General features: G+C 63.4%; 63 protein-coding genes and 3 tRNA genes (2 of these 66 only partly in view). 31 read left to right on the forward strand and 35 right to left on the reverse strand.

Features of this window, described 5'->3' with window-relative positions:
* Positions 1–90 carry the 3' portion of a hypothetical protein gene (locus G9C82_RS10070; protein ID WP_004959447.1) on the forward strand. The gene continues 126 nt to the left of window position 1, outside the view, so only the last 90 of its 216 coding nucleotides appear in the window; the start codon falls outside the window, past its left edge; its stop codon occupies positions 88–90.
* Between the two features lie 6 nt (positions 91–96).
* Here the strand turns inward: G9C82_RS10070 and G9C82_RS10075 are convergent, their stop codons facing one another.
* Entirely contained in the window at positions 97–1,320 is a 1,224-nt protein-coding gene (locus G9C82_RS10075) for a potassium channel family protein (RefSeq protein ID WP_127014022.1), read from the reverse strand.
* Positions 1,321–1,554: 234 nt separating this feature from the next.
* Between G9C82_RS10075 and citZ the strand changes: the two genes are divergently transcribed.
* Positions 1,555–2,700 carry a citrate synthase gene (gene citZ, locus G9C82_RS10080; RefSeq protein WP_127014023.1) on the forward strand — a complete coding sequence of 382 codons (1,146 nt, stop codon included), beginning with the start codon at positions 1,555–1,557 and terminating at the stop codon, positions 2,698–2,700.
* A 34-nt stretch (positions 2,701–2,734) separates the two neighbouring features.
* Here the strand turns inward: citZ and G9C82_RS10085 are convergent, their stop codons facing one another.
* Together G9C82_RS10085 and G9C82_RS10090 are read right to left on the reverse strand one after the other, a co-directional pair.
* Positions 2,735–3,007, reverse strand: a complete 273-nt coding sequence (locus G9C82_RS10085) for a hypothetical protein (protein ID WP_127014024.1) — start codon at positions 3,005–3,007, stop codon at positions 2,735–2,737.
* A 59-nt stretch (positions 3,008–3,066) separates the two neighbouring features.
* On the reverse strand, positions 3,067–4,701 hold the full coding sequence (locus tag G9C82_RS10090; RefSeq protein WP_007189456.1) for a TrkA family potassium uptake protein: 1,635 nt from the start codon (positions 4,699–4,701) through the stop codon (positions 3,067–3,069).
* 286 nt (positions 4,702–4,987) lie between these two features.
* Between G9C82_RS10090 and ilvA the strand changes: the two genes are divergently transcribed.
* The 5 genes from ilvA (at position 4,988) to G9C82_RS10115 (ending at position 8,737) form a co-directional block, all read left to right on the forward strand.
* On the forward strand, positions 4,988–6,199 hold the full coding sequence (gene ilvA / locus G9C82_RS10095) for a threonine ammonia-lyase (protein ID WP_007189455.1): 1,212 nt from the start codon (positions 4,988–4,990) through the stop codon (positions 6,197–6,199).
* A 253-nt stretch (positions 6,200–6,452) separates the two neighbouring features.
* The gene (locus tag G9C82_RS10100) at positions 6,453–6,662 is read left to right on the forward strand and encodes a DUF1328 family protein (RefSeq protein ID WP_011224268.1); all 210 of its coding nucleotides are present in this window, start codon (positions 6,453–6,455) and stop codon (positions 6,660–6,662) included.
* Between the two features lie 99 nt (positions 6,663–6,761).
* Complete coding sequence (locus tag G9C82_RS10105) at positions 6,762–6,965, forward strand: hypothetical protein (protein ID WP_004959429.1); 204 nt, start codon at positions 6,762–6,764, stop codon at positions 6,963–6,965.
* Between the two features lie 29 nt (positions 6,966–6,994).
* Positions 6,995–7,078, forward strand: a tRNA-Ser gene (locus G9C82_RS10110).
* A 180-nt stretch (positions 7,079–7,258) separates the two neighbouring features.
* The gene (locus G9C82_RS10115) at positions 7,259–8,737 is read left to right on the forward strand and encodes a transporter (RefSeq protein ID WP_127014025.1); all 1,479 of its coding nucleotides are present in this window, start codon (positions 7,259–7,261) and stop codon (positions 8,735–8,737) included.
* A gap of 33 nt (positions 8,738–8,770) precedes the next feature.
* Here the strand turns inward: G9C82_RS10115 and G9C82_RS10120 are convergent, their stop codons facing one another.
* Together G9C82_RS10120 and G9C82_RS10125 are read right to left on the reverse strand one after the other, a co-directional pair.
* Complete coding sequence (locus G9C82_RS10120; protein WP_004959424.1) at positions 8,771–9,142, reverse strand: VOC family protein; 372 nt, start codon at positions 9,140–9,142, stop codon at positions 8,771–8,773.
* A 59-nt stretch (positions 9,143–9,201) separates the two neighbouring features.
* Positions 9,202–10,080, reverse strand: coding sequence for a PhzF family phenazine biosynthesis protein (locus G9C82_RS10125; RefSeq protein ID WP_127014026.1), 879 nt, complete (start codon positions 10,078–10,080; stop codon positions 9,202–9,204).
* Here G9C82_RS10125 and G9C82_RS10130 point away from each other — a divergent pair.
* A complete protein-coding gene (locus G9C82_RS10130) occupies positions 10,072–10,800 on the forward strand; it encodes a DJ-1/PfpI family protein (protein ID WP_127014027.1) in 729 nt (242 codons plus the stop codon). The two genes, G9C82_RS10125 and G9C82_RS10130, sit on opposite strands and share 9 nt — an antisense overlap.
* Before the next feature lie 21 nt (positions 10,801–10,821).
* On the opposite strand, the gene G9C82_RS10135 is transcribed toward G9C82_RS10130, so the two are convergent.
* Positions 10,822–11,895 carry a Gfo/Idh/MocA family protein gene (locus G9C82_RS10135; RefSeq protein ID WP_127014028.1) on the reverse strand — a complete coding sequence of 358 codons (1,074 nt, stop codon included), beginning with the start codon at positions 11,893–11,895 and terminating at the stop codon, positions 10,822–10,824.
* A gap of 42 nt (positions 11,896–11,937) precedes the next feature.
* Positions 11,938–12,873, reverse strand: coding sequence for a ribonuclease Z (gene rnz, locus G9C82_RS10140; protein ID WP_127014029.1), 936 nt, complete (start codon positions 12,871–12,873; stop codon positions 11,938–11,940).
* 378 nt (positions 12,874–13,251) lie between these two features.
* Between rnz and G9C82_RS10145 the strand changes: the two genes are divergently transcribed.
* The 3 genes from G9C82_RS10145 to G9C82_RS10155 all read left to right on the forward strand — a co-directional run bounded on the left by G9C82_RS10145 (position 13,252) and on the right by G9C82_RS10155 (position 16,096).
* Positions 13,252–14,511, forward strand: a complete 1,260-nt coding sequence (locus tag G9C82_RS10145; protein WP_127014030.1) for a hypothetical protein — start codon at positions 13,252–13,254, stop codon at positions 14,509–14,511.
* Positions 14,512–14,568: 57 nt separating this feature from the next.
* Positions 14,569–15,234 carry a TrkA family potassium uptake protein gene (locus tag G9C82_RS10150; protein ID WP_127014031.1) on the forward strand — a complete coding sequence of 222 codons (666 nt, stop codon included), beginning with the start codon at positions 14,569–14,571 and terminating at the stop codon, positions 15,232–15,234.
* A gap of 385 nt (positions 15,235–15,619) precedes the next feature.
* Positions 15,620–16,096: a PIN domain-containing protein gene (locus tag G9C82_RS10155; RefSeq protein WP_004959402.1), complete on the forward strand. Its 477-nt coding sequence runs from the start codon at positions 15,620–15,622 to the stop codon at positions 16,094–16,096.
* A gap of 13 nt (positions 16,097–16,109) precedes the next feature.
* Here G9C82_RS10155 and G9C82_RS10160 read toward each other — a convergent pair whose 3' ends face one another.
* The 10 genes from G9C82_RS10160 to G9C82_RS10200 form a co-directional block, all read right to left on the reverse strand.
* Positions 16,110–17,810 (reverse strand): methyl-accepting chemotaxis protein, encoded by a 1,701-nt coding sequence (locus G9C82_RS10160; protein WP_127014032.1) that lies wholly within the window; start codon positions 17,808–17,810, stop codon positions 16,110–16,112.
* A 132-nt stretch (positions 17,811–17,942) separates the two neighbouring features.
* Complete coding sequence (locus G9C82_RS10165) at positions 17,943–18,740, reverse strand: SDR family oxidoreductase (RefSeq protein WP_127014033.1); 798 nt, start codon at positions 18,738–18,740, stop codon at positions 17,943–17,945.
* Positions 18,730–18,852 (reverse strand): hypothetical protein, encoded by a 123-nt coding sequence (locus tag G9C82_RS20900; protein WP_269764278.1) that lies wholly within the window; start codon positions 18,850–18,852, stop codon positions 18,730–18,732. Before G9C82_RS20900 ends, G9C82_RS10165 begins: the two co-directional genes overlap by 11 nt.
* On the reverse strand, positions 18,842–19,513 hold the full coding sequence (locus G9C82_RS10170; RefSeq protein ID WP_127014034.1) for a non-canonical purine NTP pyrophosphatase: 672 nt from the start codon (positions 19,511–19,513) through the stop codon (positions 18,842–18,844). The genes G9C82_RS20900 and G9C82_RS10170 overlap by 11 nt, the downstream gene beginning before the upstream one ends.
* Positions 19,514–19,626: 113 nt before the next feature.
* A complete protein-coding gene (locus G9C82_RS10175) occupies positions 19,627–19,902 on the reverse strand; it encodes a DUF5808 domain-containing protein (RefSeq protein ID WP_004959391.1) in 276 nt (91 codons plus the stop codon).
* A 203-nt stretch (positions 19,903–20,105) separates the two neighbouring features.
* Complete coding sequence (locus tag G9C82_RS10180; RefSeq protein ID WP_127014035.1) at positions 20,106–21,767, reverse strand: bifunctional N(6)-L-threonylcarbamoyladenine synthase/serine/threonine protein kinase; 1,662 nt, start codon at positions 21,765–21,767, stop codon at positions 20,106–20,108.
* A 9-nt stretch (positions 21,768–21,776) separates the two neighbouring features.
* Positions 21,777–21,911 (reverse strand): 30S ribosomal protein S27ae, encoded by a 135-nt coding sequence (locus tag G9C82_RS10185; protein ID WP_004590578.1) that lies wholly within the window; start codon positions 21,909–21,911, stop codon positions 21,777–21,779.
* Positions 21,912–22,220: a 30S ribosomal protein S24e gene (locus G9C82_RS10190; protein ID WP_004516108.1), complete on the reverse strand. Its 309-nt coding sequence runs from the start codon at positions 22,218–22,220 to the stop codon at positions 21,912–21,914.
* A gap of 184 nt (positions 22,221–22,404) precedes the next feature.
* A complete protein-coding gene (locus G9C82_RS10195) occupies positions 22,405–23,412 on the reverse strand; it encodes an AAA family ATPase (RefSeq protein WP_121302272.1) in 1,008 nt (335 codons plus the stop codon).
* A 216-nt stretch (positions 23,413–23,628) separates the two neighbouring features.
* A tRNA-Gly gene (locus G9C82_RS10200) sits at positions 23,629–23,699 on the reverse strand.
* Between the two features lie 206 nt (positions 23,700–23,905).
* Between G9C82_RS10200 and G9C82_RS10205 the strand changes: the two genes are divergently transcribed.
* On the forward strand, positions 23,906–24,739 hold the full coding sequence (locus G9C82_RS10205; RefSeq protein ID WP_011224256.1) for an NAD+ synthase: 834 nt from the start codon (positions 23,906–23,908) through the stop codon (positions 24,737–24,739).
* 20 nt (positions 24,740–24,759) lie between these two features.
* Here the strand turns inward: G9C82_RS10205 and G9C82_RS10210 are convergent, their stop codons facing one another.
* Together G9C82_RS10210 and G9C82_RS10215 are read right to left on the reverse strand one after the other, a co-directional pair.
* Positions 24,760–25,536: a DUF3105 domain-containing protein gene (locus G9C82_RS10210; RefSeq protein ID WP_127014036.1), complete on the reverse strand. Its 777-nt coding sequence runs from the start codon at positions 25,534–25,536 to the stop codon at positions 24,760–24,762.
* 38 nt (positions 25,537–25,574) lie between these two features.
* Complete coding sequence (locus tag G9C82_RS10215; protein ID WP_004959376.1) at positions 25,575–26,249, reverse strand: enoyl-CoA hydratase/isomerase family protein; 675 nt, start codon at positions 26,247–26,249, stop codon at positions 25,575–25,577.
* A 60-nt stretch (positions 26,250–26,309) separates the two neighbouring features.
* Here G9C82_RS10215 and G9C82_RS10220 point away from each other — a divergent pair, with 60 nt between their 5' ends.
* From G9C82_RS10220 to G9C82_RS10235, 4 genes are all read left to right on the forward strand, one after another.
* Positions 26,310–26,966, forward strand: a complete 657-nt coding sequence (locus G9C82_RS10220; protein WP_007189438.1) for a hypothetical protein — start codon at positions 26,310–26,312, stop codon at positions 26,964–26,966.
* A gap of 67 nt (positions 26,967–27,033) precedes the next feature.
* Positions 27,034–27,105: transfer RNA gene (locus tag G9C82_RS10225), tRNA-Thr, on the forward strand.
* A 639-nt stretch (positions 27,106–27,744) separates the two neighbouring features.
* Positions 27,745–27,984, forward strand: coding sequence for a hypothetical protein (locus G9C82_RS10230; RefSeq protein ID WP_127014037.1), 240 nt, complete (start codon positions 27,745–27,747; stop codon positions 27,982–27,984).
* Positions 27,977–28,240, forward strand: coding sequence for a hypothetical protein (locus G9C82_RS10235; RefSeq protein WP_004959237.1), 264 nt, complete (start codon positions 27,977–27,979; stop codon positions 28,238–28,240). The genes G9C82_RS10230 and G9C82_RS10235 overlap by 8 nt, the downstream gene beginning before the upstream one ends.
* 72 nt (positions 28,241–28,312) lie before the next feature.
* Here the strand turns inward: G9C82_RS10235 and G9C82_RS10240 are convergent, their stop codons facing one another.
* The 7 genes from G9C82_RS10240 to G9C82_RS10265 all read right to left on the reverse strand — a co-directional run bounded on the left by G9C82_RS10240 (position 28,313) and on the right by G9C82_RS10265 (position 33,881).
* Complete coding sequence (locus G9C82_RS10240) at positions 28,313–28,753, reverse strand: acyl-CoA thioesterase (protein WP_127014038.1); 441 nt, start codon at positions 28,751–28,753, stop codon at positions 28,313–28,315.
* Between the two features lie 126 nt (positions 28,754–28,879).
* Complete coding sequence (locus G9C82_RS10245; RefSeq protein ID WP_004590591.1) at positions 28,880–29,428, reverse strand: KH domain-containing protein; 549 nt, start codon at positions 29,426–29,428, stop codon at positions 28,880–28,882.
* Positions 29,429–29,523: 95 nt separating this feature from the next.
* The gene (locus tag G9C82_RS10250) at positions 29,524–30,573 is read right to left on the reverse strand and encodes a nitrogen regulation protein NR(II) (RefSeq protein ID WP_127014039.1); all 1,050 of its coding nucleotides are present in this window, start codon (positions 30,571–30,573) and stop codon (positions 29,524–29,526) included.
* Between the two features lie 276 nt (positions 30,574–30,849).
* On the reverse strand, positions 30,850–31,785 hold the full coding sequence (gene rio1, locus G9C82_RS10255) for a serine/threonine-protein kinase Rio1 (RefSeq protein ID WP_004959225.1): 936 nt from the start codon (positions 31,783–31,785) through the stop codon (positions 30,850–30,852).
* Between the two features lie 41 nt (positions 31,786–31,826).
* Positions 31,827–32,114 (reverse strand): translation initiation factor eIF-1A, encoded by a 288-nt coding sequence (gene eif1A / locus G9C82_RS10260; protein ID WP_004516096.1) that lies wholly within the window; start codon positions 32,112–32,114, stop codon positions 31,827–31,829.
* 122 nt (positions 32,115–32,236) lie between these two features.
* Positions 32,237–32,365 carry a hypothetical protein gene (locus tag G9C82_RS20905; protein WP_007189436.1) on the reverse strand — a complete coding sequence of 43 codons (129 nt, stop codon included), beginning with the start codon at positions 32,363–32,365 and terminating at the stop codon, positions 32,237–32,239.
* Positions 32,358–33,881, reverse strand: coding sequence for an aldehyde dehydrogenase family protein (locus tag G9C82_RS10265; RefSeq protein WP_127014040.1), 1,524 nt, complete (start codon positions 33,879–33,881; stop codon positions 32,358–32,360). Before G9C82_RS10265 ends, G9C82_RS20905 begins: the two co-directional genes overlap by 8 nt.
* Before the next feature lie 188 nt (positions 33,882–34,069).
* On the opposite strand from G9C82_RS10265, the gene G9C82_RS10270 reads away from it, so the two are divergent.
* Entirely contained in the window at positions 34,070–34,786 is a 717-nt protein-coding gene (locus G9C82_RS10270; RefSeq protein ID WP_004959217.1) for a helix-turn-helix domain-containing protein, read from the forward strand.
* A gap of 1 nt (position 34,787) precedes the next feature.
* Here G9C82_RS10270 and G9C82_RS10275 read toward each other — a convergent pair whose 3' ends face one another.
* Positions 34,788–35,624, reverse strand: a complete 837-nt coding sequence (locus tag G9C82_RS10275) for a proline dehydrogenase family protein (protein ID WP_004959207.1) — start codon at positions 35,622–35,624, stop codon at positions 34,788–34,790.
* A gap of 72 nt (positions 35,625–35,696) precedes the next feature.
* Positions 35,697–36,668 (reverse strand): proline racemase family protein, encoded by a 972-nt coding sequence (locus G9C82_RS10280; protein ID WP_127014041.1) that lies wholly within the window; start codon positions 36,666–36,668, stop codon positions 35,697–35,699.
* A 140-nt stretch (positions 36,669–36,808) separates the two neighbouring features.
* Between G9C82_RS10280 and G9C82_RS10285 the strand changes: the two genes are divergently transcribed.
* The 7 genes from G9C82_RS10285 (at position 36,809) to G9C82_RS10315 (ending at position 42,497) form a co-directional block, all read left to right on the forward strand.
* Complete coding sequence (locus G9C82_RS10285; RefSeq protein ID WP_127014042.1) at positions 36,809–38,107, forward strand: ABC transporter substrate-binding protein; 1,299 nt, start codon at positions 36,809–36,811, stop codon at positions 38,105–38,107.
* Positions 38,108–38,137: 30 nt separating this feature from the next.
* Positions 38,138–39,055 (forward strand): branched-chain amino acid ABC transporter permease, encoded by a 918-nt coding sequence (locus G9C82_RS10290; RefSeq protein ID WP_004959192.1) that lies wholly within the window; start codon positions 38,138–38,140, stop codon positions 39,053–39,055.
* Entirely contained in the window at positions 39,052–40,161 is a 1,110-nt protein-coding gene (locus G9C82_RS10295; protein ID WP_127014043.1) for a branched-chain amino acid ABC transporter permease, read from the forward strand. The genes G9C82_RS10290 and G9C82_RS10295 overlap by 4 nt, the downstream gene beginning before the upstream one ends.
* Entirely contained in the window at positions 40,154–40,966 is an 813-nt protein-coding gene (locus tag G9C82_RS10300; protein WP_004959188.1) for an ABC transporter ATP-binding protein, read from the forward strand. Before G9C82_RS10295 ends, G9C82_RS10300 begins: the two co-directional genes overlap by 8 nt.
* Positions 40,963–41,685: an ABC transporter ATP-binding protein gene (locus G9C82_RS10305; RefSeq protein ID WP_004959186.1), complete on the forward strand. Its 723-nt coding sequence runs from the start codon at positions 40,963–40,965 to the stop codon at positions 41,683–41,685. Before G9C82_RS10300 ends, G9C82_RS10305 begins: the two co-directional genes overlap by 4 nt.
* A 117-nt stretch (positions 41,686–41,802) precedes the next feature.
* A complete protein-coding gene (locus G9C82_RS10310; protein WP_004959170.1) occupies positions 41,803–42,213 on the forward strand; it encodes an SCP2 sterol-binding domain-containing protein in 411 nt (136 codons plus the stop codon).
* 38 nt (positions 42,214–42,251) lie between these two features.
* A complete protein-coding gene (locus G9C82_RS10315) occupies positions 42,252–42,497 on the forward strand; it encodes a hypothetical protein (protein WP_004590621.1) in 246 nt (81 codons plus the stop codon).
* A gap of 11 nt (positions 42,498–42,508) precedes the next feature.
* Here G9C82_RS10315 and G9C82_RS10320 read toward each other — a convergent pair whose 3' ends face one another.
* Positions 42,509–43,555, reverse strand: a complete 1,047-nt coding sequence (locus tag G9C82_RS10320; protein WP_127014044.1) for a HAMP domain-containing sensor histidine kinase — start codon at positions 43,553–43,555, stop codon at positions 42,509–42,511.
* Positions 43,556–43,671: 116 nt separating this feature from the next.
* Positions 43,672–45,648, reverse strand: a complete 1,977-nt coding sequence (locus tag G9C82_RS10325; protein WP_127014045.1) for a DUF460 domain-containing protein — start codon at positions 45,646–45,648, stop codon at positions 43,672–43,674.
* Positions 45,649–45,839: 191 nt separating this feature from the next.
* Between G9C82_RS10325 and G9C82_RS10330 the strand changes: the two genes are divergently transcribed.
* The 4 genes from G9C82_RS10330 to G9C82_RS10345 all read left to right on the forward strand — a co-directional run bounded on the left by G9C82_RS10330 (position 45,840) and on the right by G9C82_RS10345 (position 48,248).
* Positions 45,840–46,400 (forward strand): sugar O-acetyltransferase, encoded by a 561-nt coding sequence (locus G9C82_RS10330; protein WP_004959160.1) that lies wholly within the window; start codon positions 45,840–45,842, stop codon positions 46,398–46,400.
* A gap of 77 nt (positions 46,401–46,477) precedes the next feature.
* Positions 46,478–46,825, forward strand: coding sequence for a thioredoxin family protein (locus G9C82_RS10335; RefSeq protein ID WP_004959159.1), 348 nt, complete (start codon positions 46,478–46,480; stop codon positions 46,823–46,825).
* Positions 46,826–46,887: 62 nt separating this feature from the next.
* A complete protein-coding gene (locus G9C82_RS10340; protein ID WP_004959158.1) occupies positions 46,888–47,655 on the forward strand; it encodes a glycerophosphoryl diester phosphodiesterase membrane domain-containing protein in 768 nt (255 codons plus the stop codon).
* Between the two features lie 74 nt (positions 47,656–47,729).
* Positions 47,730–48,248, forward strand: coding sequence for an HPP family protein (locus G9C82_RS10345; RefSeq protein ID WP_007189428.1), 519 nt, complete (start codon positions 47,730–47,732; stop codon positions 48,246–48,248).
* 28 nt (positions 48,249–48,276) lie between these two features.
* Here the strand turns inward: G9C82_RS10345 and G9C82_RS10350 are convergent, their stop codons facing one another.
* The gene (locus G9C82_RS10350) at positions 48,277–48,714 is read right to left on the reverse strand and encodes a universal stress protein (protein WP_127014046.1); all 438 of its coding nucleotides are present in this window, start codon (positions 48,712–48,714) and stop codon (positions 48,277–48,279) included.
* 4 nt (positions 48,715–48,718) lie between these two features.
* Positions 48,719–49,813, reverse strand: coding sequence for a sulfite exporter TauE/SafE family protein (locus G9C82_RS10355; RefSeq protein ID WP_004959152.1), 1,095 nt, complete (start codon positions 49,811–49,813; stop codon positions 48,719–48,721).
* Between the two features lie 165 nt (positions 49,814–49,978).
* On the opposite strand from G9C82_RS10355, the gene G9C82_RS10360 reads away from it, so the two are divergent.
* Complete coding sequence (locus G9C82_RS10360) at positions 49,979–50,155, forward strand: hypothetical protein (RefSeq protein WP_160164314.1); 177 nt, start codon at positions 49,979–49,981, stop codon at positions 50,153–50,155.
* 58 nt (positions 50,156–50,213) lie between these two features.
* Positions 50,214–51,140 (forward strand): D-2-hydroxyacid dehydrogenase, encoded by a 927-nt coding sequence (gene ddh / locus G9C82_RS10365; protein ID WP_127014047.1) that lies wholly within the window; start codon positions 50,214–50,216, stop codon positions 51,138–51,140.
* Between the two features lie 34 nt (positions 51,141–51,174).
* On the opposite strand, the gene G9C82_RS10370 is transcribed toward ddh, so the two are convergent.
* Complete coding sequence (locus tag G9C82_RS10370) at positions 51,175–51,810, reverse strand: DsbA family protein (RefSeq protein WP_127014048.1); 636 nt, start codon at positions 51,808–51,810, stop codon at positions 51,175–51,177.
* A gap of 75 nt (positions 51,811–51,885) precedes the next feature.
* Entirely contained in the window at positions 51,886–53,271 is a 1,386-nt protein-coding gene (gene thiD / locus G9C82_RS10375) for a bifunctional hydroxymethylpyrimidine kinase/phosphomethylpyrimidine kinase (RefSeq protein ID WP_127014049.1), read from the reverse strand.
* Between the two features lie 121 nt (positions 53,272–53,392).
* Between thiD and G9C82_RS10380 the strand changes: the two genes are divergently transcribed.
* On the forward strand, positions 53,393–53,557 hold the full coding sequence (locus G9C82_RS10380) for a hypothetical protein (protein WP_004590650.1): 165 nt from the start codon (positions 53,393–53,395) through the stop codon (positions 53,555–53,557).
* Between the two features lie 5 nt (positions 53,558–53,562).
* On the opposite strand, the gene G9C82_RS10385 is transcribed toward G9C82_RS10380, so the two are convergent.
* Positions 53,563–54,409, reverse strand: the 3' portion of a protein-coding gene (locus G9C82_RS10385; protein WP_007189423.1) for a DMT family transporter. 35 nt of this gene lie beyond the right edge of the window; the window shows 847 of its 882 coding nt (coding positions 36–882); its start codon lies beyond the right edge, outside the window; its stop codon occupies positions 53,563–53,565.

Genomic DNA, 54,409 nt, shown 5'->3' on the forward strand with positions numbered 1-54,409 from the left:
GCGCTGGCGTTCGTCCTCGCGACATCGCTGGGCGGGCTGCTGACAGCGCTGTTTACGGCCGTCTCGGCCGTGCGACTCGCCAGACAGTAGATAACGCTATGCGCTCTTTGTCAGGTCCGTAAGCCGGTCGCCGCCGGTTCGAGTCCCCTTCGCGATGAGTACATCGCCCGTCTGAATCTGTGTTTCCGGGCCGGGCGAAACGACCCAGTCACCCCCCTCGCGTCCGGTCCGCTCGCTCTCCCCGGCGCCGCGCCGTATCGCGATGATTCGCATGCCTGTCGCTGTCTTGACCTCCGCGTCGCCGATGGTCGTTCCCGCGAGATCGCTGTCGGGGTACACTGTGGTCCGGACGATGACCTCGTCGGACTCCTGTACGGCCTCGGCGACGACCGGATGCGTCGATAGCCCCCGCAGGACGCCTTCGCTCATCTCCAGTGCGGCGTCAGAGATGACCTCAGTCGACCGGGCCAGATGGACAAGCCCTCGCAGGGAGACGGGATCGTCGATGTCGGCGGCAGCCCGGAGCGTCCAGGCCTCGAACCGTGACTGCAGCGCGTCGACCTCGGCTTCGAGTTCGACGACTTCCTCGGCGACCTCCGTGCTGTCGAACAGGACTGCACCATAGGCCAGGTCGACGGCCAACTCGCCCATGTCTTTCATCAGGACGATGGAGTCAACGGCTCGTTCGAGGTCGCGGACGCCTCCTTCCGGCGGCTCCGGCGGTTCGTACACCTCGCCCGTCGCGTTCTGATACACCTCGGCGATACCGTCCTCCGGTCCCCGGAACAGCACCACGTCGCCCGCTTCGAGGCGCGTTTCCCGCTCGGGGTTGAGCAACCAGTTCCCCTGCCGACGAATCGCCAGCGCGCGGACCCCTGTTTCGGTTTCGAGGTTCAGACCGCCCAGTGTCTCGCCGGCCAGCGCGGATTCAGAACTGATTGTCGCCCGCACGAGCGTCTCGACAGCCTCGGGCAGGGCCGCCCGCATTGTATCCGGCAGGCCGATGTCCTCTAGCACTATTTTGGCGATGTCGCCAGCGGCGTCGCTGATTTTCTCCGCGGCCCCAACCATTCCCAGAACCGGGGCGAGCGATTCTGCGTCCGCCGTCGACCGGCAGGCCATCAGGAGACTCATGCGTGCGCGCAACTGGAGCACGTCCATTTTCTCCTCTAATTCCAGCACCTCCGCAGCCACGTCGTCGCTACCCAGCAGGACAGCCGAGTACGAGAGGTCAATGAGCAACTCGGCGGTGTCTTTCATCTCGGCCAGCACCTGCTTGACGCTGACCGGTTCGTACTCGACCGTCCCTGTCGGGTCCATAGCCGCTGATTCGATGGCCCCGAGCAAAAACGTTCCTCACTGTGGGGCGAGATAGCGCGCCCCGATATGGGGCGTGACTGGCCGTTTGCACACTACTATGGGTGATGTGTTGGAACACCGCCCCGGATTTGACGGGAAGCTGCTGGACAGTCGTCCAATAACTGTTCTCTGACATTGTGCCACACACGCTCAGAAAGAAAATGTTTTTCCCGGAAGGTAGGGAACTGATTGCGTATGTCCGACGACCTCAAGAAGGGACTCGAGGGTGTCATCGTCGCCGAGTCCGAACTCAGCGTTATCGACGGCGACGCTGGCAAACTCGTGTATCGGGGGTACACCATCGAGGACCTCGCGAAGGGTGCCAGCTATGAAGAGGTGCTGTACCTGCTCTGGCACGGCCACCTGCCGAACCGGGACGAACTCTCCGAGTTCAAGCAGGCGATGGTGGACGCACGCGGTGTGGACGACGACGTCATCTCGACTGTGCGACAGCTCGCCGAAGCAGACGAGAACCCGATGGCAGCGCTCCGGACTGCGGTGTCGATGCTCTCTGCGTTCGACCCTGCGCCCGAGGACGCCGAACCGACCGACGAGATGGTCAATCTCGAAACTGGGCGACGGATCACGGCCAAAATCCCGACGATCATCGCGGCATTCACCCGCATCCGCGACGGCAAGGAGCCTGTCGAGCCCCACGACGGCCTCGACCACGCGGCGAATTTCCTCTACATGCTCAATGGTGAGGAGCCAGACGACGTGCTCGCCGACGTGTTCGACCAGGCGCTCGTGCTCCACGCCGACCACGGCCTCAACGCTTCGACGTTCTCGGCTATCACGACGGCGTCGACGCTGTCGGACGTTCACAGTGCGGTCACCTCCGCTATCGGGACGCTGAAGGGACCGCTCCACGGCGGGGCGAATCAGGACGTGATGGAGATGCTAAAGGAGGTTGACGACGCCGAATCCGACCCGCTCGACTGGGTCAAGAACGCCCTCGACGAGGGCCGCCGCGTCTCCGGCTTCGGCCACCGCGTCTACAACGTCAAGGACCCGCGCGCGAATATCCTCGGCGAGCGGTCGAAGGAACTCGGCGAGGCCGCCGGGACGCTCAAGTGGTACGAGATGTCGACCACCATCGAGGACTACCTCATGGAAGAGAAGGGACTGGCCCCGAACGTCGACTTCTACTCGGCGTCGACCTACTACCAGATGGGTATCCCCATCGACATCTACACCCCCATCTTCGCAATGTCCCGCGTCGGCGGCTGGGTCGCCCACGTCTTCGAGTACATCGAGGACAACCGCCTGATCCGCCCGCGTGCCCGCTACGTCGGCAAGAACACCGACGAGACGGAGTTCGTGCCGCTGGACGAGCGATAGGCCCGCTACCGTTACTGTTCGTCTGAAGAGTGGATTACTGATGGCCGTGAGCGCGTTTCATCGCGCGAACCGGGGAAGGGCAGGGCGGCCAGTATCCGGCGGCGACGCCGCCGGTTCCCGGAATCAGCACAAGCTGCATCTCCTGTCGAGTCTCTCCAATATCGAACGTTGTGGTAACGGACGCGTAGTGACTGTCCGCGAACGGAGTGAGCGGTTCACCGAACGCGAGCGTAGCGAGCGTTCGGCCTTTTTCGCCACCGAAAGACTCGCCAGGCTCGTCTTTCGAGCCTTGCTTTGCTCCGCTCAACAAGACCACGTTTTTGCGCCGAGGGGTGCGCGAAGCGCACCCGAGGCCGAAAAAGGTGGCTAGCCAAACACTGACTTGAACCGCGTCACGCCGTCGTCGGTGCCGGCGATGACGAGCTTATCAGTCGGTTCAATAGTCACGCCAGGACTGAGGTCGGTGATGACAGCGCCGTTGCGCTCGATGGCGACGACCGTACAGCCCGTCCGTGAGCGGACATCGGCCTCGCCGATCGTCGTATTTCCGAGGCCGTTAGCGGCGACGCGGATGACTTCGACTTGCTGGTCCATCGAGATAACGTCCTCGTCTTCGAGAATTGTGGAGGCGAGCATCCGGCCACTGACTGTCGACAGCGCGAGGACGTAGTCAGCGCCTGCCCGGTACATCTTCTGGACGTTCTCGCTTTCCTCGGCGCGGGCGATGATTTCGACGTCCGGGTTGAGATCACGGATAACAAGCGTCGCGAACTCGGTATCGGTGTCCGCTGACAGGGCGAGAATAACCGTCCTGGCTGTGCCGACACCAGCGTGACGTAGCTCTTCGGGATCTGTGGCGTCGCCGACAACGTCGACCCCCGGCTCGTCAGCCTGATCGAGCACCGTATGCGGCACTCCGGCGTTCGTAAGCGCCGACGTAATCGTCTGGCCGACCTCACCAGCACCGATGATAACCGTTTCCCCGCGGCGGAAGCCACGCACGCTGGAGAGGGTCATCTGCTTGAGCTGCTCCAGTTGGGACTCGGTCCCCGACACCAGTAGGACCGTACTGCCGTCGAGTTCAGCGTCGGGGTCGGGTGGACTCACGAACTGGCCGCGGAACCACGCGCCGATGACGTTGACACCGGTCTGCTCGCGGATGCCGCTGTCGGCCAGCGTCGTTCCGACGAGGTCGCTTCCGCGGTGGATCGGCAGTTCGGCGATGTCGAAGTCCTCGCCGATTTCTATTGAGTCCCCGAGCGTCGTCGAGACGCCGGTCGTGACCTTGCTCGCGAGGCTCTCACCGAGCAGTCCACGCGGCGACAGGACGGCGTCGGCGCCGGCGAGGTCGTGATACTTCGCGCGGTCGGGCTCCTTGACGACGCTGATAGTCTGAACGGACTCGTCGACCTCGCGGGCGGTGAGGATGATGCTGGTGTTCACCTGGTCGGAGGCGTCAGCGACGAGTGCGCGAGCGGACGACAGATGGGCTCGTTCGAGTCCATCGACGGACTGTGGGTCGGCGTGGATGACGTAGTACCCGTCTTCATAGAGGTCGTTGGCCAGGTCCCGGTCCGGTTCGACGATGACGTAATCAACGTCCCAGGTGTCGAGTTCGGTGACGAGCGTCTCACCGCGGGGGGAGAACTGACAGATGACGACGTGGTCGCTGAGGCCGTTTTCGACGGTGTTCGGGGCCTTCGTCGCCATCGCCTCTTCGAACAGCGGAAACAGCAACACCGGCAACGCGAGAAAGATGAGCACGACGCCGGTGATGTCCATCACGATGACGAGCAGCCGCATCTCCGTGGTGCTCCACGGCGCGTCCGAGCCGTACCCGGTCGTAGTGAACGTTTCGACCACGACACGAAGCGACCGCAGGAACGGTTGCGGGTTGTTTTCGAACACTGCCATTCCGTAGTCGTATGCGAACGCATACCCCAGAATGATGCCGCCAAGCGCGACGATATACAGCAGCGTCCGTCGCAGCCAGGTATCCATCTACTACTTTCTGGGATACCGAGTGTAAAACAGTTCTGTCCGGCTAGCGAACTCCACCTCATGGGACGAGCAGTAGCGGTGTGCAACTGTATCCGACTGCTGTCTTGAACTTTCACTTTCACCGCGCTACGACGGGATTTAAGTCAATCGCGTTCGTTCTTCCGCGTGCAGTCACACGCTCCCCCTTTCCGTTTCAGGACACTACCCGGGTAGTTGCGACTGTCCCAGCCGTCGCGACCGCATAGTCGGCCCACAGTATAACATGGTCCGGTGAATAGCCACTCCCATGCTCTCATTTGAGGATGTCCTCGCGGCACAGGACACCGTCTCCGAGACGGCCAGACACACACCGCTTGATTACTCGCACACGTTTTCGGCGATGACGGGCGCGGATATCCATCTCAAACTCGAACTGTTCCAGCGTACGGGGTCGTTCAAGATACGGGGTGCGACCAACCGTATCGCGTCGCTTTCAGATGCTGAACGAGAGGCTGGCGTCGTCACAGCGAGCGCCGGCAACCACGCTCAGGGGGTCGCGCTGGCCGCCACGCGAATCGGCGTCGACTCGAAGATTGTGATGCCGGAGCGGGCCCCGGTATCGAAAGTGAAGGCCACCCGGAGCTACGGCGGTAACGTGGTCCTTCACGGTCGGGACTACGACGCGGCCGCCGAACACGCCCACGAACTCGAACGCGAGGAGGGCCGGACATACGTCCATGCCTTCGACGACGAGAAAGTGATGGCAGGGCAGGGGACCATCGGACTGGAGATCTACGAGGACCTCCCCGGCGTTGATACGGTCGTCGTTCCCATCGGCGGCGGCGGACTTATTAGTGGCATCGCCACGGCGCTCAAAGGCAAGGACGAACGTATCCGCGTCATCGGCGTGCAGGCCGAGGGAGCGTCCAGCGTGGCCGAATCCCTGGAGAAGGGCCACCGCATCGAGCGTGACAGCGTCGAAACTATCGCCGACGGTATCGCCACCCGCACTGTCGGCGAGCAGACGTTCGAGGTCATCAGCGACCGCGTCGACGAGGTCGTGACGGTGTCGGACTCGGAAATCGCAGTCGCGCTGACGACACTGTTAGAGCGCTCGAAAACGCTTGCCGAGGGCGCGGGTGCCGTCGCGCTGGCTGCCGTCATGGAAGAGAAGTTCGACTTCGAGGACGACGAGACGATCGTTCCCGCGCTGTGTGGCGGGAACATCGACCTGAACACCCTGACCAACGTCATCATGCGCGGCCTCGTTGAGACTGGCCGGTATCTCAAAATCCGGACCGTCCTTCAGGATCGGCCCGGCGCGCTGGAAGAGCTCGTCGAGGTCCTGTCACGCGAGCAGGTCAACATCTACGGCATCGAGCACGACCGGACCAGTCGCGACGTGGCGATGAGCTCGGCCGAGGTCGAACTGGACCTGGAGACCCGCGGCCACGACCACGTCGCCGAACTCATCGACGCGCTCACCGACGAGGGGTATGAGGTCGACGTGCTCGTCTGACTGTTCCGCTCGATGCACCAGATGGCCTGCATATGAAAGCTCTGTTGGGCCAATAGAACCTGACGTATCAGTTCCCGCGCCATAGTGACCCAGCGGGACCGCTTCCGACCGGTTCCACTACACACTGCCCCGCCCTCGCAAGCACAACACTGGCGCTGCAACGGCCAGAACAGGTGTGTATGTCATCCCTGGCATCGCTGCACACTAGTACTGCGCTCCAGCTTTCCCGACATCCCCGTAACCGGTGGTATGGATGGTAGCGCTCCCGTTCGCTGCGCCATCGACTGTGACCGTGCCGCTGCAGTCCGGTGGCGGGCTGTTGTACTACGCGGTCGTCTTGGTGATTCTCGCCGTCGTCGCTGGGATTGCCGGGTTCCGTGGCATCGCCGGGCTGAGCTTCCGCGTCGCGAAGTTCCTCATCGTCATCTTCCTCGTGCTGGCGCTCGTCACGTTCCTGCTCTGATTCCGGCGATGTTTTAGCCACAGCGACCACCGTTTCGTGTATGGGATGGCCTGCACGTACAGTACCTGCCGACACAACAGCACGGAGCGGAGGGCGCTGATGGACCCGCGAACGAAGGCCAGTCTCCTGTGGGGCGTCGTCGGGGGCCTCGCGTTTCTGGTTCTCATTCAGGGCTACGAACTGCTGGCCGGGGTACCGGTGTCGATACCGGCCAAAGCTGGTGTCGCCGTAGCTGTCGGTGTTGGGGCGACGCTCACCTCATACCGCATGCAACCGCGGCTGTTCGGAAACGAAAGCCCTTAATCGCCCGCCCTCACACTCTCGAAGTACGTGCCAGAATGGCCGAATCTGGTAAGGCGCACGCCTGGAAAGCGTGTTCCCATTTGGGATTCTGGGTTCAAATCCCAGTTCTGGCGTGGCGAGGTTCGAACGAAGTGAGAACCTCGGAAAAGGTGAACGGTGAACGAAGTGAGCCGTGAGCGGGCGTCTTCTGTGACTGACTGCGAGTGAGGAGCGCCCGCTTCTGGCACATTGGTGTGTCTCTCGCCATCGAACCACCGCACCGTTTTCCCGCCCCCAGTACTGATACTTGCTCGATGGTCGAACAGCGCGACGGTGACGAGATAGACCTGCTGGATTCCTCGATTCGGACAACCAGTGGGGCACTGGTATCAACGACGCTGTTCGTTCTCAGCGGCATCGTCTACGCGTTCGTCACGTCGCCTGCAGCGACCGGGACGTATTTTTTTATCGCCCTCTCTGTCTCGCTGGTCCTGCGTCCGATTCGGGGTATCAGCCAGGCGCTGAAGAAGGTCGGCAGCGAACGGGGCGAACTCGTCGGCCCGTATCTCGGCCTCGCCGCGCTGTTTGCCCTCGGATATCTCCTCATCGTCGGTGTAATCGTGGCCGCGCTGGCCGGCGTAATCGTCCGCAATACGGTGGTTTCGCCGGGGCTGCTCGCCCCCATCGGCCTGTTTGCGGTTTCGGTCGCGCTGTCGATGATTGTGTCGAGCCTGGTCGGTGCCATCGGCTACCCGAGCGTGGAGACATGGCTCACCAGTACGCAGAGCGCTATCCAGCTCATCATCCTGCTGGCGCTGGCCCCGACACTGGCGACCGCCGTCGACTTGCTGCTTGTCGTCGCCGGAGTCCGGCTGGCGGTGCTCGGTCCTGTCGCTGTCGCACTGGGTGTCGTCCCGACCCTACCGGACCGACATGCTGTCGAGCGCGCCTGGGACTTCGCCAGGTGGAGCATCCCGGACCAGATTTTCGACCGCCTATCGTACAATATGCCGGTGTACGTGCTGGGTGTCGTCGCGACCCCGGCGGCCGTCGGTATCTACGAGGCCGCCGACCGGTTTGCTGACTTCGGCGCGACGATTTCCTGGCATCTCTCCTCCCCGCTGCTCACGAAGGTCAGCGGGGACTCCTCTGTTGGCGACACGCACCTCGCCTATCTCGACGGCGCGGTCACCGGCGGCACGGGTGTCACTTTCGTCGTTTTCGGCTACTTGCTGGCCGCCCACGATGTGGTTGCGCGAATCGCCTTCGCCGGTTCGGAGACCGTCTTCTCGGCGACAGTTTTGCTTGTCGGGGGCGTGAACATTCTCCGCGGCTTCTGGACGCTCACCTCACACGCCATCGAGGGTGTCGGGAAACCGAGCGTGAGCTTCCGCACGAAGCTTTACGGACTGGTGTTCAGCGTTCCAGTCCCAGCGATATTCGGTGCGGAGTTCGGAGCCGTCGCCGGGGCCGCCGGATACGCCGTGATGAATTTAGTCATCTTCGGGTACGTCGTTTATTACTCCCGGTCTGTCTTTGGACGGATTCCGATCGAACCCAAGGTAGCAACAGCCCTCACCGTCGGCCTCGGCGTCTCGTTTGTACTCACGACCGGCGCCGTTGCGGGGCTTTCGCGTGCCGGCCTCTCCCCGATTGTCGTTGCCAGCGTGGCCGCCGTGACGTGTCTCGTCGGTTTCGGCGGCTTCCTCGTTGCCGTGTCCACATCGGCTCGACTCGTCGCCGTCCGGGCGGCAACGCTGTGGCGCAGTCGCGCTCGCTCGCTGTTCGGGTGACTATCACCCGCTCGTTCGTACGGACGCCGCTACTCAGAGCCAGTGGTAGAACTCCAGCGTGTACCCCTCGGGGTCCTCGACGAAGGCGGCGAAAGCGTCGGCGGCGTCGACTTCAGTCGGTTCGAGCACCGGCGCAGCGCCGGCGTCGATGGCCGTCTCGAAGGTTTCCGCAACATCGTCGACGGTGAACGCGATGTGGTCCACGTCGGCGCGGTTCGGCGCGACCGGGGTGGTTCGGTCGGGGTCGTGGCGCAGTTGCAAGTCTCCGTCGCCGTCCCGGCCGAGATAGACGTTCTCCACGCCGTCTAGCGTGAACCGATTCGTCTCCTCGAAGCCCAGTGCATCGTAGAACTCCATTGCCCGGTCGAGGTCTGAGACGCAGATAGCGGTGTGTGCGAGGTCCATGCCGCGGCGTTGTGGACGGGGCGAAATGAGTGTGCCGGAAACCCGGCTGTCACGGCCACTTAGAGCAGGTCGCCGCGAGCGACGGCGACGACGCTGCCGCCGACTCGGACGCTGATATCCTCGCCGCTGCCGTCAGTCGAGAGATGCAACAGCGACGGTCGCCCTATCTCGTAGCCCTGCTCGACACGGGCCTCGACGGCAGGGCTGCCGAGCATCTCGTGTCGGGCGAGATACGCGGCCAGACAGCCGTTCGAGGAGCCAGTCGCGGGGTCCTCCAGTACGTTGTAGAACGGTGCGAACACGCGGACAGCGAGGTCGTTGTCGTCGCTCCGCGGCTCTCGGCAGACCGCCAGAACGTTCTTTGCGTCGCGGTCGCCGGTCACGGCGTCGTAGGCGTCGCGGTCCAGGTCGATGGCTTCCAGCGCGTCGCGGTCGGCCACCGGGACGACAATCGTCGCCAGCCCCGTGGAGACGATTTCGACCGGCCAGTCGTGGTCCAGTCGGTCAGCCGGCAGGCCGAGAACGGCGGCGAGGTCCTCGTGGGCCAACTGCTCGCCGAACTCGGGGGCCTGCTGTGTCATCCACAGGGTCTCGCGGCCGTCGCGCTCTCGCACTTCGACCGGAACCTCGCCGACAGGCAAGTCCAGCGTCACCGTTTCGGGGTTCCCGTCGGCCAGATGATCCCGGATGACCTGTACCGTCCCGAGGGTTGGATGGCCGGCGAAGGGTATCTCGGCGGCGGGCGTGAAGATGCGGACCGGCCACGCACCATCGGTCGGCTCCCCGGTGACGAACGTCGTCTCGGAGTAATCCATCTCGGCGGCGATGGCCTGCATTTCGTCCTCGTGGAGGTCGCCGGCATCGGTCACGACGGCGAGCTGGTTCCCGGCGTATCGCTCCTGTGCGAATACGTCGACGATGTGAAACGGGTGGGACATACCTATTCGCTCGGCGTCGCTCCCAAAGAACACTCCGGATGCCTGTCGGATGGTACCGAGTCGCTTGAAGCCACCGGGCTATTTCTCGCCGTCAGCCGTATCGAGGGCATGGACACTGTTGCAATCGCCTGTTTCGACGGGTTCGACGAACTGGATGCCATCGGCCCCTACGAGGTGTTCGAGAACGCGGCGCGCTTTGGCGCGTCGTGGGATGTGACGCTCCGTTCAGCCCGAGAGAGTGACATCGTCACTGCGAGCCATGGGCTCCGAATCGAACCTGACGGGCCGCTCGCCGACGTGGCCCCGGACCTGCTCGTCGTGGCCGGCGGCGGGTGGAACGACCGGAGTGAGGCCGGCGTCTGGACGGAGACCGAACGCGGCGACCTGCCCGACGCCGTCGCGGCGGCACACAACCGCGGCGCGACTGTTGCCGGCGTCTGTACCGGCGGGATGGTCCTCTCCCGGGCCGGCCTGCTCGATGGCCGGCCAGCGGTGACACATGGCGGCGCAATCGAGGACCTGCGGGCGACCGACGCGACGGTTGTCGACGCCCGGGTCGTCGACGACGACGACGTTCTGACCTGTGGCGGCGTCACGTCCGGGCTGGACCTCGCTGTCCACCTCGTCGAGCGCGAGTGGGGCGCGGACGTGGCCGCCGCTGTCTGTGAAGAGATGGAGTACGAACCCCGTGGCGACATCTTCAGGGGCGAATCGGCCTAAGAGCGCCGGTAGACGGGCGTCTCAGGCGTTCGAGCGGGCGTCGTCGAGCAGCGCCTGCACGTCGACGGCCTCGCCGGTCGCGCTGCTCTCGATGGCGGCGAAGACGATAGCCATCGACTGGAGGACGCTGCCGACGTTCGTCGGCATCGGCTCGCCGCCATCGACCCAGTCACAGAACTGCTCGATGAGCCAGGCGTTCTTCCAGTGGGGCCGTTCGGCCAGCGGCACCGCCTCGCCGTCGCCCTTGCCGATGCTCTCGAAGTTCCCGGTGTCGTACGCGTCGGCGTGGAACCGCTCGACATCGCGGCGGTCGAGGAGGACCGTCTGGTCCGAACATTCGGCGCGGAACTGCTCGTGCCCCCAGCCGTTCAGCGTCGTCGCGTTGGCGTAACTGCCCTCGTACTGTGCACGGGTCCCGTCGGCGAAATGCAGCGTCACGAGGCCGCTGCAGTCTCCGTCGTAGTCGGCCTCCTCGGGCGTCCACGTCTCGGCGTACACCCGCTCGCAGGGTGAATCGGCCAGCGACGCGAGGATGTCGAGGTGGTGGATTGCGCCGTCGAGCAGGAGCATGTTGTCCATCTCGTAGACGTAGTCGGCGTAGAAGCCGCGTTCGCGGACGTTGCCCGTGTACCGGGCCGTCAGATAATCGATGTCGCCGGCTTCCTCAACGGCCCGGCGGAACGTCGTCTTGTCCCGGTCGAACCGGTGGCTCATGGTGACGCCCATCTTCTTGCCGGCCTCCTCGACCTTCTCGGCCACGCGGACCGACGCCTCCAGCGTGTCGGCAATCGGCTTCTCCGAGATGATATGCAGGTCGTGGGCGAGTGCCGTCTCCACCACGGCCTCGTGGGTCGACGGCGGTGTCACGATAGAACAGATGTCGGCCGGCCGCTCCGAGAGCGCGGTTTCGAGGTCGGTGTAGCACTCCTCGGGTGACAGTCCGAGTTCTTGCTCTGCCAGCTCGTGTCGTTCCGGGTCGGTGTCGACCGCGGCGACGACCTCGATTCGGTCGTCGTGAATGTTTGGCGGAATCGCGTCTGTCGCCCAGGTGGACCCCTGGCCCCCCAGACCGACGTGGACTAATCTGTGTGTCATGGCTTCGTTATCGCTTCGAGGAATAAATGCTGCACTATCTCATCAGTACTCGTCTGCGTCCGGGAACTCGACACGGCGCTCCATCCCGTCTTCGGCGAGCACGACTTCGCCGTCGAACGCGTCGCGGGCTTCATCGACTAGCTCGTCGGCACTCGCGGCGTAGCGTGTCGAAATATGGGTCAGCGCCAGCGTCGACGCGCCGGCCTGTCGCGCCACGTCGGCGGCTTCCCGGGCGGTTGAGTGCGCCGTCGCCTTCGCTCGCTCTTTCCGGTCCTCGGCGAAGGTAGCGTCGTGGACGAGGAGGTCTGCGTCCTCGCTCGCTTCGATGACGCTCTCTGTCGGCAGCGTGTCGCCGGTGTAGACGAATCGCCGGCCGGGACGGGCTGGACCGACGACGGCCTCCGGCTGGATAGTCTCACCCTCGTGTTCGACGGCCTCACCGCGGTGGAGCTTGGAGTACTTCGGCCCTGGCGGGATACCGAACTCCTCTTCGGCTTTCTCCCGGTCGAACTTCCCCTTCCGGTCGTCCTCATCGAGGACGTATCCGACGCTAGCACAGCGGTGGACTGTCTCGATTGCCCGAATCTCGTACTCCGACCGGTCGAGGACTACGTCGCCGGCCGACACTTCGTTGATGCGGACGGGAAACGAGGGGGTCGTCCCGTTGGCCTGGATGAGCTGTTTGATGTTCCCGCGTGTGCCCGCCGGCGTGTGGATGGCGATGGCGCGCTCCCGTTCGTTGAAATCCCACGTCTGGAGCAGCCCCGGAATCCCGAGGACGTGGTCGCCGTGGAGATGCGTGACGAACAGGTGGTCGATAGCGAAGCCAGTGCCGTAGCGCATCATCTGTCGCTGTGTGCCCTCGCCGCAATCGAAGAGGAGGTAGTCGCCGTCGCGGTTGACGAAGATGCTGCTCGTGTTGCGCTGGGTCGTCGGCACGGCCCCACTCGTCCCGAGAAACGTCACGCGCATAGTCATCGCATCCTCTACTGTCGACGGGTAAACCGGTGTCGAAAGGACGGCGCCACGGTGTGGTAGCACTCATGGTCTGGTGCGGTCGGGTCGCTGGGACGGGTGTTTGTGTGTCCAGCGGTGACCTAACTATTCGTACTGATCGCAATAACGGCTGCTTTCCGCCGTCTCTGGCCGTCTAGCGCCCTTCTCTGCCGAGAGTTTAATCACCAGCAAAACAATTTACCACTGGGTAAGTGTCGGGCATCCTTACGTTACCGATCCGGATGTAACAGGGGAACGGCTTAGCAGGCTATTATGTTCTGTTGAACTGTCTCGCCAGTTTATCTGTTACTCATTCGTTGCAACGTTCGCATTGCCTTCCGATCACCGCAGAACCGAATCATGATACGCACTCGCACACTTGCCGTTTTCGCTGCGTTGCTCGTCGTCGTCGGCCTCACCGCACAGGTTGGGGCTGTACCGGGCGTGACAGCGCAACAGGAATCGCCGTTAGAACAATCTGGGAACACAGGGGTCGCTGTCGACTCTCTGACCGCACCGCAGAGCGTCGCCCCGAACTCGACTGCTGATGTGGCCGCGACGGTCACGAACAACGAGAACGCCTCGGTGACTGAATCCGTGGCGTTCCGGTCCGACGGGGCTGTCGTCGACCGGACGCTGGTCACGCTTGCGCCTAACGAGAGCACGACTGTCCAGTTCTCCGCGGACACGACAGACATCGAACCCGGTGACTACCGCCACGGTGTCTTCACCAGCGACGACGGGCAGGTCGCCCCTGTTACCGTCTCCGACTCGTTTACGCTGGAGACACTTGACGCGCCGACAAACGCCACCGCCGGCGATAACGTCACCGCTGACGCAACCGTCGCCAACCCAAACGACTTCAACACGACACAAACCGTCGAGTTCCGGCTTGGCGGCCAGCCGCTCGCCTCCGAGTCCGTGACCCTCGACGCGAACGAATCTACTGACGTGACGTTCACCGTCGACACGACTGATATCGAGCCGGATACGTACACCCACAGCGTCTTCACGCGCGACGACGGTGCGTTCGCCGAGATCACCATCGAGTCTGCTATCGATGCGCCTGAAGAGCCGACCGAAAACGAGACCGAGGAGCCGCCAGCGGACGAGACCGAGGAGCCGACCGAAAACGAGACCGAAGAACCGCCGGCGAACGAAACTGAGGAGCCACCCGCGAACGAAACCGAGGAGCCACCCGCGAACGAAACCGAAGAGCCACCCGCGAACGAAACCGAGGAGCCGACTGAAAACGAAACCGAGGAGCCGCCAGTGAACGAGACTGAAGAACCGCCAGCGAACGAGACCGAAGAGCCGCCAGCGAACGAGACTGAGGAGCCGCCAGTGAACGAAACTGAGGAGCCGCCAGTGAACGAGACCGAAGAGCCGCCAGTGAACGAAACTGAGGAGCCGCCAGTGAACGAAACTGAAGAACCGCCAGCGAACGAGACCGAAGAGCCGCCGGCGGACGAGACCGAAGAACCGCCGGCGAACGAAACTGAGGAGCCACCCGCGAACGAAACCGAGGAGCCGACTGAAAACGAAACCGAGGAGCCGCCAGTGAACGAGACTGACGAAACGGACAACGCGACCGAAGAAAACGCGACGACAGAAGGCTAACCCGCGCCACCCTGTCACCCGTTCACATTTTTAATGGTGGCCGTCGTACCGTAGTCCATGAAGTTCGTTATCGTTGGCTATGGCCGCGTCGGCATCCGGACCGCACGGATTCTACAGAGCGAGGGGCACGAAGTCGTTATCGTCGACAACGACCCTGTGAAGGTCGAACGGGCCACGGAAACCGGGTTCGAGACGATCCAGGGTGACGGCAACGAGGAAAGCGTCCTCGTCGATGCCGGTATCGAAAGTGCGGACGCTATCGGCGGTCTCACGGGCGACCTGAACACGAACTTCACCGCCTGCATGATCGGCAAAGAGTTCGGCTGTCGGACGGTCCTGCGGATCGACGCCGACTACCGCGAGGAGATCTACGAAAAGTACGCTGCTGACGTGGATGAGATAATCTACCCCGAGCGACTGGGCGCGGCTGGTGCGAAGACGGCACTACTGGGCGGTGACTTCAACGTCCTCGCCGACCTGACCGAACAGCTTTCGGTCGCGAGTATCCGCATTCCCGACGACTCGCCGTTCGTCGGAAAGCGGGTCGTTGAGGTGGACCTTCCCGGCGATGCTCACATCTACGCACACGGGACGGACCACGAACCGATGACGATTCCGCTCCCACAGACTGAAATCGAACCCGGCGACAGTGTCGCGATCATGGCTGATCCCGGCGGGCTGGACGACATTCGAGCGACGCTCCGGGGCGACGCGTCCGCCTGAGATTCTGGAAGTCCGGCCCGCTCTGTCGCAGTTTCTCTCAGACTGACGGTACCAGCTGTCTTCGACGAAAGCCGGGGGGAGTAGAATATGAAAGGGAGGATCGCGGTGTCCGGGCGCGCCTGGGGAGGATAGGATGGCACGCAGTGTCACCGACATCCACTGGGGCCGTGGAAGCGCGCCCGTACCGGGTGGAATGCTACCGGTAGGCATAAATGCCCGTCAGACAGGCGACAGACGGATGACAGACGGCACGGCTTTTTGCCCGTTCAGCCACTGCCTCCTGCTATGACCTGGGCGACGCTATTTGAACGTGCGGCGGACCACCAGACTACGGTCGACGCTGTCTGTGCAGCGCTTGACGAACATCGGGTGGAGGACGACAGCGATGCGTGAGCCGTCGCCGGCGCGTGTCGTCGCTGATGCCGACGTCCTCGCTGCCGACCTGCTGTGTGGACCAGACAGCGATGCACGTGCTGCCATCGACCATCTCCGTCGGCACTCATGGGTCACGCTTGTTGCGAGTGACCACCTGTTAGACGATGCCAGCGCCGTCATCGCCGACCTCGCCAACGACACCCTGGCGGCTGACTGGCGGGCGCGAATTGAGCCCGACTGTGACATCGTAGATCACCCTGCCGGCGACCATCCCGCGCTGGCCTCGGCCTACCGGGGCGGCGCACAGCACTTGCTTTCCTATGCGGACGACCTGCGTAGCGCACAGACCAGCGCGTCGCTCAACCGTCATATGTCGCTGAGTGTCAGACCGCCGGACGCTTTCGCTCGCCTGTTCGACCCAGAATCACTGTACCCCGTTGTCGAGAACGGCGAGTATCCCGGTCCAGACCGGGATCCACGCGCGTAGCGAGTAGCTCTGCTTAGTCGTCAGCCGTCGTTACCGTGGCTGTCGAGACTGTCCTCGATGGTCGAGCGCCCTCGGCGATATCGAACGCCGCAAGCACCTCACGCAGGTCATCGGTCTGGGCCGCCATCTCCTGTACTTCGGTGGTCACTTCGGTAATCGTCGCTGTTTGCTCCTCGGTGGCAGCGGCGACAGCCTCGGACTCCTCGTTGGTCTGTTCGCTCACCGCCGCGACCTCGTCAACCATATCGACGACCTCCTGCGTGGTCTCTGCCTGCTCGGCGGTGGCACCCGATATCTCCTGAATCGAGGCGTTGACTTCGCCGAGCACGTCGACGATATCCTCGAAGTCCCGGAGCGCAGACTCGATAGTCGCGGCACTGTCTGTCACCTGCTGGTTTGTCGCTTCCACGTTGCTGACGGTTTCGCTGGCCTCGTGCTGGACCGCTTCGATGCGGTCCGACACATCCGTCGCGGCATCGTGGGTCTCCTCTGCGAGTGTCTTCACCTCGTCGGCAACGACAGCGAATCCGTCGCCGCTTCCGTCCGCACGGGCCGCCTCGATCGAGGCGTTCAGTGCGAGCATGTTGGTCTGCTCGGCGATGTCCGTGATGACCTCCACGATGTCGTCGATTTCGCTGATCTGGTCGACCAGACTCTCGACCGCAACGGCGATGTCGTCGATACGAGCCTCCATTTCGTCGAGTTCGTCGATCGCCTGCTCGGCGTCTGCACGCCCCTCTCGGCCTCGCCGTGTCGCCTTCTCGGCGGTGTCGGCCGCGTTTTCGGCGGTCGCGGCGATCTCTTCGACGGTGGCAGATAGCGTGTTCATCTCGGACGCGACGTCGTCGTGGCGCGACGCCTGCTGACTGGCTCCAGCCGAAATCTCCTGAATCGACCGGGAGATCTCGTCACTCGCGTCGTTGATCTCCGTGACGCTTCGAGTGACGTGGTCGCTCGTCTCGTCGACGTCCTCTGCGAACGCGGCGACGGTTGCGACCGTCTCTCCCAGCGTCGTCACGAGGTCGTTGTAGTTCTCGACGACGGCGTCAAACTGCTCGTCGTCGGCCTCGAACTCCTCGTCGATAGTGGCTGTCAGGTCCCCGTCTTTCGCCTGTTCGGCAGCGTCACCGAAGGCGACAACAAGGTCGTTGAGTGCCTGCGAGCGCCGTTCGAGGTCGCTGGTCATCGTCTGGAGTTCGGTGGTGTACTCGTCCATACTGGCGGCCATCTGCTCCAGTGACTGTCCGAACGTCCCAGGCACGTCCTCATCGAGAACATCGGCGTCGAACTCCTGCCGAGAGAGTGCGTCGGCCTGCCGAGACACTGTCAGCAGATAGGACTGCATCGACCGAAACGACGAGAGCAGTTCGGCGACCTCGTCGTCGCGCTCGCTCTCGGGCAGTTCGACATCGAGTTCGCCGGACGCGATGTGGTCCGCACCCGCGGCCATCGCTGTGACGGGTTCGACGAAGTCTTCGCGGGTGATGAACACCGTGTTGGCGAACGCGACAATAGCGCCAGCGAGCAACACGCCAGTGACGACGAACCGGACCGTCCCGGTGGCAACAAGCGAGACAACTGCCAGCGCGACCGAAGCGCCAAACTGCAGACCGACGGCTGCGAGCACCTTCCGTTCGACCGAACCGGAGACGCCAAAAACATCAAGCGATCCACGTATCACCGCTTTGTATTTTCTGATGGGGTCTGTGAGCATACGCACCTTTTTCTTACAGTGTTTAATAAGGTTCGAGTCCAATTCTCGGATATTGAAAAGGAATCAGTCAATGAAAAATCGACATGAGTGGATATGGGCGGCGAAACCAATGACAGTCTCGGAACTGATTCTCTACCGGTCCTGATTGACCAGCGCTGCAACGCGCCGGACGGCCCAGCGCGGTGTCACCCTCACCAATCGGTCGATAAGCCGCATCGACCGGCGCGGGATAACGATAGTCTCGCCAGCGGCGGCCCCCTTGTAGGCCGCTGATGCGACCGCATCGGGCGTGTTCGTGGCGACCGACCCGACCGCCGAGTCCGTCATTCCCGCTCGTTCCTGAAACTCCGTGTCGACCGGGCCGGGACAGACCACCGTCACGTCGACCGATGTCTTCCGTAATTCCTCGGCCAGTGCTTCGCTGAAGCTGTTGATGTACGCTTTGCTCGCGTAGTAGCCAGCGAGGTTCGGCCCCGGCTGGAACCCGGCGACTGAACCCATGTTGATAACCGCGCCGCCATCGTCGAACTCGTCAATGAACAGCCGGGTCAGTTCGACCGGGAGCATGACGTTCAGGCGCAACTGCGTTCGCTCCGCGTCGAGGTCGCTTTCGGCGAACGGGCCGTAGGTCCCCACACCGACGTTGTTGACGAGCACGTCGATGTCCAGACCGCGCTCGGTCACCTCCTCGTACAGCTCTTCAGCGGCCGCCGGGCGGTCGAGGTCCATCACGACAGAGGTCGCCGTGACTCCCCTCGTTTCGAGGTCCTCGGCCAGCCGCTCCAGCTTCCCCTTGCTTCGGGCGACCAGCACCACGTCGTGCCCGCGTGCGGCGAACTCCTGTGCCAGCGCTCTACCGATGCCCGCCGACGCACCGGTTATCAAGGCGGTGCCACCGGTCCCGACGACCGGTACGTCGCTACCGCTCACCGTACCACTCCGCGACCGTTGTCGCTTCGGGTTCCAGCGCCGTCGGTCCCTCGCCGCTGGAACTTCCGAGGGATGGGTCCCATCCCTCGACGGACGGTTCGCTACCGCTCACCGTACCACTCCGCGAACTTCCCAAGTGCCCGCCCGCGGTGGGAGATCGCGTTCTTCTGCTCGGTGCTCATCTCCGCGAACGTCGTTCCGTCGTGCTCGAAGATGGGGTCGAAGCCGAACCCGCCCTCGCCGCGCGGGGCGACGATTTCGCCGTTCACGCGCCCCTCGAACAGTTTGACCGGGACTGTCTCGCTGCTCTGGGCCGCGCTTCCGTCGTGGACCTGCTCGTCCGTCGTCGCCGTGCCGCGGTCGTCAGCCGACAGGTCCTGTCCACGCCGGTCCTCGCGGTCGATACCGTCCGGGTCCGGCGTCGCCTCGAAGCCCTCGCCGTCACAGTAGGCGATGACCGTTTTGAACGCTGCACCGCGGTCGTCCTCCGGCTCGGTCATGCGCCAGACGCGATCAACGCCGACGGTGTCCTCGACGTACGAGGAGTAGGGGCCGGGGAACCCATCGAAGGCGTCGATGAACAGCCCCGCATCGTCGACGATGACCGGCCCGTCAGCCGCGCGGTAGGCTGCTCGCGCTCCCTCGGCCGCGACCGTTCGCAGGTCGTCGGCTTGCACCTCCGGGTAGTCGAAGTCGAACTGCTGGACGTCGTCGTCGAGATACTCGGTCGCCTCCCGGACTTTCCCGGGATTGGTTGTGACAAAATTGAGCATACCGGCACACGGCGACCGGCGATAAAAGAGCCGTCGAAACTCCGCGCAGGCGGACTGCTGTAGATTATTTCCGGCCGTGCCAGGCACGTACCGGTCCCTCGCTACACCCCGTCTCAGTCGACGACGACTTCGACCGGTTCGTCCTCACTCTCGGACTCGAACTCCTCGCTGCTGCCGCCGCGTTCGAGATACAGCATCACGCCGGCGACCGCCAGCACGACCCACGAGCGCCAGTTCGCCAGATTCAGGGTGTAACCGATCCCGAACGGCTTCTCCACCAGCATATCATCACCTGGCTTCCAATAGGACGACACCAACCGCTTAAGACTCGGTCGTTCAAAGTTGTACGGCACGCCGAACAACGTTCCCGACTGGGGTTTTTCTGCCATACTGCGTTCTATTCGGGCCGAGGTTAAACCATTTGTCCACCACCTTTTTCCTGCGAGGGGTGTCCTCGGCCGCGGGGCGGCCTGCGGGCACCCCCGCTTGCAAAAACGTGGGCGAAAAAGGCGCGAATCGCTCCGCGATTCGCGTGAAACCGCGGCCTTCGGCCGCGGTATGCTTGCTTCCACCGACCGCGACTGTATATTTCCTACTGATACCGACCCCGGCCCTCGATGTCGTCGAGGCTAGCGAACACCGCGTCGGCGTGGTCGCTCTCGGTCCGGTAGGCGTCCTCGGCGGCCGACAGCAGCGTCTCGGGGTCGTCCGCGGTCCCGGCGAGCGACTGGGCGAGGACGTGAAGGTCCATCGCGTGGTCCTCGGCCTCCTGCGTGTAGTAGCCGAGTCCGAAGTCGATGAGGGTGGTCCGGTCCGCCTGCTCGTCACGGCCACCCACCCGGACGTTCCGGGTCGTCGGGTCGCCGTGCACGAAGCCGGCGTCGTGGATGCGAGCGAGCCAGCGGCCAACGTCCGCGACCCGCCCCTCGGACAGCCCCTCGCGGAGGTCTGTGTCGCCCACGCGCTGGAAGACAATGCGCGACTCCTGTGGGTCGACATCTCGGACCAGCGGCGTCGGGACGCCGTTGCGGCGCGCCTCGCTGGTGAGCCGGGCTTCCTGCCGGGTCCGCTCAGTCCTGAGACGCTCGTCCAGCGTCGGGTGGCGGTAGCTCCGCGGCACGCGCTCCTTGATCACCCGGTCCCCATCAAAGTGGACGGTCGCCTCTGCGCCCTGAACTTCGTCGTCTCTCGTCCGGTAGCTGTCCACCGACTCCTCGGGTCCCCGCCAGGTGACGGCCACCTCGTCGGGCCGGAAGTTCGAATCGATGCGGGAGTCCTCGATGGCGATGGTGTCGCCGGCCGCGTACATCTTCGCGCCGAGCATCGCTATCATCCCGGCGTTGTCCCGCAGGAAGCGGTTTTCCGGAGCGTAGAATTCTGCCTCGCGTTGCTCACACATCTCACCGAGCATCCGCTGGAGGCGGTCGTTCTGGCCGACGCCACCGCCAAGCACCAGTTCGTCGGCCCCGGTCAGCGACAGCGCCCGCTCGGAGACTTCCGTCAGCATCGCGAAGATGGTTTCCTCCATCCCGCGACAGACATCGTCCACTGGGACGCCGTCGTCAACAGCCTGCTTGGCGGCGCTCATGATACCCGAGAAGGAGAAGTCCATCCCCTTGACGACGTAGGGCAGCTCGTGGTACTCGCCGTCCCGGGCGTGCTGTTCGACCTTCGGCCCGCCGGGATGGGACCAGCCGATGTGGCGCGTGAACTTGTCGATGGCGTTGCCGACGCCGGTGTCCATCGTCTCGCCCAGCACGCGGTACCGGCCGTTCCGGTAGCCCAGAATGTGGGCGTTCGCGCCGGAGGCGTTCAGGCACACCGGCGAATCGAAGCCCGAGCGGTGACGGCCCACTTCGAGGTGGGCGACCATGTGGTTCACGCCGACCAGCGGCACGTCGAACCGCTGGGCGACCGCCCGGGCGGCTGTGGCGACGATTCGCAGGCAGGGTCCCAGCCCCGGACCGCGGGCGAAGGCGACGGCGTCGATCGGCGAGCCACTTTTGTCGGCATCGTTCGCACCGCCAGCGGCCGCTCGCTCGTGTGCGTGTTCGATAGCCGTCTCGACGACGGTCGGGATGGCTTCGCCCATATGCTCGGCGGCCTCGCGCGGGTGGATGCCGCCGCTGTCTGGCGCGTAGGCGTCAGTTTCGATGAAAACATGGTCGTCGTCGGTTACCTGCGCCGGGTCCGGCGTCTCAAACACCGAAGCACTGGCTGCCCAGGCGGTACCTTCGATACCCAGAATACGCATCGGGCGGCCTTACTTCCACTCGGTGTAGCCGCACTTACCGCAGTGCTGGCGGTCCTCGTGCTCGGCGAGGACGGTGTCACCGCACCGGGGGCAGGTCTCGCGGTCGAGTTCGCCGTCGTCGCTGTAGTACTCGTTGTGTGGCATCTATGCTTCCTCCGCTTCCTCTTCGCCGTCGGCAACGATCTTGTTGCGTTCGAGCATGTGGTCCTGCTCGACGTCACGGGCGTACTCGGGGTTGTCGTAGACCTTCGCGTAGCCGACCGTCTTCCGCATGCCGAACTTGGTGTCAAGCTTGTGGATGACGACTTCCTCGGCGTCCTTGTTCAGCGTGGCCGCAAGAGAGTCGCGGACAGAGAGACGGGATGGGGTGGCTTCGTCGTGGACGACCTCGAACCGGACGTCCGTGCGGTGCAACATGGGATTCTCGTCTTCTTCGATGATGTCGATATCCATGGTTCGTTGTCCGTATCTACCCGCCGAAGCGCGTAAAAGGATTTCGAAGCGGTTGACGCCGTCTCCGTCCGCGATTCCGTGTCACCGCGCTGTCCCGCGGTTCGGTGATGAGACGGAACGTGCTGCAGCGGCTAGCTGTGTCCGGTACAGCACTTCCAGAGCGATAGCGGCTGGACGCCGTCCCTTACCGCTCGCCCAGCTGTGCGAGGAGGTGCGAGAGATGGATTCGCTCGTTCGCCGCGTCGACGAGCGCCATATCCGTCTCGCCGGCCATCGTGTGAATCTCGGCCAGTCGGTCTCCGGAGTAGCGCGACCGGGCCACTTCTAGCACGTCATCGAGGATATCGGACGCGCCGTACCCCTCGTCGACGAGCAGGTCATCGAGTGTCGACCGGGCGTCGGTAAAACGCCCGTCTTCGGCCGCGTCGACCATCTGCTCGACCTGGTCGTCGGCTTCGACGGCGTTCAGCGTCTCGAACGCGGCGTCCATCGTCACCTCGCCCTCGGCTTCGGCGGTCGTCTGGGCGGCCAGCACTGCCGTCCGGAGGTCCCCTTCTGCGTACCCGGCGACGTACTCGATGCCGTCGTCGTCGTGGTCGACGCCCTCTGCGGTGACGATATCCTCCAGTACCGACGCCGTTTCCTCGTGGGTCGGCTCGCGCATCACGACCGGAAAACATCGCGAGCGAATCGGCGGGATAACAGCCGAGGGCTGACGCGTCGCGATGACGAACTGCGTCGCTTCGTAGTACTGCTCCATCACCCGACGTAGCGCCTGCTGGAAGTCTTCGCGCATCCCCTCGGCGTTGTCCAGCAGAATGGTCTTGTAGCTGCCCGACACCGGCGAGTAGCTGGCGGACTCCTTGAGCACGTGGTTGATGAGGTCGGCCTTCGAGGACTCGCGCCGTCGTTTGCTGTCGATGAACGACGCGAACCGCGGGTCGTTCGAGACCTCTTTTTTTGTCATGCCGAACACGTCGGCCATGTTGAGTTCGGTAAAGTCCGCGTCGGGATTCTCGTGGACCTCCCGGGCAAAGGCCCGGACAGCGGCCGTCTTCCCGCTTCCCTTCGGCCCGTGGACCAGAAGATTCATCGGCTCCTCGATGGCTCCTTGCAGGTGCTCGCGGGCCTTCGGCTGGCGGATATCCGACAACTCCGGGGCGTGTGTCTCCGTCCACAGCGGCGCGTCCATCTGTTGGCTCTGGGTATGCCCGGCCCCGACAAGTATCCCGCGGTCCGCGGGTTGTGTCGCTCATAGCGGTAAACGACAGAAGGGAGTGCGCCGGCCGGGAATTGAACCAGACTCAGACCTTCCGGGTCGCTCATTGCGTTCGCTTTCCGGGCTGCGACTGATAGGGTGCAATTCCCGGCTACTGCATTTACTGATCGCGAATTACTCGCAGCAAAATGCGCCGGCCGGGAATTGAACCCGGGCTATTGCCTTGGGAAGGCAATGTCCTACCACTGGACCACCGGCGCTCGTTGCAGTCGCGCCGAGGCTCGCGGTTCCTGCGGAACCGTTCACCACCGGCGCGCTGTGGTAGACTGCAGGTCGGTCGGACCTGCGAACCCCGTACCGAACTGTCAACAGCGACTGCACTTGAACGTAGCGTTTTGACTGGACGCGTGTCCGAAAATATCAGGTCGATAGATGGGTATTAGTTCCGTCCGTCCAACTAGAAGACATGGCAACGGCCGAATCCATTGTCCGTGCCGATGAGCCGCTGAACCTGACGTTCTCCGAGGCTGAGTTGGAGGCGCACCGCGACCATATCACCTCGTTCATCGAGGCACAGGTCGACGCCGCCGGTGTCGACACCGTGGTGATGGGGCTCTCGGGCGGCATCGACAGCACGCTCGTCTCGCATCTGGCCGTCGAAGCGCTTGGCCGTGACGCCGTTCACGGGCTCGTAATGCCCAGCGAGGTCAACCGGGCTGACAACATGAGCGACGCCGAGCGGGTGGCTAACGACCTGCTCGGCATCGAGTACGACGTTATCGAGATCAATCCGCTGGTCGACACGTTCCTCGATGCATACCCCGACGCCGAGGGCGACCAGCTCGCCGTCGGCAATCTCCGTGTTCGCTGTCGGGCGGTGCTAAACTATCTCGTCGGCAACCACGAACAGGCGCTGGTCCTTGGGACCGGAAACCGCAGTGAGGCACTGGTCGGCTACTACACGAAATACGGTGACGGTGCGGTCGACTGCCACCCCATCGCGGCGCTGTACAAGCAACAGGTCCGACAGCTGGCGAAACACGTCGGCGTCCCCGACGACCTCGCCGAAAAGACCGCCAGCGCCGAGATGTGGGCCGGCCAGACCGACGCCGACGAGATGGGGATGGACTACGACACGCTCGACTCCATTCTTGCCCTGCACATCGACGGCGGTGTTCCGGCAGCCGGGACAGCCGACCAGCTCGGCGTCCCGCTCGATGTCGTTGAGACTGTCCGTGAGATGTACGAATCGAGCGCCCACAAGCGAGCGATGCCGCCGGGTCCGGACCCGCTGTACTGAGTCTGTTTTCGTTTCAGTCGCTATCGAACCGGGTTCTCCGGGCCGCGACCCAGATACTCCGAGAGGAACGCGTGGACCGTTTCGGCGTCGTAGCTGTCCATCGTTAGCTCGTGCCGCCACGCCGTCACAACATAGGTCGCCCGCGGGTCGTCGTTGGGGTTCGGAACGGCGACGACGCTCCGCCAGGTGCCGGTATGAACACTGGAAAACTCCCGGAGGCTCTGTCTGGCTTCGGGGGAACTCTCGTCGGGGTCGTAGTAGACGATGACCGCGCCGTGTTCCAGCGTATGGACGAGTGAACCGAGCAGCGGCGTCGCTTCGTAGAAGCCTGCACTCACCGTTGACGCATAGTGTGTCCCGGAGAGTGGCGGGACTCGCTGGTAGTCGATAGCACTGCCTTCTTCGACATGGTTGTTCCCCCGGTCCGGGAACTGTTCCACACTGGACAGTCGGTCACTGTCGCCGGTGTCGTCCAGTGACGACGCTTCGACCCCGGTGGCCTCGACCGCGGAGAGCGGCTGTGCACCTGTCGTCCCGACCAGGTCCGCGTCACTTCCGCTGCCGCCGTCGCCACCGCTCAACTGAGTCACGTACACTGTGAGCCCAATAGCGAGCACGACGACGACGCCGATAACAATCGGCCCGACCGGGAGGGCGTTCCCCTCTTCGCCACTGGTATGCTCTTCGACGCGCCGTCGATCAATCGCGCCCAGTTCGCCGTCGTGGGCGTCGGCGAGATGGTCAAGGTAGGCGTCGTCGCCGTCGAACGATTCCCCGCAGTACTCACAGTCGACCATTGGCGGTCCGTATGCGAGGCGTCGTCTTGTACCCTTTCCTACTCGGTCTTCGCGTTGAGGTCGGCGAAGGCCTGCTGCTCGCGGCGCTCCTGTGTTTCCCTGTCTGCATCGTCTCGCATCCGTGCTTTCAGCACTCGAAGCGCGTCCGCGTCGACGGCTGCTATCTCTTCAGCGACAGCCCGAGGCTCCGCAGTCACCCGTGAGACCAGCCCCATCTGCAGCGCCGTCTCGGCGTCAAGCGTTCGGCCGGAGAGTGCGATGTCGAGCGCGTCGCCGGTGCCGACGATGTCGGGGAGCCGCGCCGTCCCGCCCCACGCGCCGAACAGGCCGAGTTTGACCCCTGTTTCCGCCAGCGTCGCGTCGGGCGTTGCCACACGGATATCACAGGCCAGCGCCAGTTCGACGCCGCCGCCCCGTGCTGCGCCGTCGATACCGGCAACAACAGCCCCATCGTAGGATTCCAGTGCGTGAGCGACGCGCTGGCCCAGCGCCGCGAACGCTTCGGCGCTCTCTGCATCGAGGGCCTTGACCTCGTCTAGATCCGCGCCGGCACAGAACGCCTCGCCAGCGCCATGGAGATACAGCACTGGTTCGGTCGCTGACTCGACGGCTGCTTCGAGGTCACGTAGCGCCGCACTGGTGAGCGCATTGCGCTGGTCGGGCCGGTCAAGCGTCAGGGTCCGGATACCATCGCCGTTCGTGGTCTGTACCATGGCTGCTGTGACTCTGCGGTTTCCAAAGGTCTTTGCCCTTCCCGTCGCTAGACCCTCATAATGGAGGAAGTGGCGGCAGTTCGCCGAGCGGCGTTGGCGGCAGTCGACGATGTCGAGCCTGACCGGCTTCACGAGCGGATCGACGCTCGCCTTGACGACGCGTCGCTGGCGCCCGGCGTCCTGACGCTCGTTAGCGCGGGCGCAACCAGCGACCCACCGGTTGACCTGGCTGACGGCGTCGCCGACAGAGCCGCCGGCGTCCAGCTTATCTACGAGGGGCTCTCGCTCACTCGCCAACTGGCCCACGACGACCCCTGGGTCAACGGCAACCGCGATACGGCCGACTTGGATATTCTCATCGCGGACATCCTCGTCTCGCGTGGCTTCTACCTGCTCGCCAGAACCGAAGCCGCCGATGCTGCCGTCTCTGTCGTCCGTTCGTTCGGCCACGACCAGACCGTCCGTCAGACGACCGACGACGAAAGCCTCGACACTGCGCTTGAAACAGACATTCTGGAACTCGCCGTGGTTGCCGGCGTCACCGCCGCTGGCATCCGCCCCACCCCGACACTCCGCGAGTACGCGACTGAACTGGCCACTGACGGCCTCCCGCCGAACGCCGAGTTGCTCGGTGAGGAAGTCGCCGACGCGCTCCGAGCCCGCGCAGGAGCCGAACAGCCATCCGGGGACGGAACCGAGGCCGCCGCCGACCACTGATACTAATCGACACACCGGTCTCGAATCGAAACGACTTTAGACAATTGCCGGATACACACTGTTGCGTGCCTGGGTAGCTTAGCGGTAAAGCGCGTCCTTGGTAAGGACGAGACCCCGGATTCAAATTCCGGCCTAGGCTTCTCACGCGAACTATCTGCGCAGAGTTCCATCTCCGCGCGACTCCCGTGAGCGTGTGACACGGGAGCGGGATTTGAATCCCTGGAAGACGACCACTGAGAGTCTTCCTCTGGTTCAACCGGCCCATGCTTTCTGCAACGAACGAGCTTCGCGGAGGTCCATCTCTGCGCAACCTCGCCGTGTGTGTCCCGCTGAGGCTTTTTACGAGGAACCAATTGCGCAGGCTTCTGGCGGTTCGTAAGTGGATAGTGTGCCAGTGGCAGCTATAATCCCGAATATCGGTCTCCTATGAGGTTTTGAGGCCGTCAGTTCTGCTGACCCCTTGCAAAGGGATATACCGGAGTAGGCCTAACGTTGCATGTGAGTACCACGCAGGGAAAGGGAGACGCGGCGTCGCAATCGGAAAGCGACCGCCGCTCCGGCGTCCGTTGCGCTGGCGCTGTATTTCTACGCTGTCCGCGGCGACAGACAGTCGGGCCAGCTCCTCGGTTTCTGGCCGACAACCGTCTTCGGCCTCCCTCACTTCGCACCGCGAAATCAAACGGCTGCTCCAAGCGGACGCTAACTGAGCAGGGGTTGCCGCCGATTCACAGCAGTGTAGCAAACGACGCGTAAGCACGGCCCGACCAGCCACCACCACATGAGCTCAACCTTCACACAGACCATCGCACGCATTGACCTCGACACACGAATCCAGTACGGCATGATGCTCCTCTTCGGAGGGCTCTGTCTGATAGCGGCGGCCTCTCCGCTTGGCACCCTCACCAAAGCTGTCGTCGTCTCCGCTCTGTTCGGATTTACCGGCGGACTCTGGGTATCGCATCTCGTACAGATTATTCAGAAGGCAGCGACGGCACAGTCTGAGGCCGACAATGAGTGAAGACGTCGTTGAGGAACAACAGCCACAGACGTCGGGCTTCCTCAATGGCCTCGAATTTCTCACCGGTGAGGACCCAAGCGCAGGCTCGTTTCTCTTGGTCGTCGGGATGGTCACCTGCGTATTTATCGCTGGCTTCCAGTTTCTGCTGAACCCACCGATTTCGACGCTTCTCACCGGGCTTGTTCTGGTCATCAGTGTCATCAGCTTCATCATGGGCGCGGTGCTGGATATGCTCGATTACTTTGAAACCCCGTAGCAGTCGCTACTTGACTGCAGAAAACCGTAGTTAGTGGCCAAGCGACGATGTTTTGCTATCGATTTCCGGGTGCTACCGCTCCGGCTCTTCTGCAAGTGCCGTTTCGCGCAACCGTTTGCACTCCTCGCTTTCGGCAGTTAGCTCAGGGACCGGCGTTGGTTTCCCGTCGTCGACTGCGACGAAGGTGGCGTACGCGCTGGTCGTCTCCTCTGTTTCGCCCGTGTGTGGCTCCTCGCGTGCGACCTCGATGCGGACCCGGACGCTGGTTCGGCCCGTGGCGTAGGCGTAGGAGTCGATGAGAGCGGTGTCGCCGATGGGAATCGGGCGCTCAAAATCGACGCGGGACATCTGTGCGGTCACGCAGCTCTCTCTGGCGGCCCGCATGGCCGACATCGCGCCGATTTCGTCCATCCACTTCATGACGATGCCGCCGTGGGCGCTCTGGTAGTTGTTCGCGTGAGTGGGCTGGACGCGCTCGCGGTTGATGATGTGCGTCTCGGCGATGGTCGGCATACCTGCCTGTAGGGTCTGTTCCGGCAAAACGCTGTGGTGCGCCCCTGATGGGACCTGATAGCGACCGTGCGCGCGTATACTGCTCCATGGCGCGCAATCGCCAGTCACGCAGTCGAACTGCCGGCGTTACCCGGTGAACTGGTGGTATTCGAGACCTTTGTGTTTCATCTCGTTGTGTTTGCGTTCGAGGAACGAGTAGACGGAGCCATGTGGCGCGCCGTCGAGAATCATCTCGGCAGCCTCCCGGACGGCGTCGACCTGCTCCGGACCGCCGATGATGCCCAGCGTCGAGCCGTAGATGACCACGGCCGCGCCGGAGAGTTCCTGCATGAGTTCCCGCGTCCGGCCACCCTCACCGATGAGACGGCCCTTCTGGCGGCGGAAGTCGTTCTTGTTGCGGGAGGCGGCCTCGATGTCGATAAGTTCGAACATCATCATATCGTCCTCAAGCAGCGCCAGCGCGTCGTCGGGTGCGAACCCGCGGCCGATGGCCTTCACGATGTCGGGGCCTTTCAGCGCCGTCACGGGGTCGCCGACGGACTCGACTTTCACCGTGCCGTCCTCGGAATCGATATCCAGCCGGACCTCTGCGCGCTCCTCGATCTCGCGCATGGTCTCACCTCCCTCGCCGATCAGCACACCGATACGGTCCTGCGGAATCTTCACGTGTTGCATAAGTATACTACCCCGTAGGAGGTTCTGCCTGTTTAAAACTTCGGCAGTCGCGTGACTGACAAGTGCCGGGCGGCCGTCCGCCGGCAGAACCCGCTTCAGTCCAGAAACTCGACGCCGGTGATTTCGAACCGCGCGCCGCCCGTGTTGCTGTCGGTGACGAGGATGTCCCAGCCGTGTGCGCCCGCGATGGTCCGGACAATCGAGAGCCCGTAGCCACTGCCATCCTCGGCAGTGGTGAAGCCGTGGTCGAACACGTTGTCCTTGATTTCGTCTGGGATTCCCGGGCCGTCGTCTTCGACGTAGAAGCCGTTGTCAAGTGGGCCGACGCGGACGATAACGGCCCCGTCGCCGTGTCGAATGCTGTTCTGAAAGAGGTTCTCGAACAGTTCGATGAGGCGGTCGGCGTCTGCGCTCACCGAGCCGATGTCCTCGTAGTGGAGCGTGGCTCGGTCGGTGGTTTCGCCGTGTCCCTCCCAGGCGGTGTTAACAACGGCCTGAACGTTCGTTGCCTCCGGGTTGGTGACGACGTTTCCCTGCCTTGCGACACGGAGCAGGTCCTCGACGAGACGGGCCATCCTGTCGCTCGTTTCTTCGAGGGCATCAAGATGTTCCTCGTCACCCGTCTCGCGGGCCAGATGCACCCGCGAGGATATGACGCTGAGCGGGCTCTTCAGGTCGTGGGCGAGGATGTCGGTGAACTCCTTGAGCCGGTCGTTCTGGCGTTCGAGCATCTTGTCGTACTGGTGTTTCTCTGTCGTGTCCTGGCTGACTGCGACGAACCCTGTCAGCTCTCCGTCCTCGAGTTGCGAGAGCGAGAGGGTGGCCCAGAACACGGACCCATCAGCCCGCCGGTGCCAGTGCTGTGTCTCGACGGGGCCGCTCGCCACCTCGATCAACAGCGATTCAACGGTTGTCTCCATCTCCTCGGGGTCGGCAAACAGCATGTCAACGTGCTGGCCGACTGTCGCGTCCCGGTCGTAGCCGTACAGTGACGCTGCCGGCTCAGGCCACGTCGTGATGGTGCCATCTGTGTCGAGCATGAACACTGCATGCGAGGACAGCCCCTCAATGAGGCGTTCAGAGACCGAGTCGTCGCTGTCCGCTGTCTGTTGGTCCGAACTGCTGTCTGCTGGGTCGGTGTCCATCAGTCGCACCTACTCGGGCCAAACCAGTGGCGACTCACCCGGCATGAGAAGCACTGTGACAGGTCACCCATGCTGAGATATACAACATCTAACACCTTACATACTGTGGTTTTCACAATCAAAATAAGTTGTGAGGAAATGGGTGAAAACCGCGCAGTACTGCGATTTCATCTCCAGAAAGCGTCGGAATGACTGGTACTGATAGCAATTCACTTATCGCTACGGCAATACGTTCTCACCTGCCGAAACCGCTCCGTGCGAACAGAAAGCTGGTGACTACTCGTCGTCGCGGCGGTCGGCTGGTGTTCCCTGCGGGACGGCGTCGTCGTCGCTGCCCGGCGCGGTGTCGGCCTTGTCTTTCGGCGTCGCGTACTCTCGGACGTACGCGAGCAGTTCCTCCGGCGTGGCGTCGACGCCCTGTCTGGCGAAGAAGTTCGCGACGTTGCGGCAGTCCCGTTCCAGAAAGTCGTCGGCGTTGGGATGGTGGATGGTCACCGCTTGCCCGAGGTCGATGATATACAGCTGCCCTTCGTGGAAGACGATGTTGTACTCAGAGAGGTCGCCGTGGACGAGGCCGGCGTCGTACAGCCGGCGGGTGTACTCCTTGACAACCTCGTAGGCCGTCTCGGGGTTCTCGATGTGAACCTCGCTGAGACGTTTGCTACGGCCCTCCTCGGTCCCGAGATACTCCATCACGAGAACGTTCCGCTCGACGGCGATGGGTTCCGGCGTCCGGACGCCGGCCCGGCGGGCGCGCTTGAGGTTCGACGACTCTTTGCGGACCCACGCGGTGACGACCTTCTTTTTGTCCGAGCCGATGCCCTCGAAGCGGGGGTCGCCGTCGAGATAGCTCCGCATATCCTTGAAATCGGATGCGTTGATGCGGTATACTTTGACTGCGACCTCCGTCTCGCCCGACAGCGCCGTGTAGACGTTTGCCTCCTTGCCTGTCGAAATCGGCCCGCCGAAGGCGTCGATGTGGCCGTCCTGCACGAGCTTGTACAGCGCGCCGTAGGTGGCATCGTCGAAGACGCTGGCCTCGACCTTGAACTGGTCTGCGTCCTTGATGCGCTTGCGGAACTCGCTGAACTCGCGGTCCCGTTTGCGGGCGATACGGTCGGCTTCCGTGTCGGAAACGTCGACCTCTTCCCATTCGTCACCCGGTGAGTCGACGTCGTCCGTATCGAGCAGGCCGAACTGCCCCTCTGTCACGCTTGTGCCTCCGTCGAGCGCGCGGCCAGATACATATCAGGCTACTCCTGAATGTGGCCCTCCTCGCGCAGTTGGTCGGCGTCCTGTTTCTCATAGCGCCACGTGATGTCGGCTTTCTCGTCTTGCCAGTCCCATGGTTCGACGAGGACCACGTCGTCTTCGCGTATCCAGATCCGCTTTTGCATCTTGCCCGGAATCCGGGCTGTGCGCTCGACGCCGTCCATACAGCGTACCTTGACGCGGTTCGCGCCAAGCATGTCCATGACGACGGCGAACACCTCGTCCTCTTCCGGCATCCGCAGGTTCTTCCTGCTGTCGTTGTCGCTCATAGACGGTACTTCGACGGGGAGAGGTTTAAGGTTTGGAAAAGTTGGACCGTGAACCCGGTCCATGGCCCCCGTCACGGTGTGGGACAGACGCTGGGGCCGTACAAAAAAGCGTGGTCGTCGCGTCAGTCAGCGCCGAGGCAACCGACCCACGAGCAGTCGGTGCACGTCTCGATGCCTTTCGCTGTCGTCGTCTCGCCGCGACAGCGCGGACAGACGGACCCGACCTCCGGCGACTGGACGGACTTACTCATCGGTGATGATATCGGCTGACAGACCCTGTGCCATCTCGATGTCCTTGGAGTTGTTCAGCGTCCAGGCGGTGCGCTCGGTGACGGCCTCGATGACCTCGCGGCCACTCGGGAGGCCGTTCCCGGACTTCTTGACGCCGCCGAAGGGCAGGTGGACCTCCGCGCCGATACACGGAAGGTTCCCGTAGGCGAGACCGATTTCAGCCTCGTCACGGAACTGGTTGATCTGGCGGTAGTCCTCGGAGATGATGGCGCCGGCGAGGCCGTAGTCGACGCTGTTGTGCATCTCCAGCGCCTCGTCGAAGTCACCCGAGTACTCAAGCAGTGCGACGTGGGGACCGAACACTTCCTCGTTGATGCAACGCAGGTCCTCGTCGTAGTCGACTTCGTAGACGAACGGGCCGACCCAGTGACCCTCCTCGTGGCCATCGGGAATCTCCTCGGCACCGAGGTCGGCGCGGTCGACGAGCACGTTCGCGCCCTCCTCGCGGGCGAGTTCGTTGTAGCGCTTGAACTTCTCGACCTGATCCTCCTCGATGAGCGGCCCCATGAACGTGTCTTCCTCCAGTGGGTCGCCGACGGCAATGTCCTCGGCGATGTCGACGAACCGTTCCTTGAATTCGTCGTAGAGGTCTTCGTGGACGATGAGGCGCTCCGAGGAGACACAGCGCTGGCCAGTCGTCTTGAAGCTCGACATCACGGCCGAGTGGACGGCGACGTCGAGGTCAGCTTCATCCGTAACGACGACGGCGTTCTTCCCACCCATCTCGCAGGCGGCGATCTTGCCGGGCTCGCCACCGACCTTGGAGGCGATCTTGTGGCCGACTTCGGCGCTCCCGGTAAAGAGGACCGTCTCGACGCGGTCGTCCTCGACGATGGCGTTGCCGGCGTCGCCATAGCCCTGCACGAGGTTGAACACGCCGTCCGGGATGCCCGAGTCCTCGAACATCTCGGCGATGATGTGGGCACACCACGGGGTCTGTTCGGCGGGCTTCCAGACGACGGTGTTGCCCTCGACCAGCGTCACTGCGAGGTGCCAGAACGGGATAGCGACCGGGAAGTTCCACGGGGTGATACAGCCGACGACGCCCTTCGGCTTGCGCCGCATGTAGGCGTCCTTGCTGGCGATCTCCGACGGTACCACGTCGCCGTGGGGGTGGCGGGCGTTGCCGGCGGCCCACTCGACCATGTGCCAGGACTCGGTGACGTCGGCCAGCCCTTCGCTGATCTCCTTGCCACACTCCATGGTGACGATTTCGCCGAGTTCTTCGTGGCGGTCACGCAGCTCGTGGTAGATGTCCCAGAGGTATTCCGCGCGGTCGATGTGCGAGAGCGAGCGCCACTCGTCGTAGGCGTCCTCTGCCGCAGCCAGCGCGCGGTCGACATCGTCCTCCGTTCCGCGGTGGAACGAGGCGAGGGCCTCGCCGGTGGCCGGGTTCTGACTTGTGAACGTTTCGTCGCCGGTGCCTGTCGTCCATTCACCGTCGATGTAGTGTCGACGTGAGTCGTCTGTACTCATGATAGGTACTGTACGCGTCCCCCACCAATATGTTCCACCGTCCATGGTCAGGGGTCGGCAATAACCTGATATATCCTCTACAATCCGGCATTATCTCCCATGGTCGGTGTTCCCCTTATCAACCGCACCTTTATTTGCGTCCATATCGTGACTATCCTTAGCACCCCTTCATACGGAGGGCGCTCAGTATGAGTAACGCACAATCACAACACGGGGGACTCCAACTCACCCTGAGCATCTGGCATCCTGACTGCTGGACGCTCGAAGTCACCGACAAGACGGCGGCGGGTCTGCTGGCCCACGGCGTGTACAACACACAGAACGGTAGCGTGAAGGGTCTGTTCACCGCGTACGCCGACAGTATTAGCGACGTTGAGGCGCTCATCGACGCGACTCGTGACTCATCACTGACTGACTCTGTGCTGGAGTTGCGCGAGCGTCACGGCGCGACTGGAACGGGCTCGTCGCCGGGGAACACGACTCGCGAGTTGTTCGTCGAGTACAACCCGGACAACACCATCAGCGATAGCCTGCTCTCGCGCGGGTTCATCCACAACGACCCGGTTCGGGTCCGGCATGGTCGCGAGCACTGGCCGGTGTTTTTCCCGGACTCCCGCGACGAAGCGGAGTCACTCCTCGACGAGATCCGCGAGGAGCAATCGGCCGATATCGAGGTCACACGAATCACGTCCGCTGGCGGCGGCAATCCGAAGCAGCTTCGCCGGATGGACCGGCTTTCGGACAGCCAGCGCGAGGCGTTCGAACTTGCCCGACAGGAGGACTACTACGCGTGGCCACGGGGTATCTCGACGCGCGAACTCGCGTCGAAACTCGGCGTTTCGAAGACAACGCTGCTCGAACACCTTCGGAAAGCAGAAGCAAAACTGCTCGACCCGGACCAGTAGTTTAGCTCAGCACGGCTCGGACGGCGAACAGCGCGTTTTCCTTGCGCTCGCGGACGCGCCGATAGAAGTAGGAGAACCACTTGTCGCCGTAGGGGATGTACTGCCACATCGGGATGCCCTCGGCGGCGAGGTCGCGTTGTTCGTCGTCGCGGACGCCCATCAGCATCTGCACCTCGTAGTCGGTGCCGTACTCGTCGTGGAGGTCTTTCGCGTAGTCTATCATCGCCGGGTCGTGGCTACCGACGCCGATGCCGCCCTCAAACTCCTCGAACATCAGTTCGAGACAGTCCCGATAGGCTTCGTTGACGCGCTCTTTCTTCTTGTAGGAGACCTCTTCGGGCTCGGAGTAGGCTCCCTTGACTAGCCGGACCTTCCCGGGAAGGGGTGCAAGCCGCTCGAGGTCCTCGGGCGTCCGCTTGAGGTTCGCCTGCGTACAGACGCCGACGCCGCCCTCGTGTTCTGTGACGAGCCGTTCGTACGCGTCGAGGGTTACGTCGGTCGTGGTGTAGTCCTCCATATCGACCCAGACGAAGACACCGTGGTCGTCACCCGCCGCGACGATACGTTCGAGATTCTCGACGAACACGTCGTCCCCAACATCGAGACCGATCTGTGATGGCTTGACCGAGACAGCGCAGTCGAGGCCGCTCTTGTCGATTTCCTGTATCAACTCGACGTACTGGTCTGCGTCCTCGTCGGCTGGCTGGCGCTCGTCGTAGTGTTCGCCTAACAGATTCAGGATGCCCTTGACATCGTCGTCATTGAGCGAAGCGACGTGGTCGAGCGCCCCCGGCGCTGTCTCCCCGGCGACGAAGTTGTTCGCTATCGGCGGAATCATTATCGAAACTACGCCACTATATCAGCCTAAACGCACCCCCTACCAAAAAAATCACACACCTGAAGCCTGAAATCAAGCGAGAGTGAAACTGCCGAGCGTATCGTCGTCGTTCTGATAAAACGTGTGCTCGCCCGTAATATGCGCTGTGCCCGAAACGACTGGACTGGTCACGGTGACACCGCTGTCGACGCTGGTGTCGGTAATATACCCCTCGAACGTCGACCCAACTGGACCGGTAACTTCGACACGCTCGCCGACGGCGAGGTCGCCGTCGACATGATGGAGCGTCAACCGCGCACACGTGCCTGTTCCACAGGGGGAGCGGTCGACGGAGCCGTCGGCGAACACCACACAGCTCCGGTCGCTGTCGTCGCTAGCGGTGAGTTCGACCGCTGAGACGGTTGCCCGCGTTCCGGTGACTGGGTCCTTGGGTGCGGCGTCGTTGACTGCTCGGCGGAGTTCCAGTGCGGGGTCGATACACTGCGTGGCGTCCTCGCTGTTGAGCACGACCCCGAGGCTGTCAGCGTCGACCACGGCGAAGTAGTTCCCGGAATAGACGATACGAGCCTCGACCGGGACGCCATCCTGTTCGACGGTAACCGTCTCACAGACGTAACTGTCGACGTTTTCGAACGCAACGCGACGGACGACGCCGTCAGCTATCTCGACCGTCACGTCGACGAGCCCGGCGGGGGTTTCGACGGTCAACTCTGGCGCTTCGGGAAGCTCGCCCCGCTCGATGAGTGCGGTGACGACCCCGATGAGGCCGTGGCCACACATGTCCAGATAGCCGTCAGTGTCCATGAAGAAAACCCCGAGGTCGGCCCGGTCAGTCGGGACCGGGACCGCGCCGAACATGTCCGCGTGTCCGCGGGGCTCCTGCATGAGGAGTTTCCGGACGCCGTCAGCCGTGGCTTCGAACCGGTCACGCCTCTCTCGGACAGTCTCTCCGGCAAGCGTGTCGGCCTCGATACCGTCGAGTACGATGCGTGTCGGTTCTCCGCCCGTGTGCGTATCTACTGTGATGAACTCCGTTCGTTCCATAGCCGTAGCGATACTCTATGCGGCAAACGCGTTCCAGAAGTATTAATTCACGGCTTCTCGTATGCTGTCCAGAACATGGTGCCTACCATGGACGGGGACACGGTTATACAGGGACTTGCGAAAAAGGATATCAGTATACCATGAACGAACATGACACGCGTTCGATTGACAGGCGAAGCGTAATCAAAGCTGCTGCCAGTGCCGGACTTGTCGGCCTTGCCGGCTGTTCCGGTGGTGCTCCCGACGAAGGTGATGGGGGCGACGGTGGCGACGGCGGCGACGGCGAATCGACGGATTCCTCGACGGACTCAGGCTCCGAAACCTACACCATCGGGATGGTTGACAGCCTTTCCGGTTCACTGTCGGCGTTCGGTCAGCGGAACCAGCGCGGCAAGGAAATCGCGCTTGACGATATCAACTCCGTCGGTGTTAGTGGCGGCGAACTGGCGATCTCACAGCAGGACGACCAGAGTACGAGCCAGGGTGGAGTCAGTGCAGCCCAGACACTCGTCAATCAGGAAGAAGTTCCGCTGCTCATCGGTACTGTCGGGAGCGGCGTCAGCACGGCTATCCACGAGAGCGTCGTCCAGAACACGGACGTCGTCCAGATCAGTCAGAACAGCACCAGCCCGAACCTGACGAACTTCCCGGACCTGCTCCGGATGCCGCCGGCCGGCAAGGCTCAGGCGGAAGCGATTTCATCGCTCCTCAACGAGGATGGTAATGAGTCCGCTGCCCTGGCCTGGATCAACAACGATTACGGGCAGTCCGTCGGTGAGGCCTTTATCGAGGCCTACGACGGAGAAATCGTCTACAACGAACCCCACGACCAGGGTCAGTCTTCTTACAGCAGTACAATCTCCTCGATGTCTGACACCGACGCTGACGCGTGGGTGTTCATCACCTACCAGCCGGAGTTCGCGACGATGTCCCAGGAAGCGTTCGACCTAGGCGTCACCGACCAGGCCGCCTGGTACGGCGGCGACAGCGTCAAGGGCCCGAAAGTCCTCGAATCCGCTCCCGAAGGTAGCCTCGACGGAATGAAGGCCGTGGTTCCGAGCGTCCCGCAGGACGCCGAGAACTACCAGGCGTTCGTCTCGGAGTTCGAAGAGCGCTTCGGCGAAGAACCCACGTCGTGGTCGGCCTACGCCTACGACGCGGTGGTCGTCAGCGCGCTCGCTATCGAAGCCGCCGACGAGTTCACGGGCGCGGCGCTCATGGAAGTCGTCCGGGACGTGACCCGTCCCGAGGGTGAGGAGGCGACCTCATACGAGGACGCACACGAGATTCTGGCGAACGGTGGCTCACCGTCGGACGTGGATTACACCGGCGTGAGCGGCCCCATCGACCTCGACGAGAACGGTGATCCCGTCGGGTTGCTGCAGGTGTTCGAAGTCGTGGACCACGCGTACGAATCCAGCGGCTTCATCGAGGGCTAAGGCGGCCACGACCCTTTTCCATTTTCACCAATGGCGCAGATATTACAGTACCTGGCAAACGGGCTCGTTTTCAGTAGTATCATCATCCTCGGGAGTATCGGGCTCTCGCTGGTCTACAGCATCGCCGACTTCGCGAACTTCGCACACGGCGATACGATGACGCTTGGTGCCTACGGGGCGTTCGTCGCGTTCGGTGTGTTCGGCGGCCTTGGCGGCACCGTTCTCGGTCTCCCAATCGGGTTCTTCCTGTCGCTGGCGGTCGGGATGGCGCTTGCGGCGGTCGTCGCCGTCCTCACTCATATTCTCGTGTACAAGCCCCTCGATACGGACTCGATCGGGCTGCTCATCACGAGCATCGGCGTGGCGTTCGTCTACCGCGCAGTGCTACAGGCGACCTTCGGGACGGACTTTCTGCAGTACGATATCAGCCGCAGCGGACCGATTCCGGTGCTGCTTGACACGCTTGATGTCGCAGTCACACAGCGAGACGTGGCGATTATTGTCAGCGCGGCGGTCCTCGTCGCCGGCCTGCATCTCCTGCTCCAGCGGACGACGCTTGGCCGGAAGATGCGCGCGACGGCTGACAACCCCGACCTTGCACGCGTAAGCGGTATTCGAACTGACCGCGTCATCCTCGTCATGTGGGTCGTCGGCAGCGCCCTGGCCGCCGCCGGCGGCGTCTTCCTTGCGCTGTACAGCCAACTCGACCCGCGAATCGGCTTCAACATCCTGCTGGTCGTGTTCGCCGCAGTCATCCTCGGCGGTATCGGGTCGGTGTACGGCGCGATGCTCGGTGGACTCCTCATCGGGATGCTCCACGAACTGACGCCGTTACTTAGCGATGTCGGCCTTCCGGTCAGCAACGCTTACGCGCCGGCTGTCGCGTTCGTCATCATGGTCGCGGTCCTGCTTGTCAGGCCCCGCGGCATTGCAGGTGATATGACATGAGCACACTCGATGTCGGTACGTACTCGCCGCGCGAGAAGGGTGTCGTCGGACTGCTCGGCGCGCTCGCCGCGCTCCTGCTCGTCGCGGTTTTGACCGGCTTCCTTGCACCAGCGTACCTGCTGTATCTCATCGGGCTGTCGGCGATGTACATGCTCCTCTCGATGGGGCTGAACGTCCAGTGGGGGTACGGTGGCATGATCAACTTCAGTGTCGCGGCCTTCTTCGGCCTCGGCGCGTACGGGACCGCATTGCTGACGGCGTCCGGCTCGCCGATATCCGGCGGCGTCAGCCCCGTCATCGCGCTGTTTGGCGGTCTCGGACTCGCCGCAGTGCTCGCAGTGATCATCGGGTACCCGACGCTGAAACTCCGCGATGACTACCTCGCAATCGCGTCGCTGGGACTCGCAGAGGTCGTGCGTATCTTCATCCTCAACGAATCACAGTGGACGGCGGGCAGTGCCGGTCTGACCGGCATCCCGCTGTTTTTCTCCGACTGGCCCGTGCTCGGCGACCTGACCTACCCATACGTGTTCAACGTGGGCGGGACGCCGGTGTTCAACATGAGCCAGTCGGTCGTCACCAGCCTGCTGAACGTCGTTCTCGTCACGGTGATTGTCGCAGCGGTCTATCTGTTCCTCCGGCGCATCCACCAGTCGCCGTGGGGCCGCGTCCTCCGAACGATTCGGACCGACGAGGACCTCGCAGAGACGCTGGGCAAGAACACGTTCGCGTTCAAGATGCAGGCGTTTGTCATCGGGAGCCTCATTATGGCGCTTGCGGGCGTGTTCTACTCCCACCTCGTCCTGTTCGTCAGTCCCTCGGACCTCCAGCCGATCACGACGTTCTACGTCTGGGTCGCTGTCATCCTCGGCGGCACCGGCAGCGACCGCGGTGCGATGCTGGGCGGATTCACTATCGTTGCCATCCAGCAGGGGACGCGCTTCCTGACCGACACTGGCGCGCTGCCCATCGGCGCGGCACCGCTCCGACTCATGCTGGTCGGTTTGCTCATCATCTTTATCGTCAGGCTCCGCCCGGAGGGGATTCTCCCGCCGGAGCGCGAACTTATCTGGCCCGACTCGATGGGTGGTGGTCGCGATGAGTGAGCAGTCGCTCGTCTCCGACGGCCCGGTTCTCGGGAAAGACGACCCCGTTCTCCGTGCTGAGGGGCTGGAGAAACGCTTTGGCGGCCTCGTGGCAACGGACGACGCGTCCATCGAGGTCGAACGCGGCACGATTACGGGTCTCATCGGTCCGAACGGGGCCGGCAAATCGACGCTGTTCAACCTCGTCTCGGGCTTCTACGAGCCCGATGCGGGCTCCGTCTCGGTCAACGGCGTTGACGTGACCGGCCAGAAGCCCCACGCGATCGCCGATCAGGGGATGATCCGGACGTTCCAGACGCCGCGAAAACCGGAGGGCATGACCGTTCGGGAGGCGCTACTGGTCGGACCACACAACCAGACCGGGGAATCGATTATCCCGCTGTTCACCTCGCCGAGTACCGTCGAACAGGAGGAACGGCGCTCGCTGGAACAGGCCCAGCAGATGCTCGAACGGTTCGAAATTGGCGATCTGGCGACCCAGCCAGCAACGGACCTCTCGGGCGGACAGATGAAACTGGTCGAACTGGCCCGCGGGATGATGGCCGAACCCGACCTGCTGTTGCTCGATGAGCCGGTCGCCGGGGTCAACCCTGTGCTGGCCGACAAACTGGCCGGGTTCATCGAGGAACTCAACGAGGAGGGCATCACCTTCCTCATTATCGAACACGACATGAACTTCATTATGCGGCTCGCCGACCCGATTATCGTCCTCAATCAGGGGAGTGTCCTCGTCGAAGGGCCGCCCGAGGCGGTCCGGAGCGACGAGCGCGTCATCGACGCCTACCTCGGAGGGCCGTCGGAATGACCGACCCTATCCTCACCGTCGACGGCGTCGACAGCGGCTACGGTGAAGTGCAGGTACTCGATGACCTCTCACTGACGCTCGGCGAGGGGGAGATCGCTTGCCTCGTCGGCCCGAATGGGGCCGGTAAGTCCACCGTCCTCAAGACGGTGTTCGGCATGCTGGAGCCATGGACCGGCTCGGTACGTCTTGGCGACCGCGAAATCGGCGGGATGGCCCCGGAAGATATCGTCCGTATCGGCGTCGGCTACGTCCCACAGACCGAGAACGTGTTCGGCTCGCTGACCATCGACGAGAACCTCCGGATGGGTGGGGTCGCTCGCGACGACGGCCTCGATGAGGTCGTGGCCGAACTGTACGACCGGTTCCCCATCCTCGACGACAAACGCACCGCGAACGCGAAGACGCTATCGGGCGGTCAGCGACAAGTGCTGGCCTTCGCCCGTGCGCTCGTGATGGAACCCGACGTGTTGCTCATCGACGAGCCAAGTGCCGGGCTAGCACCCAACACTGCGAAAGAGGTGTTCGACGACGTGGAGACGGTCAACGACCTCGGCACGTCGATCCTCATGGTCGAGCAGAACGCCCGCGAGGGACTGGGCATCTCCGACCGCGGGTTCGTCCTCGACCAGGGGACAGTCAAGTTCGAGGGCGAGGCTGACTCACTGCTCGACGACCCCGAGGTGTCTCGACTGTACCTCGGCGGCGAATCGCGCCGCTGAGCCCACGTTTCGCTGTTTTCCTCGCGTTCTTCGCGGAGCCACAGCGACGACTTCCCGGGGGTTGCACTCGAACGGACAAGGCAACACAGAAAAGCCCCCCTTGCATACCGCCTGCCAATGACTGTGACGCTGCCGACCGAGGCCGACGACTGGGCCGCTGCGTGGCGCGACCGAATCAACGAGCGTGCTGCGTTCGCCGACAGCGCTGACGACTTCACCGCCGTATTCTGTTTCGAAATCCGCGCTGACGACGCCTATACCGGCGAACCGATACAGTTCGTCGTTGTCATCAAGGACGGTGCCTGTACCGCCGCTGGGACGGTCGCGGACCCCGAGTACGACTTCGCGTTCCGTGGCCCCTACAGCGAGTGGGTCACGATGTTGCAGGGCGACCTCGATATTTCTGCCGCCGCGATGGACGGAACCTTCGACGTTGAGGGCGACACGATGCGGCTGCTTCGCCGGCAGGACACCATCGCCGAGATGGTCGCGGCGGCGCAGAACGTCGACACCGAGTTCGAGCACTGACCGACGGGCTTTTGTCCGCCCGCTTGGCCTACACGGGTATGTTGGATAAACTCGGTGCGGTTGGCATCGGCGGCATCGTCGTGTTGCTCGCCGGCATCGGTCTGGTCGCGTGGAAGGCACCCATCGTCGCCGTCGGCATCGCTCTCGTTGTCGGGGGCCTCGGACTGGTCGTCTACGGCCTCGTCACGAGCCTGCTCGGTGCGTTCGGACTCGGCGGAGGGATGGGCGGTATGGGTGGCGGCGGCATGGGCGGTGGCGGCATGGGCGGCGACGGCATGCCCTGAGGCGGAGACGACTAACAGGCGGTGTCCGCATCAATATCGAACTCGAACCGTGCACCGCCGTGTTCTCCAGCTGTGGCACGTACTGTCCAGCCGTGGGCTTCGGCGATTGCCCTGACGATATAGAGACCGAAGCCGGTTCCGTCAGCCGCCCGTGACGCGCCCGGTTCGAACACCCGCTCCCGTTCGTCGGGAGCGATTCCCCGGCCGTCGTCCTCGATTGCGAAGCCGTCGGGCGTCGGTACGACGCGAATCGTTATCTCGATGGTGTCAACTCCACTGTCTTCGTCAGATGTGCGTTCGTCGCGTCCAGGCCCGTGTGTCACGGCGTTGATGAAGAGGTTCTCGAACAGTCGAAGCAGCCGCTCCGGGTCAGCTTCGACCAGTATCGGCGGCGGCGGTTCCAGCACTGCGTTGCTGGTTTCGACGTGAACCCATGCCGTCGTTGCCACGTCAGCGATGTCGACCGCCTGCTCGTCGGTTGCAAGCGTTCCCTCTCTGGTCGCGGTTCGCATGTCCTCGATAATTGATTCTAACCGCTGTAACCCGTCTCTGGCGGCATCGATACGCTCGGGCGACAGCTCCTCGGCAGCGAGTTCGAGGTGGCCGCTGGTGACGGCAAGCGGCGTCCGGAGGTCGTGTGCCAGCAGGTCGGCGAACTCCGTGAGCCGCTCGTTCTGTCGCTGGAGGTGCCACTCCCGCTCGCGCCGGTCCGTGATATCTCGACCGACACCGCTGAACCCCTGAACTGTACCGTCGTCCCCCGCGAGGAGCAGACCGCTGAGCTCGAACGTCACCACCCCTTCTGTCGTCTCTGCTCGCGCTTCGACGGTTGTTTGACCCGACTCGAACACGTCCTCAATAGCTGCTTCAACGGCTTCCCGGTCGTCTGCAACGAAGAACTCGGTCGGGTCCATTCCCGACAGCTCGCCGTCCGTCAGGCCGAACAGTTCGTTCAGCCGAGCGTTCCAGTACGCAAGTTTGCCGTCTGCGTCGTAGACGTAGAAGACGTCGTCGAGAGTCTCGACCGCGGCCGCCAGAACACGACACTGGTCTTCCATGCGAGACAAACGCACCCGAAGACCATAACTACTCAGTACGGCTGGCTCGCCGTTGTGCCACCGACACACCGAACGGAGTGCCATGTCGCTCCGTCCTGTTCGACGGACGCCAGCGTCTAGTTCTCGCTCGTCGGCCGGTCGGCCCGGTGTTCGCTGATGATCTGGTCGACCATCTCCGCGTTCTGCTCTTTCCGGCGGTCGGCGGCGCGTTCTTCCCAGTCTTCGATTGCCGCCTCGATTTCGCCTTCACGGGCGACAGCCAGTTCGTCCACTTCCTGTACGGTGACCATCTCGGCTGGCGCGACGGGGATATCGCTGTCGAACAGCACCTGATCGGCAATGTCGGAGAGGTTCCCGTTCCGGAGGACGATTTTCGGGTCGATATCCGCCAGTTGCTGGGCCGTCGACCGGCCCGCACCCGAGGCGTCCCGGAACATGACGATGTCGTCCTCAACGAGGCCAAACCGCTCGTCGGCGTCGGCGATAGCGTCCTTGGTGAACTGTTCGACCACCTTGACCGGGGTCAGCCCCTCCTGTTTCTCCGAGACATCGGCGAAGTTCGAGTGGTCGAGCTTCCACAGCGCTTTCAACCGTTCGAGCTTGTCAGCCAGCGCCTCGCGTTTCTCCTGTTCGTCATCGACTTTCCGTTCGAGGGCCTCGTTGCGCCGCTGGAGCCGCGTCACCTCGCGGTCTTTTCTGACCTCGCGCCGGCCCTCGCTGCGGGCCTTCTCCAGTTGTTTGTCCTTTTCCGAGAGCTGGTCGTCCTTGCGCTTGATAGTCTCTTTGAGGTCGTCGACGTGTGACTCAAGGCGTTCGATGCGGGCGTTCAGCCGCTTGATTTCCTTCTCGTCGTCGGTGAGTTCCCGCGGTTCGTGGGCCGTTGTGTCCTCGTCCTCGCTGTCGTCGTCTTCGAGGTCCCGCAGCACTGTTTCGACGCTCTCCTCGCCGGCGACGACACGGTCGATGACCGGTCCCACATCGTACTGTGGCGGGACCTTGCCCGCGACACGCTCGAACTGGTCGGCGTGGTGGTCGAAGGCGTAGAGCGCGGCGGCCATCGCGTCGCGTTCGTGGTCGTTGTCGTAGGACTCCTCCCGTGTCCGGTGTTTCTTCTCGTCCACCGGAAGGTCCGTGTCGGGCTCCCAGCCGGCGGCGCTAAAGGAGCGTCGGAGCTTCTCGACGGTTTCCGGCATCGGCGTCACGTCGGCAGCAACAACGACGGGCCGCCCGCGCTCGATAATCCACTCCGTCGTCGCGGCAGCGTCGTCGGTGCGCGAGGAGTACACGTCCAGTACAGTGCCGTCGAGAGAGACGATGGCAACAGCCGTCGTCGTTCCAGGGTCGACGCCGACGACGACGTGGTCGCGCCGCTTTGCAAGCGGCTTGAACTCGATGCCGTCCCGCCGCTGGCGCTCGATTTCGACGCGCGTGTCGCCCGACCGGGCTCTCGACACCGGAATGTCCTGTGGTCGGGCCGAGACCTGAAACACGGCGTTGGAGAACCCGCCGTACTTCTCGGTCACGTCCCGCTCGTACTCCAGACCGGCAGCGTCGAGCTCGGACTCGATTTCGCGCGCTCGCTTCCGGACTGCGCCGTGGATGCGCCGGGTGTAGCGGTCTTCTGACCACCCTCCCTTTCCGGTCGAGCGGCCCCGCGAGACCTTCACCTCTGTTGTATCGGTGAAGGCGGACACCTCCTGCCCGACGTTGGCGGCGGCCAGACGGGCCGCGGCCTCGGCCTCCTCCATCGGGTCCTTGCCGTAGGGGACCCCGTGGCGCTTGGCGACCCGGGAAAGCGGCTCCGGCCGCTCGTCGCCGGTCACCTGCACCAGTTTTGTTTCGTCGGGGAGGGACCCGAGGACGTGGATCAGGGCATCCTTGTCCTCGGCGAGTTCGTACATGTTATCCGTCGCGACGATGGCCGGCTCCTCATCCTCGATACGCCGGCGGAGCTTCCGCCGCGAGACCACGTCTCGCTCGACTGATTCCCCGTCGAAGACCACCAGCGCGTACGACGGTGCGTCACCGCGCACGTCGCCGCTCTGGATGTCGACACCGAAGACGACTGCGTCGAGCGCTGCCGTGCGGTTCACGAACCATGGTAGGCGACGGTCGACTATAAATCCGTTCCGGGCTAGCAGGGTGGGTCGTGTTTCGGGACGCGATGGCGACTTCGAACAGCCAGAAAGCCCCCCGACCCAAACATCTCTTACCGGGGCGCTCCGACAGCCCACTATGACCATCCCTCGCTGCGCCGCGAGAGAGACTTCAGAGGTGGGTCGGAATGGCGTCTGAACGGGAGAAGATGCTGGCGGGCGAGCGCTACGACGCGAGCGACCCAGCACTCGTTGCTGCCCGAGAGCGTGCGAACGAACTCACCCGGGAGTACAACCAGACCGACCCATCTGAGGCCGACACCAGACAGGCGCTCATCGAGGACCTCTTTGGCTCGGTCGGTGCGGACTGCCACGTCGAACCGCCCTTCCGGTGTGACTACGGCGACAACATCCACGTCGGCGATGGGTTCTACGCGAACTTCGACTGCGTCGTACTGGATGTCTGCCGGGTCGATATCGGCGACGACTGCCTGCTCGGGCCGGGTGTCCACATCTACACCGCGACGCACCCACTTGACCCGGATGAACGACGTAGCGGCGTCGAGTACGGGAAGCCGGTGACTATCGGCGACAATGTCTGGGTCGGTGGGCAGGCGGTCATCAACCCGGGCGTCACCGTCGGCGACGATGCCGTCATCGGGTCCGGTGCGGTCGTCACCGACGACGTTCCTGCTGGCGTCGTCGTTCAGGGGAACCCCGCGTCGGTCGTACGTGAAATCGAGGATTGACAGCGCCGGACAGTAGTTGCGGCCGAACGGGTGTGACCCGTCGCGGGGTTCTTCGCGCTGTGGCACGTACCGTCTCTATGGACACGACGACGGAACACAGCGTTCGGACGGTGGAAACGCGAGACGAACTTGACGACGTGCTGGCCACGGCCGACCACGTCTTGGTGATGGTCCGGACGACTGGCTGTACTATCTGCAAGTCCATGGAGCCGATACTCGATATCGCTGCGAAAGCCACTGACGCCACAGTGGTCGTGTTCAATCCGAAACACGACCTCGATGCCGTCGACGCGTTCGATGTCCGGAGTGTCCCGACGTTCCTGCTGTTTGCTGACGGGGACCTGATTCACCGCCGTGCTGACGGGTTCGTCCCGGCCGAGGACCTTATCGAGTTCGTCGAACGCGGGCTGGAATCGCGTACGTGAACTGGGTTGGATTGTCACACTGAGGCAACACTTTTGTCATTGCTTGTCGAAGCGGTCCGACGATGGCCCTCCAAATCGGCTCCGCCCTCGAAGAGGCGGGGTACCGGCTGTTCAGTCGTACCGGCGCGATACTACTTGTAGCGTTTTTTGCCCTGATGGCTAGCTTTCAAGTCCTGTTCAATTCAATCCTGGCGACGACCTACACCAGGATGGGATACGGCGAAATTGCCGCAGCCCTCCCGCTCACCTTCGACATCCCGCTTACTGTTGCTGGTGCCGGTATCGCTGTCACCTCCGTCGTCTCACTGTATCTCACTGTCGTGTCCTTCCGGACGTTTGTCCCCGGAGCGCGCGAGAGCTTCCCTGAAGGTGCGTTCACGCGGAACGTGCCACTCGCGCTGGTGAACGTGTTCGTCGGCGGGATCGTCTACAGCCTGCTGGTGTTCATCGGGTCGATCTTGTTCCTCATCCCCGGCATCTTCGCCTACGTCGTGTTCATTTTCATGATGCCGTACGTCATCGTCGAAGACCGGAACTTCGTTGCGGCGCTCAAAGAGAGCTACCGGCTCACCAAGGGTGACCGGCTCGCGCTGTTCGGCCTGCTGTTGATTGTTGGTGCCGCCGCGGCGGTCGTTGGCGGGATCATCGGATTCATCGGCTCGCTGGCGCTTTCGGGACCGGTTTCGCAACTGCCAACTATCGTTATCCAACCCCTGGCGTCGCTGTATGGCACCGCGATTATCGCAGTCGCGTTCGAGCAACTGCGGACGGCTGACGGGCGGCCGCCGTCGGCCCCGAGCGAGGACGACACGACGATGACGGCGCTCTGACCGCTGTCGTCCCCATTCGGGACGACTCTGTCGGACCGTGACTGTCTTATCCGTCCAGTTTCCTACCGGGAGCAATGCGACGGCATCGGGTCGGGACGAGCCTGTACGCTGGCGTGCTGTTCGTCGTCCTCGGAACGCTCGCGTGGGCGAGCGGCCAGCCATTCATCTTCCCGAGTCTCGGCCCGTCTGCGTTCATTCTCGCATTTCAGCGGGACGGCGACCGGACGGGGCTGGCCAGTGTCGTCATGAGCCATTTCATCGGCGGTGTTGCGGGGCTGCTCGCGTACAGCCTGCTTGCTGGCGGTGTCTCGCTCGTCGCGGACCCAACCGCATTCTCGATGGCCGGGCTTCGCCTCGTCGCGAGTGCGACCCTCTCACTCGTCGTGACAAGCTGGGGGATGATTGCGACCGATACGGTTCACGCGCCGGCCTGTGCGACGACGCTCATCGTCTCGCTAGGGCTGCTCTCGACCCCGCTGCAGGTCGCAGTCATCGTCGTCGGTGTCGGTGTCCTCGTCGCGTTCCACGCGCTTGTGCTGTCAGCGTACCACCAAGCGACCGATCCGTCCCGGCCAAGTCTGGTCGATGGCTGATGCAATCACACAGACCCCTGCACCGCGCTCACTCGTCCGATAGCTGGACGGTCAGCACTGGGACCGGCGATTCGCGGACGACCGTCTCTGCGACGCTGCCGATGAGATAGTGGTCCAGTCCGGTCCGGCCGTGGGTCCCCATCACGACGAGGTCCGCCGGAACGTCCGTGACCGCGTCGACGATTTCGGTCTTCGGGACGCCCTCACGCCGGGTGGTCTCGACCGAAACGTCGTCAGGGAGCTCGGCGACGGTCGCTTCGACGGCTGCCCCGGCGCGCTCGCGCTCTGCTTCGAGCCACGCGTCAGCCGAGAGGCCGCTTGACGGACTCTCGAACCGGTTTCGGGTGTCGACGACCGAGAGCACGTGGACCGTCGCGTCGAACCGGTCTGCAATTTTCCCGGCGTGTCTCGCGGCCGCACCGATACCGTCGCTGCCGTCGGTCGGGAGGAGAATCGTGTCGTACATCGGCTCAGACACCACCCGTCGCCATCAGGAACAGCGCTGCGGCGATGACTGCGAACAGCCCGCCGACGAACTTCTTGATGGTCCCGGTATCTAGCGCGGTCGAGACGTACGGTGCAATCTGGCCGCCGGTGACGGTCGCAGGCACGGTCCAGACGACCATGTTCCACGGCGTCGACGCGAGGTCGATGGAGTGTGCGCCCGGGACGAGGCCGCCGCCGAAGACGTGGACCAGCGAGGCCAGAACCGCGGTCAGCGCCACGACGATGTGGTTCGTGCCGATGGCGACTCGGACCGGGACATCGGTTCGGAGCATCGAGATGATGCCCAGTTCGCCGACGCCAAAACCGGCCAGTCCCTGGAAGACACCGCCGATGCTGTAGTTCGCGAAGCGTTCGAGATAGCCGCCGCGCGTGTAGCCGTAGTCGTTGCCGTCGCGGTCGACGCGCGTCACGGTTCCGTTGTCGGCCGTTTCGACGCCGGCCGGCCCGAGTTTGTTGTCGTCGTCGGGGAGCGTCGCATCACCACCGTCAGCCGACACCTCTGGGTCATTGTCGCCTGCCTCACCCGGTTCCTCGTGGCCGAGGTCGGCCTTGAAAAGCAGGTACGACGCCGCCAGCAGGGCGATGCCAAGCAGCGCGTGAAACAGCGGCTCCGGGATGACAAACGACAGCAGCGCGCCGGCGACGACAAAGGGCACGCTCCCGAAGACGAGGCTCAGTGCGAGCCGCCGGTCGACGAGCCCGTACTGGATGAACGCGAGTGCCGAACTGGAGAGGCCGAACGATTCGCTGATGAGTCCGACCTTCACCAGCGTTTCTGGAGTCAGCGTCTCCCCGGCGAGTACCGGGAAGATGAAGATGAGAAACGGGACGAACAGGGCCGACCCGCTGATACCAACCGTATTGACGATGGTGGCACCGGTAACGAAGGCGATGCAGAGCCACCAGTACTCGAACCAGTAGCCGGTGCCCGCGTCAGCGGGCGTCGGTGCAGCGGTGTACACACCGACGACGAACAGCAGTGGTGCCAGAAATACGAAAACGTGCTGGTACTTGAGAAACCCCTTCTGGAGTCGACTGGACGGTGACGACGTGGTCATTGACGCGTGAACCCAGCATTGTGAACTATCGCTTAAATCCCTTGTTGTCTGTACTTGTTTCAAAAATGATGGCAAAAATCGGTGAAGACGGCAAAAACGCATGGCCTCTCCGTCGCCCTAATATCCCTAATATTTATTTCACACCCCGTGGTAACATGTATCGTTATGAGTTTTCCAGAGGGACCAATGGAGTCGGGCGGTCGGTCGAGTTACGATGAAGACGTTGCTGCCGACGCTACGGACACAGACGGGCTCTTTGGACCCCTGCGTCGGTTCTCGAAGCGGTGGTCCCGCCGCTATATCGAGATGCGTGTCGACGCGCTCGAGAGTCGCTGGGACTGACTCGCCGTCGTGTCGCGTTCCGGAAAAGGACTATACTGCCCCCGGCGCAGGGACGGATATGGATATCGCCAGAATCGCCGTCCACGAGTCGGTTGCGAAGGCCTGCCCGCTGGAAGCGATGGTCGCCGCGTTACAGGGGCCCGACATTCCCGTCGAGATTGTCGGCGACGACGCCGCATTCGATGCCGGTGACTGCGTCGTCACGTTCTCCCCACGGAACGCGTTTCTGGACGCCGCCTGGGTCCACGGCATCCGCGCGGGCTACGACGAGTTCGACGTGGACGCCTACGAGGCGGCCGGGACGGTACTGACGAACAGCACCGGCATCCACGGCGACACCGTCCCAGAGACTGTCGTCGGCTACCTGACGGCCTTTGCCCGCCGCCTCCACGTCTATCGGGACCGCCAGCGCGACAACGACTGGACGCAGGAACCGTACGACGCGCCGTTCACGCTGACCGGCGAGCAGGTGTGCGTGGTCGGGCTGGGCACCATCGGCCAGGGCGTCGCCGACCGGGCCGACGCACTGGGGATGGATGTCGTCGGCGTTCGTCGCTCCGGTGACCCCACCGAGAACGTCGAGCACGTGTACACCCCCGACGAACTGGACACTGCCGTCGCCGACGCGCGCTTCGTCGTGCTGTGTTGTCCGCTCACCAAGGAGACCGACGGCATGGTTGACGCCGCTCTCCTCGCGCAGATGCGGACCGACAGCTACCTCGTCAACGTCGCTCGGGGACCGGTCGTCGTCGAAGACGCGCTACTGAACGCCCTCGATACCGGGACGATTGCGGGGGCGGCTCTCGACGCCCACTGGGCGGAACCGCTTCCGGACGACCATCCGCTCTGGGACCACGAATCGACCATCGTAACACCACACGTCGCCGCGGCCACGAGCCGGTATCACGAAGACATCGCGGCACTCGTTCGGGAGAACGTCGAACGAGCCACACGCGGCGAGTCACTGCGGAACCGCGTCGCGTGAGATCGAGCGCAGACGATGCCGCCTTGTGCCACGTTCAGCTACCTTCGACCAGCCGTTCGAGCTGCTCGGGCGGGACCGCGCCGCGGGCGGCGTGACCATCGTAGGCGAACGTCGGGACGCCGGTGATGCCCTGGCGCTTGGCCGCCGTGAAATTCTCGCGGACCTCTGACTGGAGGGCGTCGTCCGCGAGCGCCGACCGGATCTCGTCGCCGTCGACGCCCGCGTCCTCGGCCAGCTCGACCAGCAGGTCTTCGTCGTCGATGTCCTGTCCGTCCTGCCACAGCGCCTCGAAGACGGCCACGTCGAAGGCCAGCCACGTCTCGTAGTCGTAGTGCTCTTTGACGTAGTACGAGGCTATTTGGGCTGGCAGCGAGTCGATGTCAGTGGCGATGTCCAGGTCCATCTCCACGTCGTATTTCGCCTGCAATCGGCGAACACTCTCTTTGGCCTGCTCGTAGTACTCGTCGTCCTTGCCGTCGTCGACGGAGTGGTCGATGGAGCCGTCGGGGTTGCGCTTCCCGCTCCGGAGGTCGAAGGGGTGCCAGTCGACCTCCAGTTCGTCCTCGCGCGTCGACTGGTACTGCCTGAGCGATTCGCGTCCGAGATAACAGAACGGGCAGACGTAGTCCGAGAAGACCGTAATCCGCTCGCTCGACTGTGTTTCACTCATACGTCCGGGTATGCGTTGCTCGCGGTTAAACGCGGCCACCGTCTGTGTCGAACCAGCGCACGACCGACTGACCGGCTACACGCTGTCCTCAACGGTCCCGTGGACGGTCTCCATCCGGGAGACAAGGTCGTCGGCGTCCGCTGCGAACAGTGTCACGCGCCCGTCAGTACCCACGCCCTCGCGGCCGACGACGGCGACCGGTGTCCCCTCGCTGGTCTCGAAGGCCCGGTCGACGCCCCACGCGATACCGTCGTCGGAAACCGCGTCCGGGCGCTCGTCGGGATCGTACGCAGCGACAGGCCCGTCCAGCGACGACAGCGCGTCCTCGATGGCGTCGGCCAGTCGGCAGTTGGCGGCGAACCGGACCGCGGGGTCATGTTCACGGGCGGCCAGCAGGGCACGAGCCACCGTCGTGGACGCGCCGAAGCGGACGCCGCGGTTCGGCCGGATACCGTCCATCGTGCGGGCGATGCGGCCTTCGACGGCGGCGACCGCGTCCGGTGTCTCTGCGTATGGTGTCGCACCAGCGATTGTCATCCCTCGCTCTGGGACCAGCGCCGACACGTCCGCATCGACGAGGGCCGACACGGCTCGCTCGACGGCCTCGCTTGTCGGACGGCGCGCGGCGTCGTTGCGGGTCTGGACGAGGTGGTGGACCGCGCCCGGACCGTCACCCACGTCAACGTTGTACCGGACCGCGCTCGCAAGCAGGTCGATACTGCTTCCGACCGCCGCCGGCAGGTCGTCGCCGTGGGCCAACTGCGTCGCGATGGCTGAGGAGAGCGTACAGCCGGAGCCGTGGGTGGCCTCGGTGTCGATGCGGTCGTGGCGGAATGTCGTCACCCCGTCATCGGTCACGAGGGTGTCGACGACGGCGTCGCCCGGGACATGGCCCCCCTTCACGAGCGCGCTGTCGGCTCCCATCTCAACGAGGTCACGGCCCGCCTGCTCCGCGGCCGCAGGGTCGTCGACATCGCGCCCGGTCAGGACGGCGGCTTCGTCGGCGTTCGGCGTGACGACCGCCGCTTCAGCGATGAGGGTCTCGTAGGCGTCTTCGGCCTCGGCAGCCAGTAACCGGTCGCCCGAGGCCGCCACCATCACCGGGTCGACGACGAGATTCGGCAGGTCGGCGGCGTGTTCCACGACCAGATCGATGACCTCGCTTGTCGCGAGCATGCCCGTTTTGACCGCGGCCACGTCGAAATCTCCCGTGACCGCCCCAATCTGGGCCTCAATTTCGTCGACCGGGAGCAGATGCTGGCCCTGCACGCCCGTGGTGTTCTGTGCCGTCACGCTCGTGATCGCGCTGGTCCCGAAGCCGCCACAGGCTTCGATGGTCTTGAGGTCGGCCTGGATGCCGGCCCCACCACCGGAGTCGCTGCCAGCGACGGTCAGCACGACTGGCGGCGTTACTGGGGCGTCCGTTCGTGTCATATCTGATGCCTTTGCCGGCGGCCACATATCGGTGCTGGTCTCTCAGTAGGACTATATTATACGGACAATCCTAGTATGCTAATAATACTTCATACCACATCTGAGAAACCTTTATGTAGCGCTGTGCCGGATGTGCCCTTGTACCACAATGGAACCAGCGTCGCGCGATACTACCGACTCCGACGAGCAGTACGGCAGCTTCACTACTGGCGGCGGCGACGTCGTCGTCTACGACACCGAGAACCCGACCGCATGGCTTCAATCGAGCTATGCGGTACAGGTTGGCTGCTCCTCGGAACGAAAGTCGGCCTGACCTTTCTATCCGACCGATATCATTGCGATACCGACGATAGCCAGCCCCGCAGCGGCTAGGCGTGCTCGGAACTGCGCCTCGTCGAGAATAATCGCGCCCAGAATAACAGCGACGATAGCCTGCCCGTTGACGATGGGGGAAACGATACTCGCCGGGAGCAACTGGAAGGACAGCAACACGATGTGGTTCGCGTAGGCGACGAACATCGCCGCGACGACGAACTTCGGGAGGTCTGCCTGCCACCCCGGCGGGATCTGATACCGGAACGCGAACGGCGTCATCAACGCGGCGATGCCGACAGCCATCACCGGGATGTATGTCGTCGGTTCGATAGCCAGTTCCTGCATCAGCACCCGCTTGCTTACATCGACGAGCGCGAACGCCGCAGCCGACAGTAAGGCCAATTGCGCGGGCCGGGACTGCTGGGCCCGTTTGAGTGGGGCCAGTAACGCTGTGCCTTGCCAGTTCGCGACATAAACGGCGGCGGTCGCGACGACGACGCCGCCGACCTGCAGCGGCGAGAGGTGCTGGCCCAGCAGGCCGACTTCCAGCGGCAACACGAACACAGGAACGATTTTGCTGATCGGCGAGACGTAGGAGACTTCGCCGACGCGGATCGCCCGAAAAAGGGTGAGCAGTCCCACTGCCGTCACCGCCGTCACAGCGAGTATCGACAGGAGGACATTGACGCGGTTTCCCGCCGGGAGGAAGGGCTTGTTGCTGATGAAGACGACTGGGAAGTAGACGATGGGGACCAGGCTGTACGTAAGCAGCAGGAACACCGGCGACGGGTATTCGGTGAACCACCGCTTCATCACGAACAGGTACACCCCAAACACCAGCGCCGACAGG

The sequence above is a fragment of the Haloarcula sp. R1-2 genome, from assembly GCF_011627385.1.
Taxonomy (GTDB): domain Archaea; phylum Halobacteriota; class Halobacteria; order Halobacteriales; family Haloarculaceae; genus Haloarcula; species Haloarcula marismortui.

Coding starts and splice junctions, on each gene's coding strand:
- G9C82_RS10075 (WP_127014022.1), bottom strand. CDS start 1,320: ATGGACCCGACAGGGACGGTCGAGTACGAACCGGTCAGCGTCAAGCAG.
- citZ (WP_127014023.1), top strand. CDS start 1,555: ATGTCCGACGACCTCAAGAAGGGACTCGAGGGTGTCATCGTCGCCGAG.
- G9C82_RS10090 (WP_007189456.1), bottom strand. CDS start 4,701: ATGGATACCTGGCTGCGACGGACGCTGCTGTATATCGTCGCGCTTGGC.
- ilvA (WP_007189455.1), top strand. CDS start 4,988: ATGCTCTCATTTGAGGATGTCCTCGCGGCACAGGACACCGTCTCCGAG.
- G9C82_RS10100 (WP_011224268.1), top strand. CDS start 6,453: ATGGTAGCGCTCCCGTTCGCTGCGCCATCGACTGTGACCGTGCCGCTG.
- G9C82_RS10105 (WP_004959429.1), top strand. CDS start 6,762: ATGGACCCGCGAACGAAGGCCAGTCTCCTGTGGGGCGTCGTCGGGGGC.
- G9C82_RS10115 (WP_127014025.1), top strand. CDS start 7,259: ATGGTCGAACAGCGCGACGGTGACGAGATAGACCTGCTGGATTCCTCG.
- G9C82_RS10120 (WP_004959424.1), bottom strand. CDS start 9,142: ATGGACCTCGCACACACCGCTATCTGCGTCTCAGACCTCGACCGGGCA.
- G9C82_RS10125 (WP_127014026.1), bottom strand. CDS start 10,080: ATGTCCCACCCGTTTCACATCGTCGACGTATTCGCACAGGAGCGATAC.
- G9C82_RS10135 (WP_127014028.1), bottom strand. CDS start 11,895: ATGACACACAGATTAGTCCACGTCGGTCTGGGGGGCCAGGGGTCCACC.
- rnz (WP_127014029.1), bottom strand. CDS start 12,873: ATGACTATGCGCGTGACGTTTCTCGGGACGAGTGGGGCCGTGCCGACG.
- G9C82_RS10145 (WP_127014030.1), top strand. CDS start 13,252: ATGATACGCACTCGCACACTTGCCGTTTTCGCTGCGTTGCTCGTCGTC.
- G9C82_RS10150 (WP_127014031.1), top strand. CDS start 14,569: ATGAAGTTCGTTATCGTTGGCTATGGCCGCGTCGGCATCCGGACCGCA.
- G9C82_RS10155 (WP_004959402.1), top strand. CDS start 15,620: ATGCGTGAGCCGTCGCCGGCGCGTGTCGTCGCTGATGCCGACGTCCTC.
- G9C82_RS10160 (WP_127014032.1), bottom strand. CDS start 17,810: ATGCTCACAGACCCCATCAGAAAATACAAAGCGGTGATACGTGGATCG.
- G9C82_RS10170 (WP_127014034.1), bottom strand. CDS start 19,513: ATGCTCAATTTTGTCACAACCAATCCCGGGAAAGTCCGGGAGGCGACC.
- G9C82_RS10175 (WP_004959391.1), bottom strand. CDS start 19,902: ATGGCAGAAAAACCCCAGTCGGGAACGTTGTTCGGCGTGCCGTACAAC.
- G9C82_RS10180 (WP_127014035.1), bottom strand. CDS start 21,767: ATGCGTATTCTGGGTATCGAAGGTACCGCCTGGGCAGCCAGTGCTTCG.
- G9C82_RS10185 (WP_004590578.1), bottom strand. CDS start 21,911: ATGCCACACAACGAGTACTACAGCGACGACGGCGAACTCGACCGCGAG.
- G9C82_RS10190 (WP_004516108.1), bottom strand. CDS start 22,220: ATGGATATCGACATCATCGAAGAAGACGAGAATCCCATGTTGCACCGC.
- G9C82_RS10195 (WP_121302272.1), bottom strand. CDS start 23,412: ATGGACGCGCCGCTGTGGACGGAGACACACGCCCCGGAGTTGTCGGAT.
- G9C82_RS10205 (WP_011224256.1), top strand. CDS start 23,906: ATGGCAACGGCCGAATCCATTGTCCGTGCCGATGAGCCGCTGAACCTG.
- G9C82_RS10210 (WP_127014036.1), bottom strand. CDS start 25,536: ATGGTCGACTGTGAGTACTGCGGGGAATCGTTCGACGGCGACGACGCC.
- G9C82_RS10215 (WP_004959376.1), bottom strand. CDS start 26,249: ATGGTACAGACCACGAACGGCGATGGTATCCGGACCCTGACGCTTGAC.
- G9C82_RS10220 (WP_007189438.1), top strand. CDS start 26,310: ATGGAGGAAGTGGCGGCAGTTCGCCGAGCGGCGTTGGCGGCAGTCGAC.
- G9C82_RS10230 (WP_127014037.1), top strand. CDS start 27,745: ATGAGCTCAACCTTCACACAGACCATCGCACGCATTGACCTCGACACA.
- G9C82_RS10235 (WP_004959237.1), top strand. CDS start 27,977: ATGAGTGAAGACGTCGTTGAGGAACAACAGCCACAGACGTCGGGCTTC.
- G9C82_RS10240 (WP_127014038.1), bottom strand. CDS start 28,753: ATGCCGACCATCGCCGAGACGCACATCATCAACCGCGAGCGCGTCCAG.
- G9C82_RS10245 (WP_004590591.1), bottom strand. CDS start 29,428: ATGCAACACGTGAAGATTCCGCAGGACCGTATCGGTGTGCTGATCGGC.
- G9C82_RS10250 (WP_127014039.1), bottom strand. CDS start 30,573: ATGGACACCGACCCAGCAGACAGCAGTTCGGACCAACAGACAGCGGAC.
- eif1A (WP_004516096.1), bottom strand. CDS start 32,114: ATGAGCGACAACGACAGCAGGAAGAACCTGCGGATGCCGGAAGAGGAC.
- G9C82_RS20905 (WP_007189436.1), bottom strand. CDS start 32,365: ATGAGTAAGTCCGTCCAGTCGCCGGAGGTCGGGTCCGTCTGTCCGCGC.
- G9C82_RS10265 (WP_127014040.1), bottom strand. CDS start 33,881: ATGAGTACAGACGACTCACGTCGACACTACATCGACGGTGAATGGACG.
- G9C82_RS10270 (WP_004959217.1), top strand. CDS start 34,070: ATGAGTAACGCACAATCACAACACGGGGGACTCCAACTCACCCTGAGC.
- G9C82_RS10275 (WP_004959207.1), bottom strand. CDS start 35,624: ATGATTCCGCCGATAGCGAACAACTTCGTCGCCGGGGAGACAGCGCCG.
- G9C82_RS10280 (WP_127014041.1), bottom strand. CDS start 36,668: ATGGAACGAACGGAGTTCATCACAGTAGATACGCACACGGGCGGAGAA.
- G9C82_RS10285 (WP_127014042.1), top strand. CDS start 36,809: ATGAACGAACATGACACGCGTTCGATTGACAGGCGAAGCGTAATCAAA.
- G9C82_RS10290 (WP_004959192.1), top strand. CDS start 38,138: ATGGCGCAGATATTACAGTACCTGGCAAACGGGCTCGTTTTCAGTAGT.
- G9C82_RS10295 (WP_127014043.1), top strand. CDS start 39,052: ATGAGCACACTCGATGTCGGTACGTACTCGCCGCGCGAGAAGGGTGTC.
- G9C82_RS10300 (WP_004959188.1), top strand. CDS start 40,154: ATGAGTGAGCAGTCGCTCGTCTCCGACGGCCCGGTTCTCGGGAAAGAC.
- G9C82_RS10305 (WP_004959186.1), top strand. CDS start 40,963: ATGACCGACCCTATCCTCACCGTCGACGGCGTCGACAGCGGCTACGGT.
- G9C82_RS10310 (WP_004959170.1), top strand. CDS start 41,803: ATGACTGTGACGCTGCCGACCGAGGCCGACGACTGGGCCGCTGCGTGG.
- G9C82_RS10315 (WP_004590621.1), top strand. CDS start 42,252: ATGTTGGATAAACTCGGTGCGGTTGGCATCGGCGGCATCGTCGTGTTG.
- G9C82_RS10320 (WP_127014044.1), bottom strand. CDS start 43,555: ATGGAAGACCAGTGTCGTGTTCTGGCGGCCGCGGTCGAGACTCTCGAC.
- G9C82_RS10330 (WP_004959160.1), top strand. CDS start 45,840: ATGGCGTCTGAACGGGAGAAGATGCTGGCGGGCGAGCGCTACGACGCG.
- G9C82_RS10335 (WP_004959159.1), top strand. CDS start 46,478: ATGGACACGACGACGGAACACAGCGTTCGGACGGTGGAAACGCGAGAC.
- G9C82_RS10340 (WP_004959158.1), top strand. CDS start 46,888: ATGGCCCTCCAAATCGGCTCCGCCCTCGAAGAGGCGGGGTACCGGCTG.
- G9C82_RS10345 (WP_007189428.1), top strand. CDS start 47,730: ATGCGACGGCATCGGGTCGGGACGAGCCTGTACGCTGGCGTGCTGTTC.
- G9C82_RS10350 (WP_127014046.1), bottom strand. CDS start 48,714: ATGTACGACACGATTCTCCTCCCGACCGACGGCAGCGACGGTATCGGT.
- G9C82_RS10355 (WP_004959152.1), bottom strand. CDS start 49,813: ATGACCACGTCGTCACCGTCCAGTCGACTCCAGAAGGGGTTTCTCAAG.
- G9C82_RS10360 (WP_160164314.1), top strand. CDS start 49,979: ATGAGTTTTCCAGAGGGACCAATGGAGTCGGGCGGTCGGTCGAGTTAC.
- ddh (WP_127014047.1), top strand. CDS start 50,214: ATGGATATCGCCAGAATCGCCGTCCACGAGTCGGTTGCGAAGGCCTGC.
- G9C82_RS10370 (WP_127014048.1), bottom strand. CDS start 51,810: ATGAGTGAAACACAGTCGAGCGAGCGGATTACGGTCTTCTCGGACTAC.
- thiD (WP_127014049.1), bottom strand. CDS start 53,271: ATGTGGCCGCCGGCAAAGGCATCAGATATGACACGAACGGACGCCCCA.
- G9C82_RS10380 (WP_004590650.1), top strand. CDS start 53,393: ATGGAACCAGCGTCGCGCGATACTACCGACTCCGACGAGCAGTACGGC.